42 protein-coding genes and 1 pseudogene (2 of these 43 running past the window's edge) are annotated in these 57,671 nt (G+C 63.4%); 4 read left to right on the top strand and 39 right to left on the bottom strand.

What is annotated here, in order from left to right; translation table 11 throughout:
* The 17 genes and pseudogenes from ACEN8I_RS05825 to ACEN8I_RS05745 form a co-directional block, all read right to left on the bottom strand.
* A protein-coding gene (locus ACEN8I_RS05825) for a 4-hydroxyproline epimerase (protein WP_413327291.1) crosses the window boundary here: on the bottom strand, positions 1-76 show its start. It extends 860 nt beyond the left edge of the window; the window shows 76 of its 936 coding nt (coding positions 1-76); its start codon is at positions 74-76; the stop codon falls past the left edge of the window.
* A 493-nt stretch (positions 77-569) separates the two neighbouring features.
* Entirely contained in the window at positions 570-1,070 is a 501-nt protein-coding gene (locus tag ACEN8I_RS05820; RefSeq protein WP_413327289.1) for a hypothetical protein, read from the bottom strand.
* A 423-nt stretch (positions 1,071-1,493) separates the two neighbouring features.
* Positions 1,494-2,723, bottom strand: a complete 1,230-nt coding sequence (locus ACEN8I_RS05815) for an ABC transporter substrate-binding protein (protein ID WP_413327287.1) — start codon at positions 2,721-2,723, stop codon at positions 1,494-1,496.
* A gap of 41 nt (positions 2,724-2,764) precedes the next feature.
* Positions 2,765-4,708 (bottom strand): hypothetical protein, encoded by a 1,944-nt coding sequence (locus ACEN8I_RS05810; protein WP_413327285.1) that lies wholly within the window; start codon positions 4,706-4,708, stop codon positions 2,765-2,767.
* A 406-nt stretch (positions 4,709-5,114) separates the two neighbouring features.
* Positions 5,115-7,169: a hypothetical protein gene (locus ACEN8I_RS05805; protein ID WP_413327283.1), complete on the bottom strand. Its 2,055-nt coding sequence runs from the start codon at positions 7,167-7,169 to the stop codon at positions 5,115-5,117.
* Positions 7,169-8,869 carry an Hsp70 family protein gene (locus ACEN8I_RS05800; protein WP_413327281.1) on the bottom strand — a complete coding sequence of 567 codons (1,701 nt, stop codon included), beginning with the start codon at positions 8,867-8,869 and terminating at the stop codon, positions 7,169-7,171. Before ACEN8I_RS05800 ends, ACEN8I_RS05805 begins: the two co-directional genes overlap by 1 nt.
* A gap of 122 nt (positions 8,870-8,991) precedes the next feature.
* Entirely contained in the window at positions 8,992-9,522 is a 531-nt protein-coding gene (locus ACEN8I_RS05795) for a hypothetical protein (RefSeq protein ID WP_413327279.1), read from the bottom strand.
* Between the two features lie 964 nt (positions 9,523-10,486).
* The gene (locus tag ACEN8I_RS05790; RefSeq protein ID WP_413327278.1) at positions 10,487-10,915 is read right to left on the bottom strand and encodes a hypothetical protein; all 429 of its coding nucleotides are present in this window, start codon (positions 10,913-10,915) and stop codon (positions 10,487-10,489) included.
* A complete protein-coding gene (locus ACEN8I_RS05785) occupies positions 10,912-15,108 on the bottom strand; it encodes a hemagglutinin repeat-containing protein (protein ID WP_413327275.1) in 4,197 nt (1,398 codons plus the stop codon). The genes ACEN8I_RS05790 and ACEN8I_RS05785 overlap by 4 nt, the downstream gene beginning before the upstream one ends.
* 98 nt (positions 15,109-15,206) lie before the next feature.
* The gene (locus tag ACEN8I_RS05780) at positions 15,207-15,674 is read right to left on the bottom strand and encodes an SMI1/KNR4 family protein (RefSeq protein ID WP_413327271.1); all 468 of its coding nucleotides are present in this window, start codon (positions 15,672-15,674) and stop codon (positions 15,207-15,209) included.
* Between the two features lie 107 nt (positions 15,675-15,781).
* Positions 15,782-16,198 (bottom strand): hypothetical protein, encoded by a 417-nt coding sequence (locus ACEN8I_RS05775; protein WP_413327268.1) that lies wholly within the window; start codon positions 16,196-16,198, stop codon positions 15,782-15,784.
* Positions 16,198-16,374 (bottom strand): hypothetical protein, encoded by a 177-nt coding sequence (locus ACEN8I_RS05770; protein WP_413327265.1) that lies wholly within the window; start codon positions 16,372-16,374, stop codon positions 16,198-16,200. The genes ACEN8I_RS05775 and ACEN8I_RS05770 overlap by 1 nt, the downstream gene beginning before the upstream one ends.
* Positions 16,375-16,484: 110 nt before the next feature.
* Positions 16,485-16,664, bottom strand: a pseudogene (locus ACEN8I_RS05765) (hypothetical protein); the annotation flags it as partial.
* Between the two features lie 162 nt (positions 16,665-16,826).
* A complete protein-coding gene (locus ACEN8I_RS05760; protein ID WP_413327263.1) occupies positions 16,827-17,090 on the bottom strand; it encodes a MafI family immunity protein in 264 nt (87 codons plus the stop codon).
* A gap of 5 nt (positions 17,091-17,095) precedes the next feature.
* Complete coding sequence (locus ACEN8I_RS05755; RefSeq protein ID WP_413327261.1) at positions 17,096-26,482, bottom strand: hemagglutinin repeat-containing protein; 9,387 nt, start codon at positions 26,480-26,482, stop codon at positions 17,096-17,098.
* A gap of 57 nt (positions 26,483-26,539) precedes the next feature.
* Positions 26,540-27,445 (bottom strand): hypothetical protein, encoded by a 906-nt coding sequence (locus ACEN8I_RS05750; RefSeq protein ID WP_413327259.1) that lies wholly within the window; start codon positions 27,443-27,445, stop codon positions 26,540-26,542.
* 64 nt (positions 27,446-27,509) lie between these two features.
* Complete coding sequence (locus ACEN8I_RS05745; RefSeq protein ID WP_413327257.1) at positions 27,510-29,207, bottom strand: ShlB/FhaC/HecB family hemolysin secretion/activation protein; 1,698 nt, start codon at positions 29,205-29,207, stop codon at positions 27,510-27,512.
* Positions 29,208-29,674: 467 nt separating this feature from the next.
* Between ACEN8I_RS05745 and ACEN8I_RS05740 the strand changes: the two genes are divergently transcribed.
* From ACEN8I_RS05740 to ACEN8I_RS05730, 3 genes are all read left to right on the top strand, one after another.
* Positions 29,675-30,208 (top strand): thioredoxin family protein, encoded by a 534-nt coding sequence (locus tag ACEN8I_RS05740; protein WP_413327255.1) that lies wholly within the window; start codon positions 29,675-29,677, stop codon positions 30,206-30,208.
* A 61-nt stretch (positions 30,209-30,269) separates the two neighbouring features.
* Positions 30,270-31,013, top strand: coding sequence for a response regulator (locus ACEN8I_RS05735; protein ID WP_413327252.1), 744 nt, complete (start codon positions 30,270-30,272; stop codon positions 31,011-31,013).
* On the top strand, positions 31,010-32,335 hold the full coding sequence (locus ACEN8I_RS05730; protein WP_413327250.1) for an ATP-binding protein: 1,326 nt from the start codon (positions 31,010-31,012) through the stop codon (positions 32,333-32,335). Before ACEN8I_RS05735 ends, ACEN8I_RS05730 begins: the two co-directional genes overlap by 4 nt.
* Positions 32,336-32,412: 77 nt before the next feature.
* Here ACEN8I_RS05730 and ACEN8I_RS05725 read toward each other — a convergent pair whose 3' ends face one another.
* The 18 genes from ACEN8I_RS05725 to ACEN8I_RS05640 form a co-directional block, all read right to left on the bottom strand.
* Positions 32,413-32,838, bottom strand: a complete 426-nt coding sequence (locus ACEN8I_RS05725; protein WP_413327248.1) for an organic hydroperoxide resistance protein — start codon at positions 32,836-32,838, stop codon at positions 32,413-32,415.
* A gap of 273 nt (positions 32,839-33,111) precedes the next feature.
* The gene (locus tag ACEN8I_RS05720; RefSeq protein ID WP_413327246.1) at positions 33,112-33,243 is read right to left on the bottom strand and encodes a hypothetical protein; all 132 of its coding nucleotides are present in this window, start codon (positions 33,241-33,243) and stop codon (positions 33,112-33,114) included.
* Between the two features lie 16 nt (positions 33,244-33,259).
* Positions 33,260-35,050 carry a cytochrome c biogenesis protein DipZ gene (locus tag ACEN8I_RS05715; protein WP_413327244.1) on the bottom strand — a complete coding sequence of 597 codons (1,791 nt, stop codon included), beginning with the start codon at positions 35,048-35,050 and terminating at the stop codon, positions 33,260-33,262.
* Positions 35,051-35,193: 143 nt separating this feature from the next.
* Positions 35,194-35,691 carry a hypothetical protein gene (locus ACEN8I_RS05710; RefSeq protein WP_413327242.1) on the bottom strand — a complete coding sequence of 166 codons (498 nt, stop codon included), beginning with the start codon at positions 35,689-35,691 and terminating at the stop codon, positions 35,194-35,196.
* Between the two features lie 330 nt (positions 35,692-36,021).
* Entirely contained in the window at positions 36,022-36,834 is an 813-nt protein-coding gene (locus ACEN8I_RS05705; protein WP_413327240.1) for a hypothetical protein, read from the bottom strand.
* 23 nt (positions 36,835-36,857) lie between these two features.
* Positions 36,858-37,391: a hypothetical protein gene (locus tag ACEN8I_RS05700; protein ID WP_413327238.1), complete on the bottom strand. Its 534-nt coding sequence runs from the start codon at positions 37,389-37,391 to the stop codon at positions 36,858-36,860.
* A gap of 54 nt (positions 37,392-37,445) precedes the next feature.
* On the bottom strand, positions 37,446-38,999 hold the full coding sequence (locus tag ACEN8I_RS05695) for a hypothetical protein (RefSeq protein WP_413327236.1): 1,554 nt from the start codon (positions 38,997-38,999) through the stop codon (positions 37,446-37,448).
* A 67-nt stretch (positions 39,000-39,066) separates the two neighbouring features.
* Positions 39,067-39,864 carry a hypothetical protein gene (locus tag ACEN8I_RS05690; protein ID WP_413327234.1) on the bottom strand — a complete coding sequence of 266 codons (798 nt, stop codon included), beginning with the start codon at positions 39,862-39,864 and terminating at the stop codon, positions 39,067-39,069.
* An 89-nt stretch (positions 39,865-39,953) separates the two neighbouring features.
* Positions 39,954-40,268, bottom strand: coding sequence for a hypothetical protein (locus ACEN8I_RS05685; protein WP_413327232.1), 315 nt, complete (start codon positions 40,266-40,268; stop codon positions 39,954-39,956).
* 41 nt (positions 40,269-40,309) lie between these two features.
* Positions 40,310-41,140: a hypothetical protein gene (locus ACEN8I_RS05680; protein ID WP_413327229.1), complete on the bottom strand. Its 831-nt coding sequence runs from the start codon at positions 41,138-41,140 to the stop codon at positions 40,310-40,312.
* Between the two features lie 121 nt (positions 41,141-41,261).
* Positions 41,262-41,696: a globin family protein gene (locus tag ACEN8I_RS05675; protein ID WP_413327227.1), complete on the bottom strand. Its 435-nt coding sequence runs from the start codon at positions 41,694-41,696 to the stop codon at positions 41,262-41,264.
* A 348-nt stretch (positions 41,697-42,044) separates the two neighbouring features.
* On the bottom strand, positions 42,045-43,391 hold the full coding sequence (locus tag ACEN8I_RS05670; RefSeq protein WP_413327225.1) for a sigma-54-dependent transcriptional regulator: 1,347 nt from the start codon (positions 43,389-43,391) through the stop codon (positions 42,045-42,047).
* Between the two features lie 129 nt (positions 43,392-43,520).
* Entirely contained in the window at positions 43,521-45,020 is a 1,500-nt protein-coding gene (locus ACEN8I_RS05665) for a S8 family serine peptidase (RefSeq protein ID WP_413327223.1), read from the bottom strand.
* Positions 45,021-45,024: 4 nt separating this feature from the next.
* On the bottom strand, positions 45,025-45,654 hold the full coding sequence (locus ACEN8I_RS05660) for a hypothetical protein (RefSeq protein WP_413327221.1): 630 nt from the start codon (positions 45,652-45,654) through the stop codon (positions 45,025-45,027).
* On the bottom strand, positions 45,651-46,244 hold the full coding sequence (locus tag ACEN8I_RS05655; protein ID WP_413327218.1) for an RNA polymerase sigma factor: 594 nt from the start codon (positions 46,242-46,244) through the stop codon (positions 45,651-45,653). Before ACEN8I_RS05655 ends, ACEN8I_RS05660 begins: the two co-directional genes overlap by 4 nt.
* Before the next feature lie 113 nt (positions 46,245-46,357).
* Positions 46,358-47,893: a FecR domain-containing protein gene (locus ACEN8I_RS05650; protein ID WP_413327216.1), complete on the bottom strand. Its 1,536-nt coding sequence runs from the start codon at positions 47,891-47,893 to the stop codon at positions 46,358-46,360.
* Between the two features lie 104 nt (positions 47,894-47,997).
* On the bottom strand, positions 47,998-48,498 hold the full coding sequence (locus tag ACEN8I_RS05645) for a nuclear transport factor 2 family protein (protein WP_413327214.1): 501 nt from the start codon (positions 48,496-48,498) through the stop codon (positions 47,998-48,000).
* A gap of 10 nt (positions 48,499-48,508) precedes the next feature.
* On the bottom strand, positions 48,509-50,245 hold the full coding sequence (locus ACEN8I_RS05640; RefSeq protein ID WP_413327212.1) for a hypothetical protein: 1,737 nt from the start codon (positions 50,243-50,245) through the stop codon (positions 48,509-48,511).
* 331 nt (positions 50,246-50,576) lie between these two features.
* On the opposite strand from ACEN8I_RS05640, the gene ACEN8I_RS05635 reads away from it, so the two are divergent.
* The gene (locus ACEN8I_RS05635) at positions 50,577-53,243 is read left to right on the top strand and encodes a PAS domain S-box protein (RefSeq protein WP_413327210.1); all 2,667 of its coding nucleotides are present in this window, start codon (positions 50,577-50,579) and stop codon (positions 53,241-53,243) included.
* 210 nt (positions 53,244-53,453) lie between these two features.
* Here the strand turns inward: ACEN8I_RS05635 and cheA are convergent, their stop codons facing one another.
* The 4 genes in view from cheA to motA are tightly spaced (at most 36 nt apart) and all read right to left on the bottom strand, a layout consistent with a single transcriptional unit that may run on beyond the window.
* A complete protein-coding gene (gene cheA / locus ACEN8I_RS05630) occupies positions 53,454-55,535 on the bottom strand; it encodes a chemotaxis protein CheA (RefSeq protein ID WP_413327208.1) in 2,082 nt (693 codons plus the stop codon).
* A 36-nt stretch (positions 55,536-55,571) separates the two neighbouring features.
* Positions 55,572-55,952 carry a response regulator gene (locus ACEN8I_RS05625; RefSeq protein WP_413327206.1) on the bottom strand — a complete coding sequence of 127 codons (381 nt, stop codon included), beginning with the start codon at positions 55,950-55,952 and terminating at the stop codon, positions 55,572-55,574.
* On the bottom strand, positions 55,952-56,914 hold the full coding sequence (gene motB / locus ACEN8I_RS05620) for a flagellar motor protein MotB (protein ID WP_413327204.1): 963 nt from the start codon (positions 56,912-56,914) through the stop codon (positions 55,952-55,954). The genes ACEN8I_RS05625 and motB overlap by 1 nt, the downstream gene beginning before the upstream one ends.
* 32 nt (positions 56,915-56,946) lie before the next feature.
* A protein-coding gene (gene motA / locus ACEN8I_RS05615) for a flagellar motor stator protein MotA (RefSeq protein WP_413327202.1) crosses the window boundary here: on the bottom strand, positions 56,947-57,671 show its 3' portion. 139 nt of this gene lie beyond the right edge of the window; the window shows 725 of its 864 coding nt (coding positions 140-864); its start codon lies beyond the right edge, outside the window; it ends in the stop codon at positions 56,947-56,949.

The following is a 57,671-nucleotide window of genomic DNA, read 5'->3' as shown; positions in this document are numbered from 1 at the left end:
GATCGGGAAAACCTTCCACAACCAGGCGAGTGGGTTCGCCGCCAGTGTGGGAGTCAATGACCTTGATTCGTTTCATGTTTTCAAGCCTGTGATGTTCAGTGATGAGCTTACTGATGAGCTTACTTCTTCTGCCGCTTCGACCCCTTCAGCCATTCGAAGGGGCCGATACGCAGAGCATCCGCCTTGGGACACGACGGCTGGACAAGAGCCCGGCCAACCTTCGCTCGAGAGCGAATCCCAAACAGCAGGGATCCGCTTTAACCCAATATTAATATATTAACGAGATATTAAAGCAGACTTTACAGGGTATCAAACAGCTTGCCAAACCGCTCCAATCGCGTTGCAGGCAAGGCCGGCGACCCGGCGCTGAAGTGATGGGAACGGTGCGGGGGTGAACCGGGGCGCGCCGTTATTGGGCGCCCCGGCGCGGGAACAGGGCCTGCTATTTGCCACAGGCCAATGCAAAGGCCGCGCCGGAAGAACGGTATGCAGGCAATGATGGCCGGCTTAGGACGATTTCCGGCGTGAAGCCGGCCACGAGGGCCCAAGGCGTGCCGGCCCGGGCGCGCTTACAGCCCTGCGGGGCTCAGTTCCCGGGGCGCGCTCACCCTCGAGATCCGGTGCAGGGCAGGTTGGGAAAAAGCGTATGCGCCCAGAATATTCAGAAGGTCCTCTTGCGCAAAGGAAGCGCCGAGGTACATCGGGCTGGCCGCACCGAGATGGCGGCGAAAGTGGTCTATGACGGCTCGCTTGCTGACGATGGGAATGACGGTGACGGCCGCAGACACCGCCAGTTGCTCCAGGAAGGCCTCCATTGCCTCGGCGCGGATGCCGCACATATGCTGCTCGCGCAGGCGGACGAATACCAGGCGATGCCGGAAGGTCTCCAGCATCCATCGCGCGCCCATCAAAGGTGTGTTGTCCACACGCATGATCAGCCTCGAATCGGACAGCATTTCCAGGCGGCTGTAAAAGTCCTCGACAGCGAGCGGGTGGAAATCCACCAGTAGCACGCTAATGCCGATTCCTCTGTGCAATGTACTGAATTCAAAAGCGTCTCTGGCACTCATGAGGGTCCCCTTCGTCGAGGCCAGGTGCGGGTTTCGCAAGGTAGATGCGGAACCACCTGGACAGCGTCGCCGCAGTGTCCGCGAGAACGCCGGGACGTAGAGAGGACTTTGTCTACGCGTGGGCAAAGCTTGTTGGAAATCGCAAATTTTTTTGCTCCGCCCGGGAGGTATTGAGAGAAACGAGAGATCAATAAAGAGGGTCGTGCGAATGTTCAGGCCACTGATCAACAACAAATGTCCGCAGAAACACATTGTTGGCTTGCCCACGCCAGCATGATTTTTACAATGACCGCGACGCTCTGGCGTTCCTTGTTTTCATCCCAAACAAGGCTGCTGTCAAGCAGTTCAAGCCCCTGCAGTGACCTCCACTGCAGGGGCTTTTTTTTGGCGCCCGAACGAACAGGCGAACGAACAGCGCCCCGGCTAGGCCCTGTCCTTCCAGCGCTGCATTTCCCACGACGGCAGGCCCCGCAGGTCGCCGACCCGCGCGCTCTGGAACTCCGCGAGCGCCGGTTTCGCGCCCAGCCTGTCGTAGGCCAGCTTGACCACAGGCGCGGTCTTGACGAACACACTTTTGACCTGCGCCCAATTGAGCGGCTCAGGAATGATCCTGGCGCCGGCAATCATTTTGGAGGTCGCGAGCAGGGACAGCGCGTCGCCTTCGGTCGACCAGGCCCAGCCGCGGCGGAACACCACCTCGTCGCGAACCACCTTGGCGCCCTCCGCCGGCGACAGGCCCCAGTAGGACTTGACCAGCTGCGACACCACGCCGGGGTCAGCCTCGCTGAGCACGCCCACGGCCTCCTGTTGCGCCAGCAGAAAAGCCAGCACCAGGTTGGGGTGCTTTTCCACCAGGCTGTTGTGCACGATGCGAAACGACCGGTGCAGGTAGTAGCCGTCCGGATAAAAAGGCGAGTTCTTCACCGAGGGCAGCAGGATGCCCGCGCCCTTGCCTTCCGGCCCGTCGTAATGGCTCTCCGTGTAGCCGTAGGAATTCATGATGGCCACCGTGCCCGTCGCCTGCGCCTTCAGGAAGGCCGGGTAGACGGCCAGCGTGGCATCCATGCCGGCCGGCACCTGCGCCGCCTCGGGCAGGGTCGGCAGGTGCACCATGCGTATGCCGTGGGCGGCCGGGTCCGGGTTGCCCAGTTCATAGCGCAGGATCTGCGTGAACGCGTTGTACGGATCCGCGCCCACCAGCGTGCCCACCGTCTTGCCCTTGAGGTCCTGCACATTGCGGATGGGCGAATCCTTGCGCGTGCACAGCAAAAACCGCAACCGCCCCTCCGCCACCGACACCAGGCTGAAAGGATGCTGCGCCACGATGGCGCGTATCGTCGGCGTGTTGCCCCACATCGCCATGTCGAGCTGGCCCGCGGCCAGGGCATCCACCTGCGGCGCGGCCGCGGGGTAGGTCCGGTAGTCCATGGTCAGGTCGTAGCCGAACTCCACTGCGTATTTTTCAATCAGCCGCTTGCTGATCATGTGTTGCGTGACCGGCGAATTGCCCGCCGCCCACGGAACCCAGCCGTAGGACATCGTGAAGGGCCTGCCGGCCTGCGCGCGCGCCATGCCGGCGACCCCGAGCGAGGCCGCCAGGCCCGCGCCCCGGCGCAGCCAGCGCCTGCGTGTCCACATCGGTACGCTGTTCATGGCAACCTCTCTTTCAGCCCGGTGAAGACCCGCCGTGAAGCCTAGGCCACCGTCGCCGGCTCGCTCGCCCGGACGTGTTTCGCATCGGCTTCATGCACGATCCGCTCCACCAGTTCATACACCTCATGCAGCTCGCCGCGCGGGCCCAGCGGCACCGTGGCCGCCAGCCGGAAGCGGAAGTAGCGCGACGCCGCCAGCGCCACCGAGCGGCTGGCCGCGACGTTCAGCCCCAGCGCGTTCGCCTGCCGCGCCAGCGCGCGCGCATTGTCCAGCGGTGCGCCCACTGCGGTAAACGTCAGGTGGTCCCAGGTGCCGAAATTGCCCACCGTGGCGCTGCCGAAATCCAGGCCGAAGCGCGGTGGCTTCACCGCCGTGTTCAGCCCCTCGGCCAGCGCCTGCATTGCGTCCACCGCGCGCAGCGCCGCCTCGCAGGCATAGCCCGCGGGGTTCGAAACATTCAGCGGCGTGTTCCACAGCGCCACCGCAGTGCAGCTTTCATAACGGTCCATCATCCCCTTGCCCTGCGCCACCTCCACCGCGAATATCTGCAAGTAATGATCGGCATGCGGCGACCAGCTCACCGCCGTGGCGTGTTGCTCGTCCAGCGCGGCGCACAGCACCGCCAGCTCGCGCTGCTCCACGCCGGCCTGCGGCGTCAGGCGGTTGGCAATGAAATGCTTCACCAGCGGGCGCGGCACATAACGCGAGAAACCCTGCAGCGCGATGCGCGCCATCGCCAGCGATTCCTGCAGGCGCCGCACTTCCGAAATATCGCTGTCCTGCGGAATGTCGCTGTCGAACTCGAACTCGCGAATGTGCTTGGCCGAGCGCACCAGGTTCTTCAAAGGCGTCGCCAGCCGGTTGGCCATCCAGAACAGCATGGGCATCAGCATCAGCAACCCGGCCACGCCCACCCCCAGCAGCATCCAGCGCATGCGCCGCACCTGCGCCAGCAACAGGTTCTGGTCCGACACCAGCGCCACATAAGCCTTGTGGTTGAACACGCCCTCAATGGGCATCACCACCGCCGCAAAGCGCTGGCCCCCCGCACCTTCGAGTGAATGGATGGGCGTGTCCTGCGATGCACCCTCCGCCACCAGCTTTTGCAGCGAGCCGTACAGCGGATCGCTCAAAGCCGACAGGCTCAGCGGCGTGCCCGAACCCAGCAGGCGGCGCAGCCGCTCGGCCTGCGACCAGCCCCAGACCCGGCCCTGCGCATCAAACAAAATCAGCTCGGCATGGCTTTCCTCGCCGCGTGCATGCAAAAAATCCGACAGGCCCCCGACCGTGAACATCGCCGCCGCAACGCCACCCCGGGCGCCGCTGAGCGGGAGCGACAGCGCCATGCCGAACTCCTCCGGCACCTTCAGCACAAAAGGATCGGTCGCCTGGAAGCTGCCCAGGTTGAGTTCGCTCGCGCCCTGGTACCAGGGGCGCTCGCGCGGGTCGTAACGCTCACCCCAGGGCCGCCGCTGGCTCGCGATCGCCGTCATCTGCTGGTCGTAGAACACCCATTCTTCGACACGTTTTTGCCGCTCGTCCACCCGGATGATCTGCTGCGCATAACGCGCCTCCGGCAGCGACTTGGCCCAGGCCCGGTCGCGCGCGCTGCGCAGCACCATGTTTTGCTGGAAGCTGCCGTCCGGGTAGCCGAACACCAGCGAGCCGATCTGCGGATAGCGCTGCTGCATGGACATCTGCATGCGCAGCACCGAAATGTCGTTCTCGCCCTCCAGCCCCGCATGCGGGTCGTTGGCGGTCGCCTCCAGCCAGGCGCGCGCCGGCTCCTGGAAGCGCAGCAGCTGCTCCTGCGTGCGCCGGCCCAGCTGCTCCAGCTCGCGCTGCGCGCCGTCAAACACAATGCGGCTGGCCGCCAGCTCCGCCAGCGCCATCAGCGCGACCACCAGCACCGTCACCAGCGCGGCATAGGTCCAGAACAGGTGGGCGCGAATCGACCTGGCGTGAAAGCTCGGTATCTTCATCACCGTTGTCTCCCTGCGGTGCTTGTTTGCCTTGCAAGATACGCCTCGCTAATGGCTTTGACAAGGTGATTGATACTGGCTTTGGGGGGCGCGGCCCTGACTAAACAGTTTGTGACGTTTGTCAGGTGGGTGAGGGGCTGGGGCGTCTCCTACAAATAGAGGAGTCTCGTTCTTGTGAAGTGGCCCGTATGCCGCGTATGCCGGCCTAAATGAGGTCCGCGCTTTGGAACACCGCATCACTGAATGAATCCAATCAGCGCTCCACCTGGAAGAGTTGCGCTAACTTAATGTCACAAATCCCATCAACCATGTCCGCAAACTAGCAGGGTCTGGCCCATGTGATTCAGGTCTGGGTGGAAATTACCACGCCGACTGAATCGGATTTTGAGGGCGTTCCACAGCTGCCACTCTAACGAGATTTCCTATTCTTATCGTAGACGCGACAAAGGTAATTGATTACCGGGTTTAAAACTTTGAGATTCAAAACCCGACCCCACGGCGCGAGAGTTGATGCGATGCGCCAAACAAGGGTTGCAACAAGAGAAGGCAGCAGGACAGTAAACAATATATCCGTCCAAACACTCGTAAGTCCATTCCCCGGCGTTCGGATGTGAATGGCACCTAGGATCGCCGGTGTGGCTCGCATATATAGCAGCACCCAAACAAGCCAGGCAGTGAAGGCCGAAATTTTCAGCCTTTCTTTCCATGCATCCGTACGCAAACCAGTCAGCGCGCGGACTGCAAAACCAGCATATAAATCGTGAGTGAGGACGAAGAGGCCTGCAATAGCCATCGAGATCGGAACGCGCCAGTCGTTGGAGCGATAGGGTACCGCCACCAGCGTCAGGATTGAAATGGCGATTACGAGACGTGCCGATTGCCTCGCGGCCAGATGCATCAGGAGATAGGGGAAACCCAGAGTCAATCTGACCGCCAGGAGGAGCTTCGGATAAACCTCGTCCCACCCCTTTGTATTGCCAAGCAGTCTCTGCTGCTTGATGTTCTCAGATATCGCCAGCCACCGAGCTTCAATGCGGGAGCCATACCCTACGTAAGCCAGCCGGGTGAATAAGAACCACGTTATTCCGAGGCAAACGCCGGTCCAATGCAGCTCATTGACTTCAGGGAGAGAGTTGGCGCCTGCCACGCATAGCGCCAGGACCGCCAGCATCGAACCGGTCGCACCCATCTTCGGTCTCACAGTCAACGGAATAGCATTACCCAGAAATGCGATCAGCGGCAAACTGAAAAAAAGAACCACTCCGCATATAACAAGATCGCGGGTTGTTCCCTCCACCGGACTTACGGACCGGAAATCCTGTTCGACGATCAGGCAGACGAACGTACCGATGAACATCCAAACTGGAAGAAACCAGTCGTGCTTGGTGGCGGGGTACATCCGTTGCTTCGCTGCTGCGTTTTCAACGGCGTCTGCTTCCCACCGGGATCCAGAGTCGTAGGCCAATGACAAGCCGGCCCCAATGATGCAGAAAAGCAAAACCCCGGTTATCCAATTGGATGTAGGGTAGGTATTAAGTCGCTGCAAGGCTAGGCACAGGGCTGCAATAACGAGAATCCGGAGCCAGCCGGCAAAATTGACTGCTCTGTTAAAGCGCACCCCCTGCTTCAAGCTAAAACCCAAAACGAGGCGCTGCTGCTGCGTCAACTCCGCCCATAGACGACTCACCTTACCGGCGGCAAGCGTCATGAGGAAATACAAGCGAAAGCTGCTCGGCTGCTGCGCCAAAAGTCCAAATGAAAGGACTTCTGCGTATCGTTGCCGCACCTCGGTCTTTCGCGCAAAACTTCCATCCCAGCGATTGAGCCGCTCCTCCAGTTCCAGATTGCGTTTCGATCCAAGCATCTGCGCCGATCGAAAATCGCTTCCCCAGCCAAAATAGTCTGTAAACCCTTCAACAAATTCCAGCGACAAGTCATCGGTATCGATCACAAACTGTGCACACAGTCGATTGGCTTCGGGGAGCAACGAGAGCGGTAGGCGGTCAAGTTCGGCTTGCACAGTCGCCCAGTTTTCGCCCGAATCCTGATAATGCAGGCGTTCCGCAACACGCTTCACGATGTCACGTGGATGCTCAAAGTGCTCGTCTGCACCCTGCGCTTGCGACTCGTGAGGCTTGATGGGAGACGAAAAGTCAGTTTCAAAACCAGTGTCTTCCGAAGGATCAGCCCGCGTCGCACCAAGCGCCCATTCATCGGTGAACGGGGCAACATCAACATTTCCGCTAGTTGGGATATTCGTTGGATGCAATGCAAGCTCTGCACCCGGGTAGTCGGTAGAGACTACTGCTTTGGCATGGTCAAGCGCATGCTCATAAGCTTCACGCAACCGCTGATATGCGATGGGATCATCGTCCGGACGCGTGAATTTCAACTTCGCCGCATAGGCCTTTTTGATGGTGATGACGTCATGAGTGGGGTCAATCCCCAGAATTTGCCAAACCATCACAACACGAAGCTCTTGTCGATGCTGTCAAGATAAGATTTGAATTCCCGGTTATGTTGACGTATCAACACCTCGTCCTGAGAATCCAGCAGCGCTTCGAAACGCGTTAAAGCATGAGAGATATCCTGGCGCTCGCGACCGAGCCGATCTTCGTACAAGCGCTTGGCCCGTGCAATCAGATACGCGTTTTCCTGCTTGTCGCGGGGGTGGATTTTGAGCGCCTTAATTTTTTCGAGCGCTATCTTGATCTCGATTTCCGTCATGACGTCCGCGTTACGCTGGATCACACTCTGAATCGTTTTCCCTGTCGCCGGAACGTGCGCTTCAACTTCAAGCAAGCCATTCACGTCATAGGAGAACCGTACATTTACCCCAATATGTCCGCGCGGCTTCGGAGGGATGGAGACCTCAAGTGTGCCTAGCAGGAGGTTCTCGGAGCCCAATGGTGATTCACCCTGGCGTACGTCCAGAATAATCAGGGTTTGTCCGTCCTGCACCGTGGAATAGGTTTGTACACGCGATACGGGCACCGCCGTATTTCTTTCAATGATGGGGGAAAAACGATCGTCATATCGGCGCCCATCCACTTCCTCTGTAACCACCACACCCAGTGAGTACGGCATGACATCGGTAAGGACTAATTCATCAAGCGCTGCATCGCGGGCTTTTAGGGCCGCCTGGATCGCTGCGCCCCTCGCGACTGTCTCATCTGGATTAATGGTCCGCAAAGGAAGTCTTGCAAACAAACGCGTAACCATCTGGCGAATCATAGGCATGCGGCTGGCACCGCCGACTAGAACAATTTCGGTCAGGCTGGACGGTTCAAGCTTGGCATCCATCAAAGCGCGCTCCAGCGGCCGACGCAAACGCTGCAACAGCCCGGCACAACGCCGCTCATATTCGGCACGTGTCAATTCCAGTACGACGCTTCGATCCAAACACTGCAGACGCATGGTCGTCATTTCATGCTCCGTAAGATCGCGCTTGGCCTGCTCGGCCGCGTGCCAAAGTGCGCCATCCTCAGCCAAACCCGCTTTTTCCTTGGCATTCAGATCTGGAGCCGCTTCGATAAACCAATCCCGCAATACCTGTACAAAGTCTTCGCCGCCTAATCGCGTATCGCCCGCACTTGCGCGTACCTGAACAACCCCATCGAAGTATTCCAGTACGGATACGTCGAATGTGCCGCCGCCCAAATCGAACACCAGAAAGGTCGCGTGGTCCGTGCGTTCCTGCAGCCCATATGCCAGCCCTGCCGCCGTCGGCTCATTAAGCAAACGTTCCACCTTGAGGCCTGCCAGACGGCCTGCCGCCTGCGTCGCCTTGCGCTGTACATCATTGAAATAGGCGGGCACGGTGATGACTGCTTCAGTCACAGACTCCCCCAGCCAGGCCTCTGCATCGGCCTTCAGCGCTTTGAGAACGAGCGCACTGAGTTCTTCGGCGCGCATACTTTGTTTGCCCAACTTGATGTTGTGGTCAGTTCCCATCCACCGTTTGAACGCAGTTGCGGTGAGATGGGAATGCGTTGCTTGCCTTTCACGGGCGGGAAGGCCGACCAGTATCATTCCGTCGTCGGCAAGGCTGATTGCAGAAGGCGTCAATAGGTGGCCCAGCGCGTTGGGGATAAGTTCCGTTTGGCCGTTCCTAAACACGCTGATCAAACTGTTGGTTGTTCCAAGGTCGATTCCTACTATCATTTGATTCCTGCTTGTTGAATTGCGCTAAAGCCTAACCCAGCCTTTCCATCGACTCTTGACTCCATTCCTTGTGCGCGGAAGGCAGTGCAGACGTAATCAGGTTTGGAAGATTTTCAGCAACTTCACTTTTTCTTCAGCAGATAGTAGTGAACTCTGCCCGGCCCACGCTCCATGAAATACAGAAGGTAGTCACCTTGGTTGACCGCCATCGGGCCGTGTATATCAATCAATCCACCAGTACTCACTTTGCGCGTTGTATTCGCTTTCGAGAAATCGACACTTGCCATTTCAGTGAATGTGTTGTGGCAGTAAATTTCATTGGGACGTGTGGGGTATCTCGTCATGCAATCGCTCGCCATCATGAGCAGTGGTTTATCACGCTCTCCCTTCAGCAAGTAAACGAGCGCGTCACCTGAACGAGAAACAACCACCTCGTTGACTTTTAGGTTTCTTCCGTTGAAAAACTCATTGCGTTTTTCGATGACAACATAGTTTCCAATTAGCTCTTGTGCCGCGGAGTCAAACGCAGCTTGTCGTTCTTCTGGTGTCCGTGGATCTACAGGTGCAGGTGTAGTAGCGCACCCCGTCAGCAGGATCGCGACAAAGCCGATCACGCAGACTTGCTTCACCCTTTTAGAGATACGGTCGTACATTTTTGTTTCCTAAGAGTTGTTTGTCATCTGACTGTTATCGGCCCAAGTAATTCCAGTAACCGCGAGTGTCGCCTCGGCGAAGTCTTCACGCGGCCAGTCTTCAAGGTGTTGAATTTCGCCGAAACCTGACCCAGTTTTTCCATCAAATTTTGACCCGTACCCCAACGTGAAGGAGTGGGTGGGCCTACGTGGGTCTCGCTTGGATGGAAATCACCGTTCTAACGGGATCAAATTTCGACAGAACTCAACAGGCATAGTTGTTTGGAATTCGAGATTTGTCTATTTTTAGAACCTCTAAAAGTGCCTCTGCAGCATTCATTTCATTCATCTAAGGATTCCTTGGTAAATTGGTGGGACATCCGCCACGAGCAATTAGAAGGTGACTGGCAAAATCACTCCGTGGCCGTCAACCATGTCCCAAGTGATACTCGAAAGTACTTTTACTGCGTCGGCCCTACGCGTTAAAGCATCGAGCATTAAAGCCTCAAGCTCTGCAGGACACATCATCCGTCGGATGCCCCCGCTGTCCAGCAACTCGACCCGATAGATCGCAAGTACATGATTAATTAAGAAGCGATAGGTCGCTGTTTTGACGTCCGAAGATAGTTCGATAGAAATAAGTTGCACAGCGGTTTACTTCTTGAAGACGGCGTAGTGTTGATTGCGTCGAAGCCTGATCCAATCTTTCCATCAACTCTTGACCCACACTCTTTGGTCACGGTGTTGAGTTTCGCCGAAGCCTGATCCAGTTTTTTCATCAAAGTTTGACCCGTACTCAACGTGAAGGAGTGGGAGGGCCTACGTGGGTCTCGCTTGGATGGAAATTACCGTTCTAACTGGGTCAAATTTCGACAGAACTCAACACCGAGGGGCCACTCCATAACGGGACTAGATTTCGATGGATTTCAGCACTTAAAGATATGTGCGAAAAATACCAACTCAACTTCCAGCACAATTCATACGACTACCCATTTGGTAACTCGACAAGCATTTCACTATTCATATTCACCGGCAACTCAAGAAAACTCTTCCAACCTCGCAACGCCGCCTTGAACTCACCAAGCGGACAACTCCACAACGGCCAATCGGGATGATCTACAAACTGCTGATGCTCTACCTCTACACGATCTCGATATATGTCGGTAAAAAAAGCGTTTCCAGTCCAACCAGCTTTCTCACTTTCCCCTCGTTCTACTTTTTCGATCTCTGAAAGAACATCGGCGCAATGATCAGGCGAATTTATATCGAAGTGAAAAACGCCACCGAGATATTTCGCATAGTCAGTCTCGCTGACCGTTTGACTACCGACTACCTCCACAGCGGACCATAACGTTCCACCGTTCTGTCCATCTGAAGTTATTCCCTGGTCATAGTAAAAACGTAAGATCGTCAATTGGTTACTCCATATTTTGGATAGGCTGTTATCCGAGGACTAACATAGCCCTCCACTACGACACCACTCGGCGTTACTGACCGCCACATAGGTACACCACCTGGACCAATTATCGAGGTACGTGCGGTGCTGTTCCAGGCCGCATCTATTTCAAACTTGATTCGGTCAGCCGTCCAAGAACTGGGAAACATTGTGTTGACACCTCTATTGCTAACCTTGTCTACCCAATTTCCACTTGCGTCCTTCATCTGAACCTTCGCCTCATAAACCCCGTTCACGTCCGGCGCATTTACGACCTGCACAACCTTCACGTCGCCATTTACTGTACTGTGACCACCAGTTGGCCCGCGGCGATTGGAGTCAGCACCAATCACATGTGCGACGTCTATTGGGGCAGTTACTTTATCGGCGCTAGCTGCAGCCGCCGCATTAGCCGCCGCCTCTTTCGCACTAATGACTACAGGTTTTCCACCCAACTGACCACTGTAAACATTATCCAAGTCCCCGTCCCCAACAACAGGATTCGTGCCTGTCTTACTTGGGGTTCCAGAGGGAGCCAAGCTGGCCTTCCAAGCTTGGAGGCCTTTAACCGTTAATGGCACAGCGACACCAATAACGCCCAATAGCCCGACTCGATAAGCTTGGTAGTCCAATGCATCTTGCACCAGCCCGTTGCACGCGGTCGGACTCAACCCTTGGCAATTGCCGCTGCGGAAGATCGAAACATCCTGAGCGCGCTGTATGTCATTTCCATAAATCGCGGAAGTGCCGTAAATCGAACCGTAGATATTGATGTTGGTTTGGCGGTTTGTGAAAATCTCTTCATCCCAACGTGTGCTGAAGATACCCACTACCTCTGCATTTCCAGCCGCCTCGCCTTCTAGCTTCTGAATACCTCCTACATCACCAGCGACAATCAGAGATTTAATTTTTTCGATATTGGCGTTAGACAGAAGAATGTATTTGTCGCGCAACGCTCGCTCTTGCGCATCCGTACAACCTCCGGTCTTGGCCTTGCAGGCAGCCATTTCCGCTTTCATGGCCGCGGCTTGGTCATGTTTCAGGAAGTTATTCACGACCTCATTAGCCGCAGCCGCGCCACCCGCAGTGCCGCCCGTAGCGGCTCCCACTGCCGTTGAAGCAATCGCCGTCAGAGTTTGAGCCAAAGGCCCGCTGATACCAGCATCGGCAAGCGCCTGCGCCACCATCGGCGCGGTCAGCGTCCCGGCAGCCGCGCCAAGCGCGCCGTCTGTCCCGCCTGTCAGCCCACCAATGACGGTATGCAAAGCCAGGCGCAGAACGCCATTGCTACCCCAGTTGTCCTCGAGTCCCTTGGCTTCTGCTCTCAGGGCATTCTTGCGCTCCTCATTGGTCTCGTTCTCCGCCTGGTCTCTCAGTGCAATAGCTTCGTTAATTTTGGTCTGGGCGTAGTCCCCCACGGCTTTGGACGCATGTTGTCCAAAGTACTGAGTGATCTGCATCCGTGCATTGATCTCACGCTGCACCTTGTCGGCATCAAATATCTTGCCCAGCCCGGTTTCCGCATCCGTACTCCTGACCGCCGTGTTCCCCGCAATGCCGCTGATACCCGCACTGCTGGTGCTGCTGGCATTGCCGCTCTCGCTGCCAAGACCCAGCCCCATGCCGCTCAGGTCCAGCTTCCCTGCCGGCTGCCCGCTTGTCCCCACACTGATGCTGACGGATTTGGCGGTATAGCTGGCACTGTTCTGAATGTCCGCAATGCTCAGGGTGCCGCCTGTGCGGAAGCTGTTCTTCTGGGCATTGACGGCCTGGGTGTCGCTGGCGATGACGCTGCCCAGCAGGGCGGTGTTGCTCGCTACGCTGACCTGAAAGCCGCCGCTTCCGGCCTTGATGCCGCTTTGCTGGCCGACGCTGTTGAAGTTGCTGTCGATGTTGCTTTTGCTCGCGCTGATGCTGCCGCTCATCTTGCCGAGCCCCACGCTCACCGAGCCGCCCATGCTTTGCTGGCTGCTGGTGTAGGTGCTGCTGTCTTGCAAGCTCTTGATGAGCAGGTTGCCGCCCACATCGGCCTTGACCTGCTCGGCCTTGACGACCGCGCCTTGCAAGGTGGTGTCGCCGCCGCTGGTGATGCTGACCTGCTGGCCGGCCTTGACCTGGGTGTTGGTGTAGAAGGTATCTTCGCCGTCGGCCCTGCCTTTGCCTTTGCTGGCGCTGGCATTGACCAGGAAGCCGTCGGTGCCGAAGCTGATGCCTATGCTGCCGGATTTGCTGCTGTTGGTGCTGTTCTGGCTTGCAGTGTTTTGCGCGGCGAGCAGGTTGACTTGGTTGTCCGTCAGAAGCTGCACGGCCCGCTGGGCTTCTACGGTGCTGCCCTGGATAGTCAGGTTGCTTTCCTGCCCTGCACCCGTGGCGGCGATGGTGACGGTGCCGCCGGCCGTGACCGTGCTGCCCCTGGCGGTGTCGCTTTGGCTTAAGGAATTGCTCTGGCTGCTGGAGCTGCCTATGCTGATGGCGAGGTTGATGCCGCCCGCTTTGTCTGCCTCGGTTGAGTCACGGCTGGCGGGCGTGCCGTCGGGGTTCGTGCCTCCCGTCGCGATCTGCCCATCTTTGCCATTCATCCTTGTGCCTTGGCCGGCTTTCACGGCGTTGGCGACGTTGTTGATTGCGAGGGCGGAGTTGGCCGCGGCCAGGCCCTTCATCCGGCTATCGCTGGTGTTGTTTGCCGCCTCGCTCATCTGGCTCATGGTTTGCATCGCGCTGATGATGGGCGAGGTGACCTCAAACGTCAGCCCGCTCTGCTTGAATTTCTGTTCTGTCTCGCTGCGGCTGGTCTCCCGCGCTTCGACGATGTCGACCTTCTTGGCCACGATGGTGACGTCCCCACCCGGAGCCATGACGTCGCTGCCGACCTGCTTGTAGGCCTCATTGGCGACGAGGGTGACATTGCCGGCAATGCTGCCCACGGTGCTGGCGGCGGCGGTGGTGCCGCTGCGCTTCTGCTCAAGCGATTGCTCTTGTGAGCCTATGGTGACGCCGGCGCCACCGCTGCCCATGAGGCCATCCTCCTTGGTTTCCTTGAAGTCGCTTGACTTGCTGGTGTTGGTAGCCGCCTGGATGGTGAGCTTGTTGCCGGCGCTCAGGGTGGTTCCTGCATCGCCGATGACGCTGGAGCCCGTCACGGTCTGGTCGTTTCCAGCGACCGAGGTGATGGTTTTGCCGCCAATGCTGGAGCCCACCGCATTGCTTTGCTCGCCGCTGCGGCGCTCGGTGCTGCTGCTTGAGCTGAACAGGTCGCTCTCGCTGGTGGTCAGGCCAAAGCTGGTGCTGTTGGTCTGCTGGCCGTTGCTGATGTTGATGTTGTTGCCGGCCACGGCCGTGAGGTCACCGCTTGCCTGGACATTGGCGGCTTTGGTGTTGAGGTCGCGTCCTGCACTCAGGTTGAGGTTGCCCTGGGTGTTGATCTGGCTGCCGACGTCGGCGCTCTGGCGGTCTTCCAGGAAGTCGGTGCCCACGCCGCGTACCACGCTGGAACTGCTGCTCGTGCCCACGGTGCCCAGGTTGAGGTCGCGCTGTGCGGTGAGGCTGGTGTTGCCGGTCGCGCCATTGTTGGCGATGACGCCGGCGACGATGTTGAGATCACGCCCGGCGCTGGCCACCAGCGTTGTGCCGGTCTGGCTTGTGACGTAAAGGCCGGCCACGCGGTCTATGCCGGTGAGGCTGAAGTGGTTGACGGTGGTGCCTTCGGTGTAGTTGCTGGCGCTGCTTGTGGTGCTGGCGATGTTGAGGTCGCGCCCGGCAATCGCTGTCAGGCTGTTGACGCCGTCTATGGTGCCGCCTATGTTGTTCAGGTCGGTGCGGGCGGTGACGCTGGTGTCGTTGCCGCTGATGCGCCCGCCCAGGTTGTTGACGTTCTCTGCGGTGAGGTTGACGATGGTGCGGCCTGCCACGGTGCCGGTGTTGCTGATGTCGCCGCTCAGGTTGAGGTTGGTGACCTGCCCAGCCAGCAGGGTGCCGGTGCCGTCAAGGTCGCCGGCCTTCATGCGTGCATAGACCTGGGGCACCAAGGCCTGGGTGGTGGTGCCGTCGGGCAGGGTGACGGTTTGCTCGACCAGCCAGACGATGTCGCTGGTGAGTTGGGCCATCTGCTGGGCGCTGAGCGAAACGCCTGGGCGCAACTGGTGTTGCTGGGCAAAGGTTGTGCCCGCATCCATCAGGGCCTTGTATTGCGTTTCTTCGTTGCTGTAGCCGTCCAGGAAGCGTATCAGTTCAGCGCGGCTTATGCGTTGAGATCAGCTCCCCTCGTTGCCCATTAATTTAAATCGCTCCACTGTACAAGATGGCTCTCAATTGAATTTTTCAAGAATTCTGAAAAACTTTTCCACGGTTGAGTTGTCGAGCTTTGCCCCTCAAAAAACTGGTAAATAGGTGGATCATTTGAAATAGGTAAAAAATAATTGATTTCATAGCCCTGATGCATACAAAATATTTTTGCATCCTCAGGCAGAAGATCCGGCAAATTCAATTCATTCATGAGTTCGCGTGCTTCTGTTCGGAGCGCTAAGACACGGGGAAAGAACACGTCCGTCCCGCGGAAAAGCTTCCCCGCAGATTTTCCAGCAATGGCCAAAAAATCGCGATAAGTCGCGGGCAAAATGCAGCCGAAATGCCGCTCAATAGTGGCAATTTCAGCATCAGTACAACCGACGAGCGATGTCTCCAAGATCGCCCCTTGCTGTACCGATGCATCAAATAATTTTTTAACGCTGTTTATCATCATGGTTGCCCGTTATTACGTCACACCCGGACATCGCTGCCCTGGGTGGTCAGATTGCTGTCTTGTCCTGCGCTGGTGACAGCTATCTAAAACCACTTCGGGTTCCACCATCAGGCATTTTCCAGTTCAAATCGCTTAATGGCAGCATCCACTTCAGCCGAACGACCAGGGTTAAGGTTGCGGAAATTTTCTAGCACTTCGCGCACATGGTGGCGGACGACGTCAACGGGGTAATAACCATCGCATGGATCGAGTTCGCTCACGGGTTGATGGGTCCATGCGTAATAGAGCCTGTTTCCGGCGCCGTCATACCAGTTCTTTAAATCGTTATCGCTACCGCAGATTTCCCAGCCAGGATCACCTCCACAATAGCCGCCTTCGCCCGGCGGAAGAATGCCTTTCAAGTAGTGCTCTAGTGGTTGTCCATCGTTAATAGCGAAGCGAAGGCATTCCAGAAGCGGTAGCACATTCAAGTCTTGCACCTCGGCGTCGAAGTAGACGTAGTTACCAATGCGAATCTTGGTCATTAATTCACTCCTGGAGGAACCCGAGGGAACACTGTTCGAATGCCATTTACTTTGCCTGTAACCTTATCAATATTTACCGGGGAGAAGAACCATATATCACCAACTTTCACATACTGCTCGGTCTTCCCTGTTACTTGAATGTTGAGTTTCGCCGAAGCCTGATCCAGTTTTTCCATCAAAGTTTGACCTGTACTCAACGTGAAGGAGTGGGTGGGCCTACGTGGGTCTCGCTTGGATGGAAATTACCGTTCTAACTGGGTCAAATTTAGACAGAACTCAACATGGTGCTGCCGTCGGGCAGGGTGACGGTTTGCTCGACCAGCCAGACGATGTCGCTGGTGAGTTGGGCTATCTGCTGGGCGCTGAGCGAAACGCCTGGGCGCAGCTGGTGTTGCTGGGCAAAGGTTGTGCCCGCGTCCATCAAGGCCTTGTACTGCTGAGTTCCATCGGAGCCTGACCCATTGAGAAGAGAAATTTCATCTCAACCCGATCCACGCAAACTTCATCTAGTCGCCTCAAGGCAAGGAAGAGAGGTGCAGCACGAGAAGCCATCTATTCACAGAATACGGGTCAAGACTCGATGGAAAAAGTGGTTTAGATTTCAGCGCAATTCAACATGCACCCCTTGTCAGGGAGACGACACCAGAGTTCGGAGATATTTAAATCGTCCAGCGTTCAAGTCAGCGCCAACTAGCGATCCCAATCTCAGCAACTCTTGATACTCAAGTTCACTCAAGGCCACATCTTCTTCGCAGAGTTGATCACATAGCGTCTCTAGTGCCAAGCAATTCTCCCCATGATCGCAGTATTCAATTGCGAAGTCTAAAAGGCTATTGCTGAGCCGCCCCTCAAAAAGGGATGCTAGCTTGCGGAGTTCTACTTCAAGCGACATGTCGACTACTTCTTTATCGGTTTTAAGGTGATAGTGGCAGGGGCCAAGTCAGGGAATGCTGTGACCGTCCGGCCTGTGGCTGGTTCAAAAACTACACGCATTGTCACCCCGTCGCGCGTTTCCCACGCAACCCATCTCGCGGGATCACCGGCTTTGGTTGTTATGCCACCAGTTCCAGTTTGCGCATACCACTGAGTGGTAGGTGAAGTAACCACGTCCCCCACGTTATGCAGGATCTGCCTCTCTGTCCAACTCTGCGGATAGGTGGACTTACCGGGCTGGCCTGGATACATATGCCCCCCACTTCCTGGGCCGTCACCGAAGAGTATGTGTTGACGATCTTCCGGAGAAAGAATATTTACATATTCCTCTGCAGTTTTCATTCTCCCATTTACCCAAATGCTCAAAGCAGGGGGCTTAACCCTAATCACGGCCATGCTCAACAACTGAGCGGCTTGCACCAAGGATGCACCTACAACATCCTTAAAGCTGGCATTGGCCACATTGGCCTCGAGCATCTTGTTCAGCGATTCCATGTCGCGAACCTGTTGATCAATCAGATCAAGAAGCAGCTGTTGCTTTTCAGGTGTATCTGCATAGATAGTGGCGTTCAACAGATTGACCGCTGTCTGGTTGGCGCTGTTGGAAAGCACCATGCACTGATCGAGTTTTGCACTTGCTCCACTGCAGGCCGCCACGATTCGTTGATTCTGCTTTTCTGCATCACGTGCAACATCAGCGCGTAGCGTAGTGAGATCACAGTTGCTGCCTTCACAGCTTCTCAAGGTATTCATGAGCCGGCCGGAACCGCGGAGGCTAAGGGCGTTATTTTCAGTCTCGATGGCAGCCGCATTAACTGCGGCAGTCAAATTGCCACTTCCACCCGCAAGAGCGGCGATCAAGCTTGTCACGATGTTTTTTCGTCCCTCTTTTTTCTCGGCAGTCATTCCCTCCGTGTCACCCAGCAATGCATTGATCACTACGCCTGCACTGGCCCCCATGGCTGCGCTTGCGCAATTTCCGCTCTGCGCGGCCGCACCAGCACAGGCAAGCAACCCTTGGAGCGCAGTGCGTGCAGTATCGCTACCCAGGCTGTCAGCCAAGCGCCCAATTTCTTGCGCGCCTAGGGCCTGCAGGTAGTTGATGGTTGCGCTTTGCACAATTTGCCCGCTGGACCCTGTGACGTTACCGCTCAGGGCTCCGATAACCGCGGTCGTGACGAGACGGTATTCACCAGTTGGGCCCCATTTCTCCAGACCCTGAAGTTCGCTGTCGAGTTGACGGGCAGTTTCCATATCACCAGCGACCAACGCGGTATCACGCTCCTTCTTCTTGACATCGGCTTCGCCAGCGCGTGTAGCCAGGAAGGCTCCTGCCTCACGGCTAAACGCGCCCACAATCTCAAACCCAGCCTTGATTTCTTGCTCGTTGAAGATGGGTTTGAGCGCATTGCTGCCGTTCTGGTCGCTGCGAACACTGGTATTCAAGCTCGCCACCGTTTGATCCGCTGTCTGGCCCGTCAGCGCCTCTTGCTTCCGACCGCCGGTAATGGCAATCACTCCCGCGCTGATGCCACTACCGGTAGTGCTGCTCGATTCACCGGAGGCGTTCAAAGCAATTGGCACAGTGGCGCTGAAGCCGTTGTAGCCAGGCAGTGTGCTGCCCGGCGTCTTGGCGGCACCCGTTTGGGCTTTACCGCTGGCGTCTGTGCCCACCCCTCCGGCTGAGCCCGCACTGCCTCCGCTACCGCCTATTGGGATCAATCCCTTGCCATCGCTGTAACCCCCACCCAGCGCGACGCTGTCGGCGTTGTACTCCGCCTTGTTCTGGATGTCGCTTTGGGTCAGCGTGCCGGTCACCAAGACGTTTTTGCCATCGGCGACCGCCTTGTCTGTGCTGGCGATCACGCTGCCTTTGAGGTCGGTATTGCCGGCTACACTGATCTGGAAGCCACCGTCTCCAGCCTTGATACCGCTTTGTTCGGTGACGGACCGGAAGTCGCTGTTGATCTTCTGGTCGCTGAAGTTGAGGCTGCCGGAGAAGCCGACCCCGACCGTCACGCTACCGCCTATGGATTGATCCTTGCTGTTGAATGTGCTGGTGTCCTGCAGGCTTTCGATGTTGAGGTTGCCGCCAATGTCGGCCTTGACGGTGGGCGCCTTGACGACGGCCCCCTTGAGCGTGGTATCGGCGCCGGAAACAAGGTTGACTTGCTGGCCGGCCTCAATCAGTGTATTGGTCCAGGTGGTGTCTTCGCCATGGCCTTCGCCCTTCGATGCGCTCGCATTGGCCGTGATGCCAAAGCCAGCACCGCCCGACCCAATGCTGATGGCGACGCCCACCCCGGCACTGCTGCCGCTGCTGTTGCGATTGGACTGGCTGGCATTCATGGCCGCGATCAGTTTGATCTGGTCTTCAGCCGAGAGGGATACAGTCTTGCCACCCTGCACCGTACTGCCGCGAACCACGATGTCGGAGTCTTTGCCAGCGCCGGAGGCCACGATGTCGACGTTGCCGCTTGCAGCGACAGTGCTGCCGCGCGCGCCGTCGCTGCTGGAATCGGTATTGGTCTGGCTTTTGCTGCCGCCTACGGTGATGGCGATATTGATGCCGCCGGCGGCTTGGGGATCTGCCTTGACCGCGTCATAGGCATTTTTGGCGGCGAGCGCCGTGGTGACGCCGGCCAGCACCTGCATGCGGCCATCCTTGGTCTGGCTGGCTGCTTCGCCCATTTTGTCGGCGGTTTGCAGCGCGGTGATGATGGGTGAGGTCACCGCGACCGTCAAGCCGGACTCCTTGAACTTATCCTCGGTCTGGGCCTTTCGCACTTCGCGTGCTTCCACGATTTCGACCGTCTTGGCCGCGATGGTGATATTGCCTTGAGGCGCCAGGACGTCGCTGCCGAACTGTTTATAGACGTCATTTGCAAGCAAGTTGACGTTCCCGCTGATGGCACCCACGGTGCTGGCGGCGGCTGTGGTGGCTTGGGTCTTCTTGTCGGTGGACTGTTCACGGCTGCCTATCGTGACACCCACACCGCCACTGTCCAGCAGGCCTGACTCCTTCTTTTCGTAGAAAGAGGTCGAGCTATTGGTGTTCAGCGCAGCCTCGATGGCGATATTGCGGCCCGCCGCCAGGGTCGTACCTGCATCGCTGATGACGCTGGAGCCCGTCACGGTCTGGTCGTTTCCGGCTACCGAGGTGACGGTTTTACCGCCAATGCTGGAGCCCACCGCATTGCTTTGCTCGCCGCTGCGGCGCTCGGTGCTACTGCTGGAACTGAACAGGTCGCTTTCACTGGTGGTCAACCCAAAGCTGGTGCTGTTGGTCTGCTGGCCGTTGGTGATGTTGATGTTGTTGCCGGCTACAGCCGTGAGGTCACCCGCTGCCTGCACGCTCGCCGCTTTGGCGTTGAGGTCGCGCCCCGCACTCAGGTTGAGGTTGCCTTGGGTGTTGATCTGGCTGCCGACGTCGGCAGTCTGGCGGTCTTCCAGGAAGTCGGTGCCCACGCCGCGCACCACGCTGGAACTGCTGCTCGTGCCCACGGTGCCCAGGTTGATGTCGCGCTGTGCGGTGAGGGTGGTGTTTCCGGTGGCGCCATTGTTGGCGATGACCCCGGCGATGATGTTGAGATCACGCCCGGCGCTGGCCACCAGCGTTGTGCCGGTCTGGCTTGTGACGTAAAGGCCAGCCACGCGGTCTATGCCGGTGAGGCTGAAGTTGTTGACGGTGGTGCCTTCGGTGTAGTTGCTGGCGCTGCTGGTGGTGCTGGCGATGTTGAGGTCGCGCCCGGCTGTCACATTGAGGGTGTTGGCGGCATCGATTTGCCCGCCTATATTGTTGAGGTCGGTGCGCGCGGTGACGGCCACGGCATTGCCGCTGATGCGGCCGGCGAGGTTGTTCACATTCTCGGCCGTCAGGTTGACGATGGTGCGTCCGGCAATCGTCCCCGAGTTACCGAGGTCCCCCGAAAGATTGATGTTGGTGCTTTGCCCGGCCAGCAGGGTGCCTGCGCCGTCGATGTCGCCCGCCTGGGCGCGTGCATAGACCTGGGGCACCAGGGCCTGGGTTTTGCTGCCGTCGGGCAAGGTCACGGTTTGCTCGACCAGCCAGACGATGTCGGTGGTGAGCGCGGCCATCTGCGTGGCGGTAAGGGCAATGCCGGGCCGCAGCTGGTATTGCTGGGCGAAGGTGGCGCCGGCATTCATCAATGCCTGGTATTGCGCTTCCTCGTTGCTGTAGCCGTCCAGGAAGCGCCGGCCTGTGAGCTGCGCGACCTGCTCGTTGACCAGGCGCTGTTCGTAGAAACCATCGCCCAGGCGTTTCTGTATGACCGTCGGGTCCAGGCCCAGCGCGGTGAGCATGTAGTCGCTGGAGAGCCAGCTACGGTAGTTGGCAAAGCGCGGGTCGGTTTCGATCAGGTAATGGGCCGCAGGGCCCGGATTGATGCGGAACAGGCTGGCCGTGGGCACGGAGAGGTTAGGCGTGACGGTGCGCACCACCGGTGAAGTGCCGCTGAGAGCGCCCGCGGTGGAGACGGTGGAGGTGACCTGCACAATCCCCAGGCTGCGGGCCGCCGCGCTGAGTGCGCCGATGGCACCGGGCGCGGCACTCACGCTGGCTGTGCTGGCACTGGCCAGTTGCGTGCCGGACGCCAGGCCCTGGCTCGCGGGCGAGAGCAGGCTCTGGCTGCGGGCGATGCTGATGGTTGTCGTTTGCGGCACATCCTGCACATAGGGTGCATCGCGGTAGGCGTTGTAGTTGTAGTCGCAGCCATCAAAGCCGCCGCAGCCTTCGTTGAAGTTGCTCCACGCATAGGCCGTTCCGGTGCGTTGCGCATTGACGCTGATGGTGCGGGCGCGGTTGTCCACCGCCTGGCCGGTGATGTTGAGTGCGCCGCCTGCAACGATCTGGCTCTGGTCGTTGACGAGGGCTGTGGAAGCGTTCAGCGTCATGGCGCCGCTGCTCAGAATGCGGCCTGGGGTGCTCTGGGTGACGACAGCTGTCTGCGTTGTCGAGGTGTAGTCGCGAAAGCCCTCAATGGGAATGGCCGTTGCGGCAATCGTGGCGCGCGCGCCGTCCATCGCCGCTTGCAGGGCCAGCCATGGGGCGGCTGCGGCCTCCCAGGCGGCGACCGCCGCTGGGTCGGGGGGAATCCACATGGCATCGTCATGGTCACCGGTGCCGCAAGAGGTGCCGGGGCAAACCGGTTGCGGTTTCGCTTCCGTGGGCGGACTGCCCGCGGGCATCGCCACCCCGAAGAGCGCCCAAACAGATGCAGCGGGGGGTACGACGACGGTCCCACCCGGTACCACGTCGGGCGTATTGAACATGGTCTTGTAGATAGGCGCTGAATAAGTGCTGCCTGGCGGAATGACCATGGCCTGCCCATTGGGCCCGCGGCCCACAAGCGTGCCTACCGTGACTCCCAGAAAAAACCCTCCTCCGCTCGGTATCCAGGTCAGCGTCTCCGGGCCCAGACTCCAGGCGCCGTTGGCACTGCTGTAGGTGCCCGAGAGGGTCACGAACTCCCGTGCGCTGCCGCCGCCGGCACCGCCGCCTTGCAAGGTGTAGGCAAAGTTGGGATTGGTGTTGTTGATTTGAGCGGTGCTGATCTTCAGCCCGCCCAATGCCTCTATCGTGCCGCCGGCGTTGTTGACTGCCTGGGCAGAACCCGCCGCGTTGCGGCTGGCATCCAGGCTGCCGCCTATGTTCAACGCATCGACCCCGGTACCGGCGCTGAAAATCAACGCGCCGTTGCTGTTGTTGATGGTGGTCGCGCCTATGTCCAGGCGCTGGCGCGCGGCGATGGTGCCGGCCGTGGTGACGCCGCCCACGGTTTCGGCGTCGTTGTTGAGGGTGGTGGCCGCGATGCTGAGGGTGTTGCCGTAGATGCGGCCGGTGCCTATGTTGTTGAGCGTGACGGCGTTGATCTGCGTGTCGACGCCGTCGATCAGGCCACGGTTGATGAGGGTGTTGGCGGCGGTCGCAGTGATCTTGGTGGTGGTGCCGGTCATCTCGCCGGTGGCGGTGTTGTCGATGGTGGCAGCCGTCACGTCCAGTGTGGCGCCGGCCTGCAGCTTGCCGCTGTTGGTCAGCGTGCCGGCCACGGCTACCGTGTTGTTGCCGCTGGCGCTGAGGGTGCCGGTGTTGCTGAAATCACCGGACAGCGAGAGCGACAAGTCCTGCTGCGACAGCAGGCTGCCGGCGCCGCTCAGGCTGGCGGCGCTGGCGGCCAGCGAGCGGCCGGCCAGGATGGTGCCGCCGGCGTTGCTGATGGCCAGGGTGCGGGCGGCCGGGGTAGCCGCCGTGTCCTGCACGGTAGCGGTGTTGCCCGCGCTGACCAGGCCGGCCGTGTTGTTGAGGCTGCCGCCGCTGGTCAGCGTGGTGTTGGTGCTGGTGCGGATGGCGCCACTGTCGTTGCTGATGGCGCCGGCGGTGATGGCGACGTTGTTGCCTTCGATGCCTTGGTTTACGCCTAGGGTGTTGCTGTTGATGACGCTGCCTGCGGTGAGCGTGGCGGTGCCGGCGCTGCGCAGCAGGCCGCCGGTGTTGTTGATGGCGCCTGCGCCGGTGCTGATGCCGGCATCGCCCAGGGCCTGGACCTGGCCGCCGCGGTTGTCAAAGGCGGTGCTGGTAAAGCTCAGCGTGGACTCGCCGACGATTTGCCCGGCCGCCGTGTTGCCGACGGCGGCGGTGGCGGCCGTGAGCGCGCCCTTGGCGCCTATAAAGCCGGCCGCGTTGTTGAGCCCGCCTGTGGTGAGCGTCACCGTGCCCTGCGAAGTGATGCCGCCCGCGCCGCCGGCATAGGCCGCGGCATTGGTGTTGGTGAGCGCCTGGCCGTTGGTGTTGATGCCCAGCGCCGCGCCGGCCTGGATCAGGCCGCCGTTGTTGTTGAGCGCACCGGTCTGCAGCGTGGCGCCTTGCGCGGCGGCGATGGTGCCGAAGGCGTTGTTCAGGCTCTGGCCGCCGGTGTTGACGGTGATATTGCGGCCGGTGATGCTGCCGCCCGTGCTTTGACCCAAGGCCTTGGTGTTGCTGAGGCCGGCGTTGGCGAGCGTGACGTCGGCTGCGGCCTCGATGCGCCCGCTGTCGTTGGTGGTGGCGCCTGTGGTGGTGACGGCCGCGTTGTTTTGCACGGAGGCGACAACGCCGCGCGTGTTGTCCACGCTGGCGGCCGTGAGGCTGGCCGCGCCGTTGGAAGCCAGCAGGCCCTGGACGTTGGTGATGGCGCCGCCGGCATTGGCCGTGAGGCTGCCGCCCGCAGTGACCTTGCCCAGTGTGTTGTTGAGCGTGCCGGTGTTCAGCACGGCCGCGCCGCCGGCGGCGACCTGGCCGTTGGCGCTGTTGTCCAGCGCGGCGGTGGTGGTGAGCCCCAGGCTGGAGGCGCCGGTGGCCTGGACCACGCCGCCCTGGTTGTTCAGGCTTTGCGCGCTGAGGGTGGTGTTGCCGTTGCTGAGGATTCGGCCCGCGCTGTTGTCGAGGGCGCCCGTGGCCGTCACGCTGGTGGCGCCCAGGCCGCTCTGGCTGATCGTGCCGCCGCGGTTGCTGAGCGTGCCCGCAGCCACGGTGAGGTTGTCGGCCAACAGCGTGGCGTTGTTGTGGCTGAGGGTGGTGGCCGACAGGCTGGCCGCGCCGGTGCTCACGATGCTGCCGCCATCGCCGTTGAAGGTCGTGACATTGATGGCCAATGCGCCGCCGCCCGCATGCTCTATCTTGCCGCCGCTGCTGTTGTTGAACGTGGCGGCCGAAAGCGTGAGGTTTTGGCTGTTGGTGGCGATGCGGCCCGCGCTGTTGTTGAGCGTGCCGGTGGGCGATGCCAGCGCAATGCTGGTGTCGCCCGTGCCGGTCTGCACGATGTCACCGCCGGCGTTGGAGATGTCTTTGGCCGTGAGATTGAGTTGGCCGGCCGAGACGGCTGCGCCGTCGGTGCGCAGGGTTTGCGCTGCGTTGGCACTCAAGGTGGCTTGCGCGTTGAGGGTGGCGCGGCTCGCGTCGATATTGCCGGTGCTGGCCGCGAGCGAGACGTTCTGCCCGCCGAGCTTGCCATCCGCGAGGTTGAGCTGCGCGCCCGAAACCGCGACGCTGCCACCCGCCAGGGCCTGGCCGTTCAGGGCCACCGCGCCGGACGCTGCCACGCCGAGGTCGCCATTGGCGCGCAGCGTGCCGTCGCTGTTCATGCCGGCCGCGATCACCGAGCCCGCCGCTGCGCTGATGGACGCGCCCGTGGCTTGCAAGCTGGTATTGCCCTGCGCGGCGATGATGCCGGTACCGCTGTTGCTGATGCCGCCCTGCCCGGCCAGCGTGGTGTTGCCGGCAGCGTAGATGGTGCCGCTGTTGCTGATGGCGCCCGCCGTACCGAACTGTGTGTTGCCGGCGGCCTGCAGGCTGCCGGTGTTGGTGAGCCAGCCGTTGGCCTGCAGCACCAGGTCGCCGCCGGTGGCGGCAATGACGCCGGCATTGCGCACGCCCAGGCCGGTTTCCGTGCCTATCAGGTAAATCTTGCCGGCATACATGCCGCCCAGCTGGGCCACGTCAACCGCATAGGTCGGCGCAGCGCCCGTGCCGGCGATGGGCGTGGCGTTGTGGGCCGCGTCGATGTCGTTGGCGCCCGTGGCCACGCGCAGTTCCCTGGCCCAGACGCCGGCATTGAGCTGCACGGCACGCGCCAGGATGGCGGTGTAGTCGGCCGTGGAGGTGTCCAGGCCGGCGCCGCCCACGCTGACGCTGCCGCCCTGCACCCGAAAGCCTTCGAGCGCGCCGCCATTGAGCACCGGCGTGCCGGTGGTCAGCGTGACGCGGTTGGCGTTGAGAAAACCACCGCCGTTGACGTTGATGCCGGCCGGGTTGGCAATGATGACTTCGGCACGCTGGCCGGCGACCTCGACATAACCGCGCAGATGGCTGGGGTTGCCGGAGTTCACCTCATTGAGGATGACCCGCGCCGGGCCGGTGGCCAGCCAGGGGTTGGCGCCGACAAAACCGCCCAGCTGGGTTTGCACATTGGTGCGGCTGTTGTTGAGGATGGCGCCGTTTGGCTGGACGTCGAACTGCTGGTAGGTATTGCGGCTCACGCCGGCGGCCGACGGCGTCTGGATATTGACCTGCGGCAGGCCGTTGGCGGTTTGCAGCACCGTGGGGCGCTGGTTGGCGGGCGCGCCGGGGGACGCGACGATTTGTGCGTGCAAAGTCGGCTGCAAGCACAGGACCATGCCCAGCGCGGCGAGCACGGCAAAGCGCAGTGGTTGTAGCGAAACCGTCAAACCCGGCGCGGTCGTCACGCCTGAGGTTTCACCGCCTGCGGCTTTGCCCCCGGCGCTGGCGGTTTCGGCCACCACCATGCGTTGGCCGCGCGTGCTGTTGAAGATGATGCGGTGCAGGTTTTTGTTCATGGACAGGTTCGGGAACGAGGTGTGAGAGAAAAGAGCACCGATGAGGCTAGAAGCCGGTCATTTCTGCGCTTCTACGGCGGGGGACGCGGGCTCCTCCGCTTGGCTCGTCCCTGCGGCGGGCACGGGCAGCGCAGGCACCGCGCTTTCAACAGTCGGGTCGGCTTTCCTTGCCGGCGGAGACAGGGGCGCGACCGGCACCGGGCGCAGTCCCAGGGCTGCAATCAGGGTTGCCGCACAGCTGTTTGCAACATCAGCCGCAGCGAGTGCCACCTCCGAGAAGTCGTCGCGCTCCCAGTCTTCGAGCGCCAGCTTTCTTGGCACTTCGCCCTTGCAGCTCTGCTTATAGAAGACGGTGTCGCTTTCCTTTTGGTAAAGCGATGCATCGATCTGGTAGCGCAAGGTGTATTCGCTGGACGCCATGGAGAAGTCAAGCTTCCATTCGGGTTGCGAAACACGCAGTTGCAGGTCTGCCGGCGCGGCCGGCTGCGCCGCAGAGGCCAAAGACATCTTGATGCCCGGCTCCTGGAGCAGGCTGGCCATCAACTGCTGGCTGACGGCAATGACGGGACCTTCCTTGGCGATCTGCGCCTTGGGCTTGGCTGCCTGGTCCGAGGCGACTTGCGTCATCGCCACTTGCAGGTTCTGGTTGAAGCTGGTGGCAATTTGCATGTTGGCTTGCATGTTTTTCTGCATTTGTTGTGCGTTCCCGGTCGCCCCGCCCCCAGACGCCAATGCGCTGCTGACAATGAACCCGACCAGAAACGAGCCCACGGCCGCGCCTTTTGTCCGGATATCCAGCACGCCGCCGCCGGCAGAGAGGACTACCTGCTGGGCCTTGAGCTTTGCGGCAAGCGCATCGCCCTTGAGGAGCTCCGTCGAAGGGCCGAAGAGGCCTGCCGCTGCGGGCTGGCTCAGTACGGCGATGGCCAGAAGCAAGCTGGCGGAACGAAGGCGAAAGTTCATGAAGAAAAGGTCCTTGCTGAAAAAGAAGAATGGATTGAACGGTTGCTGGCGATCTGAAATTTGGCTAGAAGGAGGCGCTCAGGCTCACGCCCAAAGTGCTGCCGGGAGTGCGAAAGAGTTCGGGCTTTTTGACGGGCGCAGCGATAAAGATGTCGTACTGCACTTTCTTGAAGCTGCCGCGAACGCCGATGACGGCGCCCGTCAGGCGTTTGCCGACCAGCAGCTCGCTGCTGGGGCCGCCGACTTCGCCGTGGTCCAGGCCGATGTAGACCTCCTGGCCGGTGTCGCCTAGCAGCGTGCTGAGTTCATTGCGCAGCAGCCAGCCGCGTTCGGCGCTCAGCGAGGATTCGCCGTCGAAGCCGCGCACGGTGTAGCGCCCGGCGATGGAGAAGCGGTCTTGCGGGGTCAGCGGCGTGCGGTTGTACTGCAGGCGCCAGGCGGCGCTGTAGCGCAGGCCTATGCCGGCCAGCTTGAAGGGCAGTTGCAGGTTGGCGTCCGCGTTGATCACCGCAAAGCGCGAAGTGCCCTCGCCAAAGCCTTCTTCAGGCGCGGGCAGCGAGCCGAAAGCGCCGGTGCCGCGTTTGTAGGCGAGGTTGCCTTCCAGCGTGGCCTGGCCTATGAACTCCTTGTGGCCGATGCCCAATTCCCAGCCGCCGACCACACGGCGCTGCACCTCGACCTCGGTGTCATCGATGAAGTTGTTGGAGCGGCGCTGGAAGGCCTTGAGGCTGAGCGTGCTCTTGCGGCTGGCGTCGCGGTAGACCAGGCGCGAGAGCTTGAGCTCGGCATTGCTGCTGGTGCCGCGGTAGACATAGTCCTGGGTGGCGCCGGCCACGCTCTGGAAGTAGCGGCTGTCGCTGACGGTGGCGCCCAGCGTCCAGTAACCCAGGGGCAGCGAGTAATGCACGGTGCTGCCGCGCGTGCCGCGGCTGCCGGGCTCGCCGCCGCCCAGGTCGGTGTTGAGCGAGACATAAAACAGGTCGTTGAGCGTCCACCAGTTGTCGTAAGACAGCGTGATGCCACCCTGGTATTTGCCGGTGGCTTTGGAGCCGCTGTCGTCGGCGAACACCGAGACGCGCAAAGGGAAACCCTGGCGGTAGCTGATGACCAGGTCGCTCTGGCCGGGTTTGGCGTCGTTGCCTTTGGCCTCTTCGATCTGGATGTCGGCTTCGGCCGTGGGCACGCGCTTGAAGTTTTCCAGGGCCTGTTCGATGTCGCGCAAATTGAGCAGGTCGCCCGATTGGACCGGCATGGCCGTCCAGGCATTGCCGCGCGCATCGCTGTTTTCGGAAAACCGGATGGCGCGTATGCGGCCGGGAACCAGCGTGAGGGTGAGCACGCCGGTGTTCAGGTCTTGCGGTTCGGCCAGGATGCGGGTGGTCACATAGCCGCGCGCGATCACGGCGTTTTGCAGGCGCTTCATCACAATGGCGATGCCCTGGGTGCCCAGGCAGCGGGCCAGCGGCGCATCGTTGGCATCCGGGCCGGCCGCCGCGTCCAGCGCCCAGGCGAACTGCGAAGCCAGCCCCGCCGGCTCGCCGGCAAGGGTTCGCAGTTTCAGCTCGCGGATGGGCAGGCAGGGTGACTCGGCGGCCGGCAGCCTGTCGGTTTCGGCCTGAGGCGCAGGGGGAAGGCGCACATCGGGCGCCCTCTCCTGCTGCTCGCGCAGCAAGCGCTCACGCTCCTGGGCGCGGCGTTGTTCCTGGTCAGCGCTGCTGAGCGACGCTGGCTGGGCCCAGACATGACCGGCCAGGACGGCCATGGCCACGCCGGCGGCAAGCTTGCGTGCGCGGCAGTGTGTTTTGACAGATTGTTTGGTGCGCTGCGGCACCCCCTCGAGTGATAAACCCAAGTCATCGTGTGGCTTGGCCAATCACGCTCTCCCCGATTCCGTTTTTTTTATTGCCGGGCCCTATTGCCGGACATGCAAGCAAGTGTAATTTTTCAGTAGCCCGAAAGCTGTAACTTCGTCTTTTTGCGGGCAATTGATGTTGGTTTTATCGGGAAATCTCGCTTAATTAGTAAGAGGGCTCAGCAAAACGCAGGGCAGCCGGTCGGGTGAACAGTTTTTTTGTATGCCACTGTGTCCACGCCCTACCCCGATACCCGGCCATACGCACCACCCCTTGGCAAGACACACCAGGGATACCTCGCGGCCTTCCAATGCCTGCATGGCAGCTGGATTTCTTCAGCGCCGCGTTTCATCCCCTCACCACCAAGGACCCGACCATGACCGCTCGCCGCCAATTCCTGGCCACCGCTGCTGCCGCCACAGCCGCCGCCTTTGCCACGCCCTATGCATCGGCTTTCTTTTCACTGGGCCGCGCGCCCACAGCCGCGCCGGAGTTCGCGGGCATAGAGACCTGGCTCAACTCGGCGCCGCTGCGCATGGCCGACCTGCAGGGCAAGGTGGTGCTGGTTGATTTCTGGACCTACACCTGCATCAACTGCCTGAACCACCTGCCGGCCGTGAAGTCCTGGCATGAGAAGTACAAAAGCCAGGGCCTGGTGACGGTGGGCGTGCATACGCCCGAGTTCGCGTATGAAAAATCGACGAAGAATGTGAAGGCCGCGATGGAGCGCCTGGGCATACAGCATGCCGTGGCGCAGGACAACAGCTATGCCACCTGGCGCGCCTTCAGCAACAACTACTGGCCGGCCATTTACCTGGTCGACAAAAAAGGCATGATTGTCTACAGCCATTTCGGCGAGGGAAGCTACGCCGAGACCGAGAAAACCATACAGGCGCTGCTGGCCCAATAAGCCCGCCCGGCCCCGGGGCCTGGCGCAAAATGCCGGGGTCACGCATTTTTCCAGGACAGCCATGCAGCAGCAGCCAGACCACATCCTCATTGTTGACGACGACCGCGAGATCCGGGAGCTGCTGGGCAGCTACCTCGAGAAGAACGGCCTGCGCGTGACCAAGGTGGAGTCGGGCCGGCACATGCGCGCGGCGCTGGAGAGCGCGGCGGTAGACCTGATCGTGCTGGACCTCATGCTGCCCGGCGAGGACGGCCTCACCCTGTGCCGCGACCTGCGCGCCGGCAAGCACAAGGCCATTCCCATCCTGATGCTGACCGCGCGCAACGAGGAGGCCGACCGCATCCTGGGCCTGGAGATGGGCGCGGACGACTACCTGGCCAAGCCCTTCGCGGCGCGCGAACTGCTGGCGCGCATACGCTCGGTGCTGCGCCGCACGCGCATGCTGCCGCCGAATCTGCAGGTGGAAGAAAGCTCGCACCTGCTGAGCTTTGGCGACTGGCAGCTCGACACCACCGGCCGCCACCTGCTGGACGCCGCCGGCACGCTGGTGCCGCTCAGCGGCGCCGAATACCGGCTGCTGCGCGTCTTCCTGGACCATCCGCAGCGCGTGCTGAACCGCGACCAGCTGCTCAACCTCACGCAGGGCCGCGACGCCGAATTGTTTGAACGCTCGATAGACCTGCTGGTGAGCCGGCTGCGCCAGCGCCTGGGCGACGGGGCGCGCGAGCCGCGCTACATCAAGACGGTGCGCAGCGAGGGTTATGTCTTCAGCGCCGCGGTGCAGGGCCGGGCGGAGTCCGCATGACGGAGGCCCGCCGGCGCTGGCCGCACAGCCTGTTCGCGCGGCTGATGCTGATCCTGCTGCTGGGCATACTGGCGGCCCAGGCCATGTCCTACCTGCTGGTGATGTATGAGCGCGGCCTGGTGGGCCGCGACCTGATGCTGGACAACCTCGAAAAAGACATCACGAGTTCCGTCGCCATCCTGGACCGCGTGCCGCCGGCCGAGCGCCCCAACTGGCTGCCGCTGATAGACCGCAAGAACTACCGCTACCAGCTGGACGGCGGCATCACCGAGCCCGGCGGCGACAACGAGATCGTTGCGCGCGTCAGCGCATCGATCGCCCACGCGGTGGACAAGCGCTACCAGGTCACGGTCAATGCCATTCCCGGCGACGCCAAGCGCGTGCACATCCACCTGCGCCTGAGCGACGGCGCGCCGGTGACCATCAACCTCTGGGCCGCAGCCACGCCGATCTCGCCCTGGCTGCCCGCGCTGCTGCTGCTGCAGCTGTCGCTGCTGGCCGTCTGCGCTTTTTTTGCGGTGCGCATCGCGACCCAGCCGCTGCGGCGCCTGGCCCATGCGGCCGACGCGCTGGGCCCCGACCTCAAGGGCACGGCGCTGCCCGAAGGCGGCCCGACCGAGGTGGCGCGCGCCTCCAGCGCCTTCAACGCCATGCAGCGGCGCATCGCCGGCTACCTGGCCGAACGCACACAAATCCTGGCCGCCATCTCGCACGACCTGCAGACGCCGATTACGCGCATGCGGCTGCGCACCGACCTGATGGACGACGAAGAACAGCGCGGCAAGCTGCAGCATGACCTCGATGAAATGGTGGCCCTGGTGCGCGAGGCGCTGGCCTATGCGCGCAGCCTGCATGGCGCCGACGAGGAAGCACGCAAAGTGGACCTCGATGCCTTGCTGGACACTCTGCGCTGCGACTACGAGGACGCTGGCAAACAGCTCACGGTGAGCGGGCGGGTCGGCCGCCCCGTGATGAGCCGGCCGCTGGCGCTGCGCCGCATCCTGAGCAACCTCAGCGACAACGCGCTCAAGTTCGGCAAGGAAGTCGAGCTGGCCGTGCAAGTCAACCCAGACCAGGCCATTGAAATCTGCGTGCTGGACCGCGGGCCCGGCATTCCCGAGTCCGAACTCGAGGCGGTGCTGCAGCCCTTTTACCGCGTGGAAAGTTCCAGGAACCGCGATACCGGCGGCACCGGCCTGGGCCTGGCCATCGCGCAGCAGCTGGCCGCATCCATAGGCGCGCGCCTGAGCCTGGCCAACCGCACTGGTGGCGGGCTGGCCGCGCGGCTGGTGCTGCCCGCTTCTTCGCCCGCTGACCCCTGACATCAAAAAAGCCGGCCTGCCCGAGTGATCGGACAGGCCGGCTTTGCCGTGTGCGGTCTGCAGGCTTAGAGCGGCTCTTAGACCAGGTTGATCTCCACATCGATATTGCCGCGTGTGGCCTTGGAGTAAGGGCACAGCTGGTGGGCCGCATCCACAATGCTGCGCGCCGTCGCGCTGTCCAGGCCCGGAAGCATGACATTCAGGCGCGCCTGCAGGAAGAAGGCCTCGCCGGCCGTGCCCAGGTCCACCTCGGCATCGACGGCCACGCCGGCCGGCAGGCTGACCTTCTGCGCGGCGGCGGCACGGCCCATGGCGCCGATAAAGCAGGCAGACCAGCCTGCCGCGAACAGTTGCTCAGGGTTGGTGCCCGCGCCTGCGCTGCCGGGCGGGGAGAGCTTGATGTCCAGGCGGCCGTCGGCGCTGCGGGACTCCCCGTTGCGCCCGCCGGTGGTGTGGGTCCTGCCGGTGTACAGGACTTTGTCGAGGACGTTGATGACGGTCATGGTGTTTTCCTTTTGGAGGGTTGAAGAAATTCTTATCCGCAGATTTCGCAGATTTACACAGATGAATGCAGACAAAAATCGTGATGCGCAGTCATGGCGCCGGCGTTTGAGGAGGCGAGGCCCTGAATGCAAATGCCTTTCTTAATCTGCGTAAATCTGCGTCATCTGTGGATTAAAAGGTTTTCGCGTATCGTCGATATCTCAGAAGCGCAATGTTGTGTACGCACGCGGCCGCTGGACACATTGCGGTACAAATCTCCCGCGGCACGACAATCAGCTTTGCCTGCGACCCGAACGCCAGACCACGGCCGGGCGGGAACTGATGCACTGGCAGCTGAGCGGGTTGCGCAGCTCATGCGCAAAACCGCCGGCAAAAAAAGCCAAGGCCATCCAGATCTTTTTCATGCTGGTGGAAAGTAGTTCAGCCAAAGGTGAAGGCATACACATGCGCACCGGGGTCCAGGAACTCGATCTCGAACAAATGGTCGCCCGCCGAGGCCGGCAGCCTGACCAGCTGGTACAGCCTGTGCGCGTCAATCACACCGCTGCCGTCCGCCGCGATGTCGGTGCCGTGGTTGTGGGCCGGCGGCTTGCCGTCGACAAGCACACGAAAGCGCACCGGCGCCGCGCCTGCATCGCGGCCCAGCACCAGGTGCAGGTCGCGCGCGCGAAAGCGATAGGCCAGGCGCGCGCCGGCCTGCGCCGCGACGGCGCGTTCGGCTTCCACCAGCCACTGCCCGCCCAGCGTCCAGTGGTTCAGCGCCACGCTCGCGGCCGCTTCGTAGCGTTGCGCGCGGTCGGCCCGCAGGCCGCCTGCGGGTACAAAGTTCACCGCGCGCTCATGGCCCACATAGGTTTCACCCGACAGCACCCGGTCGCCGGGCGCGGCCTGCACGCCCTCGCCCCGCACGGCCACCAGGCCGGCATCGCGCACGCCCTGGCCGTTTCTTTCGGCCAGCAGTTTCTGGATCAGGCGCTCGGAAGCCTCGTACTGCCCTTCGCCAAACACCTGATGGCGTACCCTGCCCTGGGCATCGACAAAATACAGCGCGGGCCAGGCCTGGTTGTCAAAGCCGCGCCAGATCGCATGCCGGCTGTCGATGGCGACGGGATACGCCAGCCCCAAATCCTTGACGGCCCTGCGCACATTGTTTTCTTTTTTTTCAAACGCGAACTCGGGCGAATGCACGCCCAGCACGACCAGGCCGGCCTCGCGGTATTTGTCGGCCCAGGCACGGATGTAAGGCAGCGTGCGCAGGCAGTTGATGCAGGAATAGGTCCAGAAATCGACCAGCACCACCTTGCCGCGCAGGTCCGCGCCGGCCAGTGGCGCCGTGTTGATCCAGCCGGTCGCGCCGGCCAGCGGCGCGAAGGTGCTGTCCTGCCAGGCTATGGGTGTCGATGCGGGTATGGGCGCAGTTTCGGCCTTTGCGGCGGCGAGCGGAATGGCATCGGTCACAGTCATTTGCCCATCGCGCGGCGCCTGCGTTTGAAAGACGTTGATCAGCGTTTGTTCAATCTTTGAGGTGCTGCCCAGCGACAGCTGGCTCAAGAGCCCGGTGTCCAGCCCCGTGGCGATCAGCGCCACGCCAGCCAGCACCGCCGCGCCCACGGCACGTTTGGCCCATTGGCTGATGCCCAGGGAACGCCGCAGCAGCGCATACACGCGCCCGCCCACCAGCAGCGACAGCGCCAGTGAAGTCGCCGCGCCGCCCGCATAGGCCAACAGCAGCAAGGAGGTGCCCGCGTTCGCGCCCTGGATGGCCGCGCCGGTAAGGATCAGGCCCAGCACCGGGCCCGCACACGGCGCCCACAACAAACCGGTGGCCGAGCCCAGCGCCAGCGAAGACAGCAGCGAAGGGTTCCCGCCTTCACCCCCTTCACCAGAAGAGGCCATGCGCGCGCCCAGCGCCACCAGCGGCCGGGCCAGGCGCTCAGCCAGTTGCGGAAACAGCAAGGTCAGCGCAAACAAGGCCAGCAAACCCAGCGCCGCGATACGCCCATATTCGTTAGCCTGCACCGCCCAGCCGCCGCCTACGGCGGCCAGCGTGGCCACCGCGCTAAAAGCCAGGGCCATGCCCAGCAGCATGGGCAGGCCGTTGCGCAGAAAGGGCCGGTCGGCGCGCGCCAGCACAAAGGGCAGGACCGGAAGAATGCAGGGGCTGACGATGGTCAGCACACCGGCGGCAAAGGCAAGGATCAGAAAGCTCATGGTTGGGCGGGTTCAGGAGTGGGCACCCCGTGATTGAACCGCCCTTGCGTATCCGCGCTGTGTCGCCGGCACCGCCTCATGGCATGCGGCTGTATCCGCGGCCGGCGCGGATACACAGGCATACAAAACCCCGCCCGGGAAGCCTAGGGCTTGACCGTCAACCCCGGTTTGCTGGAAGACATGGTGTTGGCATTGGCATTGCCCGGCGCGCTCACGCCCTGCGGCGCCGGGTTGATCACCTTGACGGCCACCGTGGCCGCGGGCCCGCTGCTTTTGCAATTGCCGGCGAGCGTGACACTCGCCTTGTAGTTCGCGAAGGCGTCATAAGACGACATGGAGCCTGTGCCGTAGACATAGACGCCGCTGAAAGGCAGCTCGCCTTCAAAGTCGGCGGCATAACCGTCACCGCCGCTGAGCTTGAGCTTGCAATGGCCACTGCCTTCGAATTTAAAGCCCAGCGGCTGGCCGGCGACGACTTCGGCGGCCATGGCCTTGAAGCTGGTGAAAGTACCAGGCGCGGAAACTACCAGCTTGGGCGCGGCGGGCGTGGCACGTGTCGCCGTTGCCGGCTGGGCCAGCGCGGCGCCGGCGGCGGCCAGGCACAGCAGCGTGAGGGCCAGGGGTTTGAAGGAGCGGGTCATGGTTTTCCTTGTTGAATGAATCCATCGCGGCATCGTGGTTCAGGGTTTTTTGTCAGGACGACCGTAACGGCCGGCATGTTTTTTGTGTCCTGGAGGGATTCTTGCCGGGTGCTAGTGAGTCGAAAGTTCCGTGCGGCGCTTTGCCTTGCGCGGATATGAGTCGGCGTAAAGAGGTCCAAGGTTCAAACCTGCACCCCGCCCGAAAAAAACTTACCCTCAGTTGCTGTGGGCTACCCTGTGGATAAGCCCTGGTGCCCGCGCGCGAAGCCGCGCCGATATTGGCGCCGGGCCCGGTGCCCAAAAATTGACCACCCGGAGGCCTTTGGCTTGCTAGGGACTTTTGCGCGCCGCGGGGGCCAGGACCAGCGGGGCCTTGGGGAATTGCGCCATGCCGTTAGCCGCCGCTTTGTCGGCCGCGGCCTTGTCGGCGGCGGCTTTCGCTTCGGCCTTGGCGGCATCGGCCACGCAGGCGCGCTCGGCCTTGACGCGTTCGGCGGCATCGACGATGGCGGGCCTGGCGCAGTTGTGCGCGGCGTCGGCCGCGGTGAAGTTCATCTGCTGCAAGGCGTCGCCGGCGCTGATGCAGACCTTGATCTTGTCCAGCGGGTTTTCAATGCGCGACGGCCCAGCGCCCACACCGACGCCCGAGGGCGGGCACCAGTTCATCGTGGCCTGCTGCGGCAAACAGCTGTCAAGGGCCGCCTGGCCCGGCAACGCCGGCTGGGGCATGTTGCGGTACACCATTTGCAGGGTGTGCTCGGGTTCGCTCAAAAACCCGGGCGACACATGGGCCCAGGAAATCAGGTGCGAGAGCTTCGCGTACTGCTCGCAGGCATTGCTGCAGCTCGCGCCCAGCGCGCTCGGCGCAAGGGCCGCGGACGCCAGCACCGGGGCGCTGACGGCCTTGTCCTTGAGCAGCTGAGCATGCAGCTTCTGGGTCGCGAGGTTGGCCAGCGCCGTCATGCACTGGCCCCTGAAAAAGTCCTCGCCGACCGGAATGCCGGAGCCTGCCGGAGGCGGCACCGCGACACCGCCGCCCGTGCCGGGTGGCGGTGTCCCGCCCTGTGTGCCGCTGCTGCCCTGGCCCAGGGCCGCGCCGCAGGCGGCCGCCAGGGCCAGCGTGGCGATCAGTGATTTATGCATGGTGTGCCTTGTTGCTGCTGCGATCACTTGGGAATCGCGTCGCCCACCACCACGATGGCGCCGTCACCCGGGATGCCGTTCATACCGCAGGCTTCGCGCTCGGCCTGCGTGTTGCTGGGGCCGCCTTCGGTCATGGAAATACGCACCTGGTAGGTGCCCGGCTCCAGCAGGAAGCTGGCGACGCGCGGCCAGGCGCCCGTACCGTATTGCACAGGGCCTTTCTTGAAGTAGGTGTTGCCGTTATGGCCTATCAGCACCGTGGTCGTGCACTGGGTTTCCAGTCCGGTGCCGAAGACCTTGACGGTCAGCGGCGAGCCCGCCTTGACCTGGACCGGCGCCTCGACCAGGGTGATCTTGGTGTGCGGCACCGTGACATTGGGCTTGGTGGTGGCGGCCACGGGTGGCGGCAGGCCCTGCAGGCTGGTGCCTACCGGCGCGAGGGTTGCTGCGGGCTGCGATGCGCGCGGAGCGGGCGCCGCTATACCGCCGGTAGCGGCATGGGCCATCAGCGGAAGGGCGAGGGCCAGCAGGCTGGCGCTGAGGAATTTCGGGTTCATGTGAGTCTTTCGGAAGTGAGTGGAAAAAAGTAACGCGGCTTCTGTGCAAGGGCTTCACGGCGCCACGGTGAAGAAGACCTGGCCGCTGCCCGCGACGGGCGCGATTTCGCAGCGGATTTCGCCGGGCGCCATCGCCTCGGTGCCGGGCTGGCTGATGACGGTCCACTTGCCGGCAGGCAAGGTCTGGCCCAGGTTGTTGAGGTCCCATTCAAGGCTTTGTGTCTTGGCCGCGAAGACGACGTCGTCGCTGAGGTTGATAAAGGGCAGCTTGCGCACCCTGAAGACAAAGCTGCAGTTGTCGCCCTGCACCTTCAGCGTCGAGGGAATCGGCTCGCCGGGCGCGTACGTCGCCTTGGCCACCGAGAGGCCCATGATCACGCCCTTCTTGGGCTTGGGCGGAAACACGGCGGCGGGCGTAGGCACCAGCTCGAGCTTGGGCGTGCCCAGGCAGCCCTTGTTGGCCACCTTGTCCTCGTTGTCCTGCACGGTTTCGATCAGCACATTCTTGGCGCCCTGCTTGGGCACCGTCCAGAAGCCCTTGCCCGCGGCCGTCACGTTCTTTTCATAGACCATGGCCTGCTCCTGGAAGATGCTCATCTCGGGCAGGGTCCAGGCGCGCACATGGTATTTGCAGGAGGCGTCGCCGCTGCCGTGCACCGTGATGTCCCAGGCGTCGGCTTTCTCGACCGCGGTGACCTTGGAGATGAAGGAGCCGTAGCTGGGCACCGGAACGGGCGCCGGGTCGCCGCCCATCTTCTGGCGCTTGATTTCAAAGTCGGCCGACGCCGCGCCCGAGCAGTGGGTCTCCATGTCGGGGCGGGCCCTGACCGTGACGCGGAACTTGCCCTGGTTGGGGAAGTTGAGCGTGCCGGGGTTGAACTCGGTCGACGCGGCGTTCGCGAAGGCACCGTTGAGCTTCATGTTCATCAGCTCGACGTTGAGCGCGTCGCTGCCGGTGTTGAGCGTGGTGACGCTGAATTCCAGCGCGCAGTTGGCGTCGGGCTTGTCCAGGAAGATGGTGGAGTACAGCGACACCGTGCCGGGGCTGAACACGCTGCCGCCGCGCAGCACCACCTGCTGGACCTTGGCCTTCAGGTTGATGGGTACCATGCCCTGCAAGGCGGCCTGTGCGCCGGGCGCCATCATGGCCGCCGCGGGATTGCCCGCGCCCGGCTTGCCCGTGGGCGCCTGCGGTAGGCCGTCTTCAATCGTCAGCATGGTCGAGGCCCAGCCCAGGCAGGCCACCAGGCCGTTGTGCGCGACGCCGGTCAGCGACACGGTGTACTTGCCGGGCTTGGTGTACTGGTGCATGCGGCCCACGGCGTCCATCGGGTATTTGATGGGCACCATCTCCGGTGCGCTGCCGTCGCTGTATTCGAGCTTGGCGTTGCAGGTGAAGTTGGGATTCTTGTCGGGGCCGTAATAGGCCACGCCCATCATGTGTTTGATCTGCAGCACCTGGCCGGGCGCGGTGATCTTGGGCGGGCTGGTGGTGGTGGAGACGCCATTGAGTGTGGAGCTCGCGCCGCTCAGCGTTCCCGCCCGGGCCGGGCAAGCGGCCAGCAGCGCAAGGGCGCCCGCTACAGCCAGGATGTTCAGGGTTTTCATGGTGTGTTTTCCTCTTGGGTGAAACCGCAGGCATCCGGACTGCACGGGGGGCTGTCGCCGCAAAGGCTTATTCGACCGTGAAGGTCTTGGGGCCGGCGTCCGGTCCCAGGGTGCAGGAGTCGTAGTCGGCGTTGGACGGCGTGATGATCACGGAGTAGGTGCCGGGCGCGTAGGCGTGCTGCTCGTCGGAGCCGGGCTGCGCGGTGCCGGCGGCGGTCGTCTTGCTGGTGCCGTCGCCGAAGTTCAGGATGTAGCTGCAGGCCGAGTTGGGCGCCGTGCCCACCCACTTGGTGCTGATCAGGCGCGCCTTGGGATTGAGCATGGGCGTGACGACCAGCTTGGTCATCATGGACGGCGGCAGCGGCGTCGGCGGGTTGACCTTGATGCTGACCGGGATGGGCGCATCGCTCACGCAGGGGTTGCCGCTGAAGCTCTTGGGCAGTACCACCGCCGTGTAGTTGCCGGCCTTCGAATAGGTCTTGTTGATGGTGCTCCACTGGCCGTTGTCGGCCAGCATGTTGTCGAACTTGGTGCCGTCACCCCAGGTGACCGTGCCGCCGCAGACCTTGCCGGCGCCCAGGTTGATGCCGTCGAACTTCATGGCCACCGATTCGCCGACCTTGATCTCGGCCTTCAGGAACTTGGCCGACACCAGTTTGGTGACGGGAGCCGGGGGAGGAGGAGGTGGTGGTGGTGGTGGCGGCGGCGTGTTCAGCACCGGCTTCATGAGGGTGGTGGGCTGGGGCGTGGGCAAGGTGTGCGCGGGCACCTTGGCGTCCGCGCCGGCGGGCTTGTCGGCGGCGAAAGCCTGAAGGCTGAGGCCCAGCACCGCGAGGGCGGCGAGTGAAAGCATGGAACGGTTCATGGTGTTGTCCTGTTGAAGGTGTGAGTCGGGCTTGGCGCTGTGTGAGTCGAGGCAATGGCGCGCAAGGTTCAATGCCACGCGCAAAAAAATCAGGGCGCCATGCCGGCCGCGGCCGGGTAGGGATCGGGAAACGCGGGAAGGGCCCGCACCGCCGCCCTCAGTTCACCGGCCTCCTTGCCGTCCGCCAGGGCCGGCGCCGCGACAGTGCCCGTCGACTGCCCGGACGGAAGCCGGGCCGGCGCCGCCGCGCGGGCGATGCCGTAGCCGACCAGGGCGGCGCACAGCAGCGCGGCGCCCAAGGCCGCGACGAAGGCGCCCAGCATGCGAGTCCGTTTCTGGCGGCGGGTGGGAATGGCATGCGGGCGGCGCGGCGCATGGACTTGCAGGGGAATGGTTCTGATCATGGGATGCTCCTGGGTCTTGTTTGAAAGGCTTCGCGGCCCGTTCAGAACGCCGGCTTCATGTTGGCGCGGCAACCCATGCGGTTCCAGCCTTCCTTGTAGTAGGTCGTGCCCCACTGCCAGTCGGGGGTGGACTTGGGGCACTTGACCAGGGGCTGGGAGATGGAATTGAAGATCAGCTCGCCGTTGCCCGAGCCATGCGTCCAGCCGTCGGGCGCGGCCACGGGAACCTTGGGCGTGCAGGTGAGCTGGCCGTTCTGCGGGTTGCGGTTGCTGGCGTAAGTGTCGGGGCAGGTGGCGTCGGTCTTGACACAGTAGGCCTCGCCCTTGGAGACGTCCACGCCCTGCGTGTACTTCGTGTAAGGCGTCGGGCAGGTCATGGCTTCCGGGAAGGTGACGGCACCCATGGTGATCACGGGTGCCTGGGGCTGTAGCGCGCCCATACCCGCGCCCGTACCTGGCGCGGGCTTGCCGCCGCCGGCAGCGGGTGCGGGTTCGGCGCGCGCAGGTTTGTCCTTGATGACCACGGTGATCTTGGCTTCACCGCCGCACTTGGGGTTCAGCGAAGGGCTGCCCATGGCGGTGACGGTGTAGGTGCCCGCCTTGGCAATGGTCTTGTCCATCACGCCGCCGGCCGCCGGCTGGTTGTTGATCAGCATGTTGTCCGAAGGCTCGTAGCTGCCGCCGGCGTAGACCACACGCACGCCGCAGGCGCCGGCGCCGCTGGTGCTGATCTTGTATTTGACGGACTCGCCGGCCACCGGATTGGCCGGCACGGCCACGAGGCCGGTGATGGTGCCGACCGCATGGGCCGAGCCGCACACGGCGATCAGGCAGGCCAGGCTCAGCGCGTATTTCTTCAGGGAGGTTTTCATGGGGAGACTTCTCAATCAAAGTGAAGGAGGCTGCCGGGCACGGGGCGCCGGCAGCGCTTGCATGGCTCGCCTGTTCCGCGCGCGCGGTTCAGGGCGATGGCTTTTTTTGGACGGCGGGGAATCAGGCCGAAGCGGAGTGGCGCGATTGCGCCTCGATGGCGCCCAGCTGCATCACGCCGGCCAGCATGTCGTAGGCCGCGGCCCAGGCCTCGCGAACGGCGGGCGTGAACTTGTCGCCCAGCCCCTGCTCCAGCGTCCACAGCAGGGCGCTGCCGACCGTGGCGTAGTGCTCGTCGCGCACGCCGTATTTGACGTGGCGCGCGCCGAGCTGGCGCACCACGGGAACCATGGTGTCGAGCTGGGTCAGGCCGTTGACGGCGGAGTTGAGCATCGCCATCAGCATGCGGCCCTGGTGCACCAGGTCGCCCTTGAACATGGGGCGCAGCGAGGGATCGAGGACAAAGAGGCGCTCGTAAAACAGCTCGGCGGCCACGGGCGCGATGGGACGGACATTGGCAAAGCTGGCTTGCACCAGGTTGATTTGCTCTGAGTTCATGGACTTGATTTCCTTCTGAATGGTCTTGATCGGTACGTTCTTGGTATCCAAGATGCATGCCAGATCATTTATTCAATGAAATCAATGACTTGGAGAAACAAACCGGTTCACGGCTGTCGGTGTTTCCCGACAGCTTTCAGGGCTCCTGAAGAAAACACCAGCGAGATCATGGCTTGGGGCTGTCTGCGCAGGCCGACACATTGCGCCGCGCCCGGGGCTGGGCGGCTGCCCCTCAAAGCTTGCGCGGCCTGGACCGGGGCAGCGCTTGCGCCTTCGCGGGTGCGAATGCGGATGCGGATGAAACGCTGTGGGAATGCACCGCCCGTGCCGGCGGCGCGGGGCCGCTTCTCAGGCCTTGAAGCTGGCCGACTCGAGTTCGTGGCGCGCCAGCAGCGCGTAGAAATCGGTGCGGTTGCGCCTGGCGAGCTTGGCCGCCTGGGCCACGTTGCCGTTGGTCATCTTGAGCAGCTGCGTGAGGTAGCCGCGCTCGAACTCCTTGCGCGCCTCGTCCAGCGGCAGCAGCTCGGAGCCCTGGCTGCTCAGCGCACTTTGCACCAGCGTGACCGGGATCAGCGTGCCGGTGCACAGCACCACGCATTTCTCGACCACGTTCTGCAGCTGCCGCACATTGCCCGGCCAGGACGCCGTGCCCAGCAGCTCCAGCGCGCCCGGCGCGAAAGCCGTCAGCGACTTGGCGTAGCGCTGCGCCAGGCTGCGCATGAAATGGTTGGCCAGCAACGCGATGTCCTCGCGGCGCCCGGCCAGCGGCGGCAGCGTCAGCCCCACCACGTTGAGGCGGTAAAACAGGTCCTCGCGAAAGCGGCCCGCGGCGACCTCATCCTCGAGCTTGCGGTTGGAGGCGGAGATCACGCGCACGTCGACCTTGTGCGGCTTGGCCGCGCCCACGGGCCGCACCTCGCGCTCCTGCAGCACGCGCAGCAGCTTGACCTGCATGGCCAGCGGCAGGTCGGCGATCTCGTCGAGGAAGATGGTGCCGCGGTGCGCGCTGGTGAACATGCCCACGCTGTCGCGCACCGCGCCGGTGAAGGCACCCTTGACGTGGCCGAACAGCTCCGACTCCACGAGGTTCTCGGGAATGGCGCCGCAGTTCACCGCCACCAGTGCCTCATGGGAGCGCGCGCTGGAGGCATGCAGCGCGCGCGCCAGCAATTCCTTGCCGGTGCCGCTCTCGCCGTGGATCAGCACCGAGGCGTCGCTCTGCGCCATGAGCCGGGCTTCGGCCAGCAGTTTTTCCATGCGCGGGCTGCGCGTGATGATGGCCTCGCGCCAGGCTTCGCCGGGCAGCTCGCCGGGCATGTCGGCGCCCAGGGTGGAGGACACCTCCAGCGCGCGGTTTACCTCGAGCATGAGGTCCGCGCCCTCGAAAGGCTTGGTGATGTAGCCGAACACGCCGCGCTGCATGGCGTTGACCGCATCAGGAATGGTGCCGTTGGCCGTCAGGATCAGCACCGGCAGCAGCGGGTAGCGCCTGTGCACGGCTTCGAAGAGCTGCAGCCCGTCCATGCCGGGCATGCGCAGGTCGGTGATCAGGATGTTGGGCAGCTCATGGTCCAGCCTGGCCAGCGCGGCCGCGCCGCTGCTGGCTTCAATGGGAACATGGCCTTCGTAGTGGAGCCGCAATGACAGCAGCTTGAGCAGTGCCGGATCGTCGTCGACTATCAGAATGCGTGCCATAGGTGCCCGTCAAAATCCGCGCTGACTGCAAACGGAAGCAGTGGCAGAACCGTTGTTGTAGTGTTTTTCATAAGCATAACCCCTGCGGCCCGGGCCGAAAACCGTAAATCTGACCGTCCATAGAACCGTTCATAGCCGCTCGTCGCGCAGCGAAGCACCCACCTGGATCAGGCCGCAGCCGAAGACCGGGTCAGGCCCCGGCGCGCCCAGGTCCCTGGCGCCCCGGCACAGCTGGCGGGCCAGCGACCTGGGCTTGAGCAGCGGGTTGCGCCCCAGCAGCAGCGCGCCGGCGGCGCTCACCACGGCCGCGGAAAACGAGGTGCCGCTCACATAGTGGCCGAAAGCCCCGTCGGGCACCCAGAGGTCCACACCGGGCGCCGCCAGCGTGATGTAGGCGCCGCGGTTGGCCGCGGCGTACACGTTGTCGGAGGCGTCGGTCGCCGTCACGGCAATCACACCGGGATAGGCTGCCGGATAGGCCGGCGGCGCCGCCGGGCCACCGTTGCCGGCCGCGGCGACCAGCGCCACCGGAAATTCGGCGAGCCGGGCAAAGGCTTTTTCCATCACCGCGTCGCCGGGCCCGCCCAGGCTGAGGTTGATGAGCTGCACGTTTTCAGCCAGCAGCCAGTCCAGCGCGCGCACCAGGGCCGCGCTGTTGCTGCAGTCGTCGGCGCCCACGCTGCGCATGATCTCGGCCGAGTGCAGGCTGGCCCCGGGCGCCATGGCGCGAAAGCCCGCAACACCGGCGTCCTGTCCCGCGATCAGCGCGGCAACAGAGGTGCCATGGCCCACCGGTGCGGCCGTCTCGCCGGCGGCCAGGAAACTTTTGCGGCTGATGCGCGCGCCCGCGAGCGCCGCGATGGCCGCCACCGGGCCATCCACCATGCCCACGCGTGTGGTGCCCTGGCTCGCCGGCTCCACCCCTGTCGATACCTGGTCGATTTTTTGCGGCAGGTAGATGCGCGGCCTCGCCTGGTTTTGCTGAAGCGGGCGGTAGCGTGTGTTGAAGTCCGCGGCCAAGCCTGGAAAGTCGCGCAGCAACTGTGCGCGGAAATCGGCGGCCTGCGCCGCGCTCTCGAGCTGGAACACCGCGAGCACGCCGCCCAGTGCCTCCAGCCGCGAGCGGGTGATGGGCAGAACCCGCCGCTCGCGCGCCAGCCGCTCCAGCGCCGCGTCGGCCTCGTCCACCGCGGCCCAGTACACCACGACCTGCCCAGGCTCGCGTGTCTGGACCGGCGGGCCGGGCGCTGCCAAAGGCGCGATCGCCATGGGCAGCAGGGCGCTGCCCGCGGGCAAGGCCGGCAGGCCAGGTGTTGCGGGTGCCGTGGGCGCCGTGGGTGCCGCGAGTGGAAACAATGGCGAGGGCGGCGGCGAGGGCACGCCCGGTGCCGGTGCTGCCAGTGAGCGGCCCGCCGCCGGCGCCGGCTCCACCGCGCGCGGGGGCAAGAGCGGCCTGGTGGCCGGCCGCGCACCGCCTGGCTTGGCGGGGCAAGGCAGGCCCGCGATACGGTAGCGCTTGCAATCGGGCTCTTCGTCGGTGGCAGCCTTCGCCGGCAAAGCGGCCAGCGCGATACAGGCAAGCGGAAAAAACCAGCATGCGTTCATGCGGTCGCGAGCGTTCAGGCCCATGCCTTCAGCGGCCGGCCAGCAAGGCCGCCGATTCGACGATGGCGCTGCTGCCGCGCAAGCTCGCCAGCACCGGCTGTCCCTGCCCTTCGGGCACACGCACCGTGTAGACACCCAGCGCGCCCGGACCGGAAACAATCTCCGCCCGCAGGCCAGCCAGCAGGCCGCGTATCTGCGCCTCGGTCGCCCGTGGCTTGAAGGTCACTTGCAGCAATTCGCCGCCCGCCGCCGTCTCACCCGACAGCGGGGTGAGCGTCTCGGGTGCCTCACGCTGCAGCAGTGCGCCTATCAGCGCGGCCTGCGCCAGGACCACGGCGGCGGCCAGACCGGCGACCGAGTACCGGCGCGGCGCGGCCAGCCAGGCATTCCAGCGGCCGCGCAGGCGCACGAGCTTGCCGGCATCTTCCGCGTGGATCATCGCCAGCAGCATATCCAGCCCCGCGTCGTCGGGCCGCTGTTCGGCCTCGTCGCGAAACTGCCGGATCTGGCTGCGCAATTGCTCGAGCCAGTGGATTTCAGCGCGCACCAGCGGCGAGCGCCCGGCCAGCGCCTCGACCTCCTGGCAGGTGTCCGCGTCCAGCGTGTGGTTGACATGCCAGGGCAGCAGGTCCCGCAATTCCTGTTCGCTGTGCATCATGCGCGCTCCATGCGCCAGACCTGGCGCTCAAGGCATTCCCGCATCTTGCGGCGGGCGTGGAACAAACGTGTCTTGACCGTGTTTTCAGGGCAGTCCTGGACCGCGGCGATCTCGGCCAGCGGCGCGTCCTCGTAGAACACCATGTGGATGCATTCGCGCTGCTCGTCCGGCAGGGCTTCCATGCACAGGGCAACCTGCCCCTGCCTTTGCCGGCCGGCGATCAGTTCATAAGCCGAGGGGCGGCTGTCGGGAATGGCCTCGGCTTCGTCGCCCAGGGGTTCACTCATCTCGCCGCCGCGCGTGCGCAGCTTGTCCATCGCCTTGTGGCGCGCGATGCCCAGTATCCAGGTGGTCACCATGGAACGGCCCGCAAAGCGCGGCGCGCCCTTCCAGACTTCGTACATGGTTTCCACCACCACCTCTTCCGCGGCCTCGGGCTGGCACAGGCGGCGCAGCGAAAAGGCGTAGATCACCCGGCTCATGCGCTTGTAAAGCGTGGAAAGGGCGGCCTCGTCGCGCGCGGCCACCTGTTCCATGAGGCGGCACAGCTCCATGTCCTGCCGTGCCAGCGCGCCTGCGTGTGCGTCCATCAGATCAAGCTCCCTGTCGGGCCGGCGGACCCCTTGCCCGCCGTGCCCTTGTTGTCTGTGAGTCGCGCGTTCACCGCGCGGGGTTCAATGCCGTCGCGATTTTTTTCCCGCGCTCAGGGCACCGCCACGGTTTGCGTCACGACCTGAGGCGCGCCCGACGGCGTGGTGGTGTCGGTGAAGGACACGGTGGCCGTGCCGCCGGGGCAAATCTCCAGCGACGCGGGATTGGTGGGCACATTGGTGCTGGTGCAACCGGCCGCCGCCTTGGAAAAACTCACCGTGGTCACCCTGAACTGCGAGGAGCCGGGGGTCACGGCGGGCAGGGTCAGCACCATGGAGTCATTCGCGAAGGGCGCGGAGGTGGTGATGGTCACGGTCACGGAGGCGGCGCCCACGCGGTCGGGGTCGGTCACGGTGATGCTGAAAGGCAGGGGTGCGGGCGGCGCCACGCCCCCGCCGGCCGCCGCATAGGAGGCGCCGATGTTGGCGACGGCCAGCGTCGCCAGTGTCCTGGCGGCAGGGCCGCCGGCCGGCGCGCCGGGAACAACCGGGCCGCTGCGCTCCAGCATGCTGCCGCCGGTGATCGCGGCAAAGGTCCAGCCGTTGGGGCCCAAGTGCAGCAGCACGGTGCTGCGGCCCGTCGTCAGCCGCGGCGTGAAGGACGGCAGCAGCAGGCAGCGCTTTTCCCAGCCGGTCTGCAGCACGGCCAGGTTGGGGCCGGCCTGCACCTGGGTGTTGAGCAGGGTCACGCGCATCTGCTTGCACTCGTTGTTTTCCTGCGTGATGTTGTCCAGCAGCTGCTGGTAGCCGATCATGGACGGGTCCAGCTTCTGGCGTATCAAGGACACGTTGCCGGCCTCGAAAGCGCGCAGGATGTCCTCGAAGGCCGCCAGGGCTTTGCGCGCGTCCTCGGGCTCGCCGATCCTCGGCTTGCCGTTGCTGTCCGTTCCCTTGCGCACGTTGTCCTTTTGCTTTTGCTCCAGGCGTTCGTCGCGCGTTTCTTCCAGCAGCTTCTTGCTGCTTTCGATGATGGCTTCATTCTTCGTGGCGACAAACAGCGCGGGCACGGCCGGCAGCACCCGGGGTGGAAGCGCTGCCGTCCTGGACGCGAAGGCGGCCTGGCCGGGCAGCACCGACACCTTGCCGACGGGCGTGTCCATTTCGGTCTCACCGGTGTTGACTTTGTCGTAGGTCCCCGCATCCTCGCCCTCGCCGACGACCAGCACCTCGTGGTCGGTCCCGCGAATGCCTATGGTGGCGGTGGTGGTGCGCACCGCGTAGTTCTTCGGGTTGTTCTTGCCTATCCAGCCCGTCACCGAGCGGAAGGAGCCGCGCAGCAGGCGGAACACGGCGTTGTCGTCGGCGCCGCCTTCGGCCCGGTAGGCCTCGATGCGCAAAAAGGTGTTGGCGCGCAGGGCGATCAGCGCGTTGTCGTCCATGCGCACATGGATCTCCCCGTCGCGGCCGGTCACGATGGCATCACCCGCATCCAGGGTCTCGCCCCTGCCCGGCACGCGCAGCTGGCCCGCCGCGGTGGTGACGCTGACATTGCCCTCGATGAAATCGATCTGGCCGGCCGCATGGGCCTGCTGCAGGCAAAGGCACAGCGCGAGCGCCAGCAGCATGGGAGTGAAGGTTGTGTGTTTCATGGTGTGCCTGTCGTGGTCATGGAGGCGAACGAATGCCGCGGGCTTGCCGGTGAGTCGTGCGCCGTGGAGGAAGGGTTCAAGAAAGGGGTCGCTTGCCGCGCGGCCTAGTCGGCGGCGAAGAGGTTGTCGCCGCTCAGGCCGGCCAGCTTCCAGCCGCCCTCGCTGCGCTTGAGCGTGAACACGGCCTCGCCGCTCTTGCGCACCTGCAGCCCCGCGGGCAGGCGCACATAGCGTTTTTCCCAGCGCGCCTGGACCAGCACCAGGGCGGCATCTTCGGAGGGCTGCGCGCGCAGGTCCGACAGCGTGATCCGCAGCTGTTTCTGCATCGGCCTGGCCTGGCGCGCGGCCTCCACCACGCCGGCGTAGCCGGGCATGTCGGGCGACACCAGCGCTTCCATGCCGGCCTGGTTGCCGGCAACGTGGGCGGCCAGCAGCTGGCGCAGCGCGGCCTGCGCCTGGCGGCTGTCCTTGGGGGCGGCGGGCGCGGAAGCGACCTTGGCGGCAGCGCCCGATGAAAACGGTGAAGCCGATAAAACCGGTGAAGCCAGCGAAAACAGGGAGGAAGCCGTGGCGAGCAGGCACAGCAGGGAGAGAATTTTTTTCATCGCGGTCACCTTAAAAACTGATGTTCAGTTGCAGGCCGGCGGCGCTTTCCTTCGCGGCCAGCACCGGGTCGTCGATATTGCGGTGGCTGCTGCGCGCATAGGCCTTGAGCGAGCATTTCTCGGAGATGGCGTAGACCGCCTCCAGCTGGTAGCCCTCCAGCCGCAGGCTGGGGCCGCCGTAAAGCTGGGTGGTGCGCCCGCTCATCACCAGCAGGTTGACGCTGCCCCAGCCCGCGCGCTGGCCGGTCACGGTGAAGGTGTAGTTGGTATTGCTGGTCTGTCCGCCCGACAGCAGGCGCTGCTTCTGCGCGCCCGCGGTGAGGTTCACGCCCAGGCTCCAGGTCTGCGGCAGGTCCGGCTGGGCGTCGGAGAAGGTGTGGCCCAGATTGAAGGCCCAGTTGTCATTAAGCGAATCGCTGGCCGGCCACACCTCGCTGGTCACCTTGCCCCAGCCGAAACCGACACCGGCGTTCCACGTGGGGGTCGTGTAATTGAGGGTGGACGAAAAGTCCCGGTTGCGCGATGCCTGCATGGCGGAATTGAGCGCACGGGACTCGGCCTGCTGCAGGGCCAGCGCCCAGCCCGGATAGTCCGGCCCGAAATTGATGTTGGCGCGCGCGGCCACAGCGTTCGAGTCGACATAGGTCGACTCGAAGCCGGCGGTGGCCAGTGTCGTGAGGCGCGAGCGGCGCACGTCGGTGGCCAGCGCGATCCATGGCGCCACTGTCCAGTCGACGCCGGCATAGGCTTCGCGAACACCGGGCTGCGCCTGCAGCGACAGCGAGGTATAGCCGCTGGAGATGTCGTGGTAGCCGCCGCGAAAACCGTAGCCTTCGCCGCGCCAGCTCGCGTCGAGGATGCTCGCCCGGCCCGGGCGGTCCGAGGTGCCGCCGTTCTCGTAGCGGCTGCCGGCGGTTTCGCCGGCCAGGGTGAACTGCTCGGCCTGGTATTGGAAGCCGCCGCTGAAGGAACGCGTCTTGCCCCGCTGCGCGGCCAGCGGCTGCGCCATCACGGTGGTCGGCTCGCGCTCGGAGGAGCTCTGGCTGGTCACATAGGTTTTCAGCGAGCTTCCGAAGGCTTTTTCAAGCTTGAGGCCGTGGACGTCTTTCAGGTACTGGGTTCGCGGCACCTTGTTGTCCAGGGCTTCCCAGCTTTCGGCGACCATGCCGGTGAAGCCGTACACGGTCATTTCCTCGCCGAATTGCCGCTGGCCGTAGAGGCCGCGCACGCCCAGCGCGGAGCTCAGGCTGGAGAAATTGGGCGTGACGTCGCCCAGGGAAAGCATATAACCCGCCCCGGCGCGGCCCAGCTGCATGTTGTTGACCTGGTAGCGGTTCTGGCTCAGCACCGACAGGTCGTTGCTACCGGTGGCGCCCAGCTGGAAATAATCGACGGTGTTGTCCTTGTAGGTGGCGCGAAGGTCGCTGTTGTAGGTGTTCTTGTAGAAGGCGCCGGTGCGCAGCGGCGTGTTGAGGTTGCCGCCGGCCGAATGAACGTCGTTGCCATAGGTGTCGACCGTCAGGCCGCCCTTCCATTCAAGCCGGGTGCCGCCGTCCTCCTGGCGCGCCAGCGAGGGGCCGGCCGCCGCCCCCAGGTTGTTTTGCTGCCAGGCGCGTATGACCTGGTCGTTGGGCTCCAGTTGCACCTGGCCGTCCTGCTGGGCCTGTGCATGCTCCTGGCACAGCAGCAGGCTGCCCAGAAGGCCGGGTACCGCGATCCGCCGAAACACATTCTTCTTCTGGGCCATTGTTGTTCTACCTGCTGATTGAGTTGCCCCTTCTGTACCCAATTTGCATGCCACTGAAATTCATGAATGAAATCAACGGTCTTCGTTTTTTTGCGGACCACCGCCTGTCGGCGCGGGCCGACAGGCGCCGGCCGGGAATGTAAAAAGTCCAACGGAATCAGCGCTCTGCGCTGTCTGCGGGCGCCGACATTTTTTCCGGGTGGCAGCACTGGCACGGCAAACCGGTTTTCCGATTGACCGATGCCGGGCGCATCGCAGAGAATGCCCCAGGCCCCCTCACCCCAACAGCCCAACAGCCTGCCGCAGTGGCACGCCACACCTGCCACGATTCATGCCCACATCCTTGCGGCACACCGAAGAAACCTCTTGCGCTCCGGCATCGGAGGCGCCCGCCACCGAGGCGCAGCTGCGCGAAACCATACGCGCGCTCGAGGCCCGGCAGCGGCACCTGGTGTCGCTGCTTGGTTCGGCGCGCGACGCCGTACTGGAGATGGATGCGGGCGGCATCATCACGAGCTGGAACGCCAGCGCCGAACACATGCTGGGCTGGCGCGCCGGCGAGGCCGTGGGCCAGCGCATGTGCGAGCTGATCGTGCCGCCCGCGCAGCGCGCCGCGCATGAGGCGGGCCTGGCCGCCTACCTCAAGACAGGCAGGGCCAGGACCATAGAGCGGCTGCTGGAGGTCGAGGCCCTGCACAAAAGCGGCGCCCTGCTTCCCGTCGAGCTGTCCATCTTCACCGTGCCGGCGGACAGCGCGGGCGGCATGCCCGGTTTCGGCGCCTTCATTCGCGACATCTCCAGGCGCCGGGCCGCCGAGCAGGCCGCGCGCCTGTCGCAGGAGCGTTACCGCGCCGTCATCGAGCACGTCAACGACGGCGTGGTGGTGACGCAGCGCGGCAAGGTGGTGTTCGCCAACCAGCGCGCCGCGGCCATCCTCGACATCCCCTATGCCGACATCCTCAAGCAGGGGTTTTTCCACCACCTGCATCCCGACGACCAGCTGGCCGCCGCGCAGCAAGGCGCCGGGCGCATCGACGTGCGGCTGGTGCAGCCCGACAAGGCGCCGCGCTGGCTCTCGATGGGCAGCAGCGTCATTCCCTGGGACGGGGACACGGCCTCGCTGACTTTTTTCTCCGACATCACGCAAAGCCGCGCCCTGGCCGACAGCGTGCGCCGCTCCACCGAACGCTACCGCGCGGTGATCGAGCATGTGGACGAGGGCATGATCGTCGTGAAGGACGAGCGCATCGCCTACGCCAATGAGCGCGCCGCGCAGATCGCCGGCATCGGCCTGGACGAAATGCTGCAGGTCGGCTTTCTGCACCGCATCCACCCCGACGACCACGCTCTGGTGCTGGGCCGCCAGCGCAGGCGGCTGGCCGGCGAGGATGTGCCCAGCCGCTACGAGCTGCGCCTGTTGCTGCCCAGCGGGGAGATCCGCTGGATAGGCATCAGCGTCTCCGTGGTTCCCTGGGACGGCGAACAGGGCATACTGACTTTTTTCTCCGACATCAGCCAGCGCAGAAAGCTCGAAGAGCAACTGCGCGACACGCTGGAAGAGCGCGAGACCATCCTGGAAAACTCCCTGGTCGGCATCGCCTTCCTCACGCACGAGGGCGTGTTCCGCTGGTCCAACCAGGCCATGGCCAGGATGTTCGGCGTCTCGGCCGACACGCCCGCGCCGCGCGACTGGAGCACGCTGTTTTCCTCGCAGCAGGAATACCTGCGCGTGGCCGGGGACATCGCCGCCTGCATGAACGAGGGGCGCGCCTACCAGGGCGACCTGCAGATGCGCCGGCTGGACGGCAGCCTGTTCTGGGTGACGGCCTCGGGCAAGGCCGTGAGCGTGCTCGACAAGACCCAGGGCAGCGTCTGGGCCGTGATGGACATCACGCCGCGCAAGGAACTGGAGGCGGCGCTGGCGCGGGCCTCCTCCGAGCGCGAGGCCATCTTCAACAGCGCGCTGGTCGGCATCAGCTTCAACGTGGAGCGCCGCATCCAGTGGGTCAACGACAAATACCTGGAGATGACGGGTTACTCGCGCGAGGAACTGGTCGGGAAATCATCACGCCTGCTGTACGACGACGACGCGACCTATGAATCCGACGGCAAGGAGACCCGCGCCAAGCTGGTGCGCGACGGCGTCTACGTCGACGAGCGCAAGTTCTGGCGCCGCAACGGCGAGACGCTGTGGGTGCAGCTGGCGGGCCGCTGCGTGAGCGACCGCAATCCCGACGCCGGCGTGATCTGGACGCTTCTGGACATCACCGACCGGCGCAGGGCCGAAGACAATATCCGCGCGGCGCTGGAGCGCGAGAAAGAGCTCAACGACCTGCGCTCGCGCTTCGTCTCCATGACCAGCCACGAGTTCCGCACGCCGCTGGCGGCCATCCTGTCGGCCTCCGAGCTGCTCAGGGACTACAGCGACCGCATGCCGCCGGAAGAAAAAGTGGAAATCTTCGAGAGCATAGGCGCCGGTGTGCAGCGCATGGCGCGCATGCTGGACCGCGTGCTGCTGATAGGCCAGGTGGAAGCGCAGATGCTGGAATTCCGCCCGGGGCCCACCGACCTGCTCGCGCTGTGCCATGCCATCGTCGAGGAAGCCCGGGCGCTGCAGCCCAAGTCGAATTGCAAGGTGTTGACCGATTTTCCGGCCGCGCCGCCGCCCGGCCTCTTCGATGCCAAGCTGCTGCGCCACATCCTGGGCAACCTGCTGTCCAATGCCATCAAGTACTCACCCCAGGGCGGCGAGGTGGCTTTTCGCATCTCCCTGCAGGCGGACTGCACGGTCTTCGAGGTCGAGGACCAGGGTATAGGCATACCGCCCGAGGAAATGCCGCACCTGTTCGAGTCCTTTCACCGCGCCAGCAATGTCGGCGACATTCCCGGCACCGGCCTGGGACTGGCCATCGTGAAGAACTCGGTCGAGCTGCACGGCGGCAAGATCGCCGTGCGCAGCGAGCCAGGACGCAGCACCTGCTTTACCGTGACGCTGTAAGGGGCGCTCAAAAATCCTCACCGTGAAAATCCGCGGATGAATCCATATCCGCAGATTACGCAGATTTACACAGATAAAACCCATCATGATGCAAGGCCGTGCGGGCAGCGCGTGGAGACAGGGATGAGATCCGGAGTACAAATTCCTTCTCTTCAATCTGCGTTCATCTGCGAAATCTGCGGATAGATCTATCTCCCGGATTTCGCGGATTTACGCCGCCATCGCCGCCTCCAGCGCGCGCGACGCGGCGGCGGCCGCGGCCGCCACCAGCGCCGGGCGCGCCTGGCCGCGCTGGGCCGCCTTGTCGCGATTGGCGCGCTGCACCGCCGCCACGTCGATGATGAGCGCGACATTGCCGTCGCCCAGGATGGTCGCGCCCGAAATGCCGGGCACCTTGCGGTAGTTGGTTTCCAGGTTTTTCACCACGACCTGGTGCTGGCCTACCAACTGGTCGACCAGCAGCGCAAAGCGCGTGCCCTCGGCCTGCACGATGACGGCGATGCCCTGGGTGGGCACACGCACCGCGCCGGCCACGTCGAAAAGCTTGTGCAGCTCCAGCAGGGCCAGGTATTCGCCGCGCACATGCATGACGTGCTCGTCGGCGGTGATGGAGTGCACGTCCTTGTCCAGTGGCTGCAGGGATTCGATGACGTAGTTCAGCGGCAGAATGTAGACCTCCTCGCCGACCTTGACCGACATGCCGTTGAGGATGGCCAGCGTCAGCGGCAGCACGATGCGAATCGTCGTGCCCTTGCCCTGCACGGAGGCGATCTCCACATGGCCGCCCATTTCATGGATGTTGCGCTTGACCACGTCCATGCCGACGCCTCGGCCCGACACGTCGGTAATCGCTTCGGCCGTGGAAAAACCCGGCGCGAAGATCAGCTGCCAGACGTCCTCGTCCGGCATGGCTTCGCTCACGGGCATGCCCTGCTGCAGGGCCTTCGCCAGAATCTTTTCGCGCACCAGGCCGCCGCCGTCGTCCTTGACCTCGATCACGATGCTGCCGCCCTGGTGCTGGGCCGACAGCGTGAGCCGGCCCACCGGGTCCTTGCCGGCGTAGGCGCGGCGCTCCGGGCCTTCGATGCCGTGGTCCAGGCTGTTGCGCACCAGGTGGGTGATGGGGTCGATGATGCGCTCGATCAGGCTTTTGTCGAGTTCGGTTTCCTTGCCGACCGTGACCAGCTGCACCTGCTTGCCGAGCTTGGCCGAGAGATCGCGGATCAGGCGCGGGAAGCGGCTGAACACATAGTCCATGGGCATCATGCGTATGGACATGACGGACTCCTGCAGGTCGCGCGCATTGCGCTCCAGGTGGCCCATGCCGCTGAGCAGGCGCTCGTGCACCACCGGGTCCAGCAGGGAGGCGGTCTGCGTCAGCATGGACTGGGTGATCACCAGCTCGCCGACCAGGTTGATGATCTGGTCGACTTTTTCGACGTCCACGCGTATCGAGCTGGACTCCTTGTTCTGCACGGCGGCGGCAGCAGCAGCCACCGCCGGTGCGCTGGCTACGGCGGGCGCGGACTGGCTTGCAGACTGCGGCGCGGCCGCTTCAGCTTGCTGCGCCGTCACCGGCTGGGCTGGCGCGGCGGGCGCACCCTCCTCGCGGATGTCGATCTGCTCGGCCTCGATGATGAAACAGCAGACCGCGATCACGTCGTTGCCGTCGCAACCAGTCTTGAGCCAGATCGTCAGGCTGCCCTCTTCCTGGGTCTGCGCCGTCACCTGGCCCAGGTTGGCCATCTCCTCGCTGAGCAGCTTGCAGTCGTTTTCCGACACCTTGGAAAAACGCACCTTCAGGGTCCGCTCGGCCGCGGGCCCGGCCTCTGCGGTAGGTTCGGCCTGCAGTGCGGCCACGGGCGCCGGTGGCGCGGCAATAACAGGCGGCGCGGGCGGCGTTCCGCCGGCTTCCCGCGCGAGCTGCTGCAGCACCGCGCAGATCTCGGCCACCATGCCGGCTTCGGGCTCGGCGCCGGCCCTGTAGGCGCTCAATTGTTTTTGCAACACGTCCTTGGTCTCCAGAAAAGCATCCATCATCTTGGTATTGAGTTTGAGCTCGCCGTGGCGCGCCCGGTCCAGCAGGTTTTCCAGCAGGTGGGTGGTGTCGGTCAGCGCGACAAAACCGAAGGTGGCCGCGCCGCCCTTGATGGAATGCGCGGCGCGAAACACCGCATTGAGGTGTTCGCCGTCGGGCGCCTCCAGGTCCAGGCCCAGGAACAGCTGTTCCATCTCGGCCAGCAACTCGTCGGCTTCTTCAAAAAATGTCTGGTAGAACTGGGTGATGTCCATAAGGGGAAGGTTTCTCTTGTTGGCTGCCGCGCCGCCTCAGGCCCGCGCCGGGTTCATCAGGCTACCCACCACGGCCAGCAGCGTTTCGGGCTCTATCGGTTTGCACAGCCAGCCGGTGGCGCCGGCCTGCCGCGCGTCGGCCTTGCTGGCCTCGTTGCTCAGGGTGCTGAGCACCAGGATGGGCAGGGCCGCGCAAGCCGGCCGCGCGCGCAGCCGGCGCGTGAGCTCGCAGCCGTCCATGGGGACCATGGTCCAATCGGTCAGCACCAGGTCCACGGGGGTGTCCACCATTTTTTCCAGCGCGGCCTGGCCGTCGCCGGCCAGCAGTACCTGGTAGCCGCCCTCTTCAAGGACGGCGGAATTGAGGTGGCGCATCACGGCCGAGTCGTCGACCACCAGGATGGTTTTTTTGTGCATCAGGTCCGGTTTTCAGGTTTGGTGAGGCTGGGGTTCAACGCCTGCGACGCGCCGGCAGGCTTGATCCCGGGGCCGGCGCTGTTGGCGGCCTTCGCGGCCTTGCCGGTCGCGAGGAAGGGCGCGCTGGCGGTTGCGGCATTGCCGCTTTCGATGTCGGCCTGGGCGCGCTTGTTCAGCACCAGGATGCTGATGCGCCGGTTGACCGCCGCGTAAGGGTCGTCGTTGTTCAGGTGCACGCTGGACGACACGCCCATGACGCGCAGGATCTTGCCGTCCTGCATGCCGCCGGCCACCAGCTCGCGCCGCGAGGCATTGGCCCGGTCGGCCGACAGTTCCCAGTTGCTGTAGGACTTGTCGCCCTGCGAGTACACGGTGGCGTCGGTGTGACCCGAGAGCGTGAGCTTGTTGGGCTGCTCGTTGAGCACCGGGGCGATCTCGCGCAGGATGCTGCGCATGTAGGCCACCACCACGGCGCTGGAGCGGTCGAACATGGGGCGGTTGTTGCTGTCCACGATCTGGATGCGCAGGCCCTCTGGCGTGATGTCGATCAGCAGCTGGGGCCGGAACTGCCTGAGCACCGGGCTGGACTCGATCAGGTTGTCCAGCCGCTCCTTGAGCGCCTCCAGGCGCTGGCCGTCGTCCGGGTCCTTGCCGCTGTCGGCGGCGGCCTGCCGGACTTCCCCGTCCGCATGGCTGGGGTCGGCGCCGCCGCCGGGAATTACGTTGGTGCTGGTGCTGCTTTTTTTGCCGCCGGCAATGGCCACCTTCAGCGGCATCTTGAACTGGTCGGCGATGCCCTCGAGCTGCTTGGGCGAGGAGATGCTCAATATCCACAGCACCAGGAAGAAGGCGAACATGGCCGTCATGAAATCGGCGAACGCGATCTTCCAGGCGCCGCCATGGTGGGCGGCCGCCTTCACGGGACGCCGTATGACGATGATTCTTCGCGCGGTCTCGCTCATGGAATTTCGCCAGCTTCCGTTGACCGGCCGCCTCAGCGCGCCTTGACCTCGCGCACGTGGCCGTCCAGCTCGATGAAGGACGGCCGCTCGGTCGAATACAAAATCTTGCGGCCGAACTCCACCGCCAGTTGCGGTGCGTAGCCGTTGAGGCTTGCCATCAGCGTGACCTTGACGCACTGGTAGGCCTTGAGCGACTCCGCCACCTTGTGCTCTATCAGCGTGGCCAGCGGCGACACAAAGCCGTAGGCCAGCAGGATGCCCAGGAAGGTGCCGACCATGGCGTGCGCGATCAGCTGGCCCATCTCGGCCGGCGGCAGGTCGGCCGAGGCCAGCGCGTGCACCACGCCCAGCACGGCCGCCACGATGCCCAGGGCCGGCAACGCGTCGCCCACGCGCGCCAGGCTGTGGGCCGGCACTTCCGCCTCGTGCTTGTAGGTTTCGAGCTCGTGGTCCATGAGCTGCTCGATCTCGAAGGGGTCGGTGTTGCCGCTCACGATCAGGCGCAGGTAGTCGGTCAGGAACTCCAGCACCCGCGCGTCGCCCAGGATCACCGCGTAGGGCGCGAACAGCGGGCTGTTGTGCGGATCGTCGATCTCGGACTCCAGCGCCATCATGCCGTCCTTGCGGCCCTTGGACAGCAGCACGTAGAGCAGGGCCAGCAGCTCCATGTAGAGCGCCTTGTCGTGCTTTTTAGAGCTGGCCAGCAGCTTGGGCAATTCCTTGAGGGTGGCGCGTATGGTGCGGCCGTCGTTGCCCG

The sequence above is a fragment of the Polaromonas sp. CT11-55 genome (assembly GCF_047303325.1).
Lineage (GTDB): Bacteria > Pseudomonadota > Gammaproteobacteria > Burkholderiales > Burkholderiaceae_C > Polaromonas.
This window is presented reverse-complemented; position numbering and strand designations above follow the sequence as displayed.

What these genes read in the sequence shown, in the direction of transcription:
- ACEN8I_RS05670 (WP_413327225.1), bottom strand. Translation starts at nt 43,391, where the DNA reads ATGGCACGCATTCTGATAGTCGACGACGATCCGGCACTGCTCAAGCTG.
- ACEN8I_RS05690 (WP_413327234.1), bottom strand. Translation starts at nt 39,864, where the DNA reads ATGAACCGTTCCATGCTTTCACTCGCCGCCCTCGCGGTGCTGGGCCTC.
- ACEN8I_RS05745 (WP_413327257.1), bottom strand. Translation starts at nt 29,207, where the DNA reads ATGGCCGTCCTGGCCGGTCATGTCTGGGCCCAGCCAGCGTCGCTCAGC.
- ACEN8I_RS05750 (WP_413327259.1), bottom strand. Translation starts at nt 27,445, where the DNA reads ATGAACTTTCGCCTTCGTTCCGCCAGCTTGCTTCTGGCCATCGCCGTA.
- ACEN8I_RS05800 (WP_413327281.1), bottom strand. Translation starts at nt 8,869, where the DNA reads ATGATAGTAGGAATCGACCTTGGAACAACCAACAGTTTGATCAGCGTG.
- cheA (WP_413327208.1), bottom strand. Translation starts at nt 55,535, where the DNA reads ATGGACATCACCCAGTTCTACCAGACATTTTTTGAAGAAGCCGACGAG.
- ACEN8I_RS05755 (WP_413327261.1), bottom strand. Translation starts at nt 26,482, where the DNA reads ATGAACAAAAACCTGCACCGCATCATCTTCAACAGCACGCGCGGCCAA.
- ACEN8I_RS05720 (WP_413327246.1), bottom strand. Translation starts at nt 33,243, where the DNA reads ATGAAAAAGATCTGGATGGCCTTGGCTTTTTTTGCCGGCGGTTTTGCG.
- ACEN8I_RS05640 (WP_413327212.1), bottom strand. Translation starts at nt 50,245, where the DNA reads ATGGCCCAGAAGAAGAATGTGTTTCGGCGGATCGCGGTACCCGGCCTT.
- ACEN8I_RS05760 (WP_413327263.1), bottom strand. Translation starts at nt 17,090, where the DNA reads ATGTCGCTTGAAGTAGAACTCCGCAAGCTAGCATCCCTTTTTGAGGGG.
- ACEN8I_RS05780 (WP_413327271.1), bottom strand. Translation starts at nt 15,674, where the DNA reads ATGATGATAAACAGCGTTAAAAAATTATTTGATGCATCGGTACAGCAA.
- ACEN8I_RS05815 (WP_413327287.1), bottom strand. Translation starts at nt 2,723, where the DNA reads ATGAACAGCGTACCGATGTGGACACGCAGGCGCTGGCTGCGCCGGGGC.
- ACEN8I_RS05735 (WP_413327252.1), top strand. Translation starts at nt 30,270, where the DNA reads ATGCAGCAGCAGCCAGACCACATCCTCATTGTTGACGACGACCGCGAG.
- ACEN8I_RS05655 (WP_413327218.1), bottom strand. Translation starts at nt 46,244, where the DNA reads ATGGACGCACACGCAGGCGCGCTGGCACGGCAGGACATGGAGCTGTGC.
- ACEN8I_RS05770 (WP_413327265.1), bottom strand. Translation starts at nt 16,374, where the DNA reads ATGGAAAAACTGGATCAGGCTTCGGCGAAACTCAACATTCAAGTAACA.
- ACEN8I_RS05660 (WP_413327221.1), bottom strand. Translation starts at nt 45,654, where the DNA reads ATGATGCACAGCGAACAGGAATTGCGGGACCTGCTGCCCTGGCATGTC.
- ACEN8I_RS05665 (WP_413327223.1), bottom strand. Translation starts at nt 45,020, where the DNA reads ATGGGCCTGAACGCTCGCGACCGCATGAACGCATGCTGGTTTTTTCCG.
- ACEN8I_RS05695 (WP_413327236.1), bottom strand. Translation starts at nt 38,999, where the DNA reads ATGAAAACCCTGAACATCCTGGCTGTAGCGGGCGCCCTTGCGCTGCTG.
- ACEN8I_RS05730 (WP_413327250.1), top strand. Translation starts at nt 31,010, where the DNA reads ATGACGGAGGCCCGCCGGCGCTGGCCGCACAGCCTGTTCGCGCGGCTG.
- ACEN8I_RS05805 (WP_413327283.1), bottom strand. Translation starts at nt 7,169, where the DNA reads ATGGTTTGGCAAATTCTGGGGATTGACCCCACTCATGACGTCATCACC.
- ACEN8I_RS05710 (WP_413327242.1), bottom strand. Translation starts at nt 35,691, where the DNA reads ATGACCCGCTCCTTCAAACCCCTGGCCCTCACGCTGCTGTGCCTGGCC.
- ACEN8I_RS05645 (WP_413327214.1), bottom strand. Translation starts at nt 48,498, where the DNA reads ATGAAAAAAATTCTCTCCCTGCTGTGCCTGCTCGCCACGGCTTCCTCC.
- ACEN8I_RS05725 (WP_413327248.1), bottom strand. Translation starts at nt 32,838, where the DNA reads ATGACCGTCATCAACGTCCTCGACAAAGTCCTGTACACCGGCAGGACC.
- motB (WP_413327204.1), bottom strand. Translation starts at nt 56,914, where the DNA reads ATGAGCGAGACCGCGCGAAGAATCATCGTCATACGGCGTCCCGTGAAG.
- ACEN8I_RS05820 (WP_413327289.1), bottom strand. Translation starts at nt 1,070, where the DNA reads ATGAGTGCCAGAGACGCTTTTGAATTCAGTACATTGCACAGAGGAATC.
- ACEN8I_RS05625 (WP_413327206.1), bottom strand. Translation starts at nt 55,952, where the DNA reads ATGCACAAAAAAACCATCCTGGTGGTCGACGACTCGGCCGTGATGCGC.
- ACEN8I_RS05775 (WP_413327268.1), bottom strand. Translation starts at nt 16,198, where the DNA reads ATGACCAAGATTCGCATTGGTAACTACGTCTACTTCGACGCCGAGGTG.
- ACEN8I_RS05675 (WP_413327227.1), bottom strand. Translation starts at nt 41,696, where the DNA reads ATGAACTCAGAGCAAATCAACCTGGTGCAAGCCAGCTTTGCCAATGTC.
- ACEN8I_RS05635 (WP_413327210.1), top strand. Translation starts at nt 50,577, where the DNA reads ATGCCCACATCCTTGCGGCACACCGAAGAAACCTCTTGCGCTCCGGCA.
- ACEN8I_RS05650 (WP_413327216.1), bottom strand. Translation starts at nt 47,893, where the DNA reads ATGAAACACACAACCTTCACTCCCATGCTGCTGGCGCTCGCGCTGTGC.
- ACEN8I_RS05705 (WP_413327240.1), bottom strand. Translation starts at nt 36,834, where the DNA reads ATGCATAAATCACTGATCGCCACGCTGGCCCTGGCGGCCGCCTGCGGC.
- ACEN8I_RS05680 (WP_413327229.1), bottom strand. Translation starts at nt 41,140, where the DNA reads ATGAAAACCTCCCTGAAGAAATACGCGCTGAGCCTGGCCTGCCTGATC.
- ACEN8I_RS05685 (WP_413327232.1), bottom strand. Translation starts at nt 40,268, where the DNA reads ATGATCAGAACCATTCCCCTGCAAGTCCATGCGCCGCGCCGCCCGCAT.
- ACEN8I_RS05795 (WP_413327279.1), bottom strand. Translation starts at nt 9,522, where the DNA reads ATGTACGACCGTATCTCTAAAAGGGTGAAGCAAGTCTGCGTGATCGGC.
- ACEN8I_RS05715 (WP_413327244.1), bottom strand. Translation starts at nt 35,050, where the DNA reads ATGAGCTTTCTGATCCTTGCCTTTGCCGCCGGTGTGCTGACCATCGTC.
- ACEN8I_RS05785 (WP_413327275.1), bottom strand. Translation starts at nt 15,108, where the DNA reads ATGGATGCGGGCACAACCTTTGCCCAGCAACACCAGTTGCGCCCAGGC.
- ACEN8I_RS05740 (WP_413327255.1), top strand. Translation starts at nt 29,675, where the DNA reads ATGACCGCTCGCCGCCAATTCCTGGCCACCGCTGCTGCCGCCACAGCC.
- ACEN8I_RS05700 (WP_413327238.1), bottom strand. Translation starts at nt 37,391, where the DNA reads ATGAACCCGAAATTCCTCAGCGCCAGCCTGCTGGCCCTCGCCCTTCCG.